General features: G+C 72.5%; 52 protein-coding genes and 1 pseudogene (2 of these 53 running past the window's edge). 30 read left to right on the top strand and 23 right to left on the bottom strand.

The annotated features are described in order from the left end of the window. Window positions 1-898, top strand: partial view of an MFS transporter gene (locus AA0Z99_RS12680; protein ID WP_413317907.1) — the 3' portion only. The gene continues 569 nt to the left of window position 1, outside the view; the window shows 898 of its 1,467 coding nt (coding positions 570-1,467); its start codon lies beyond the left edge, outside the window; it ends in the stop codon at window positions 896-898. An 11-nt stretch (window positions 899-909) separates the two neighbouring features. Here the strand turns inward: AA0Z99_RS12680 and AA0Z99_RS12675 are convergent, their stop codons facing one another. After that, window positions 910-1,530 carry a MarR family winged helix-turn-helix transcriptional regulator gene (locus AA0Z99_RS12675; protein ID WP_413317905.1) on the bottom strand — a complete coding sequence of 207 codons (621 nt, stop codon included), beginning with the start codon at window positions 1,528-1,530 and terminating at the stop codon, window positions 910-912. A 120-nt stretch (window positions 1,531-1,650) separates the two neighbouring features. On the opposite strand from AA0Z99_RS12675, the gene AA0Z99_RS12670 reads away from it, so the two are divergent. Both AA0Z99_RS12670 and AA0Z99_RS12665 read left to right on the top strand, forming a co-directional pair. After that, window positions 1,651-2,058: a hypothetical protein gene (locus AA0Z99_RS12670; RefSeq protein ID WP_413317903.1), complete on the top strand. Its 408-nt coding sequence runs from the start codon at window positions 1,651-1,653 to the stop codon at window positions 2,056-2,058. 129 nt (window positions 2,059-2,187) lie between these two features. Next, window positions 2,188-2,715, top strand: coding sequence for a 2'-5' RNA ligase family protein (locus tag AA0Z99_RS12665; RefSeq protein WP_413317901.1), 528 nt, complete (start codon window positions 2,188-2,190; stop codon window positions 2,713-2,715). A gap of 10 nt (window positions 2,716-2,725) precedes the next feature. Here AA0Z99_RS12665 and AA0Z99_RS12660 read toward each other — a convergent pair whose 3' ends face one another. Both AA0Z99_RS12660 and dcd read right to left on the bottom strand, forming a co-directional pair. Then, window positions 2,726-3,649 carry a hypothetical protein gene (locus AA0Z99_RS12660; RefSeq protein WP_413317899.1) on the bottom strand — a complete coding sequence of 308 codons (924 nt, stop codon included), beginning with the start codon at window positions 3,647-3,649 and terminating at the stop codon, window positions 2,726-2,728. A gap of 32 nt (window positions 3,650-3,681) precedes the next feature. Continuing rightward, entirely contained in the window at window positions 3,682-4,341 is a 660-nt protein-coding gene (gene dcd / locus AA0Z99_RS12655; protein WP_413317897.1) for a dCTP deaminase, read from the bottom strand. A 197-nt stretch (window positions 4,342-4,538) separates the two neighbouring features. Here dcd and AA0Z99_RS12650 point away from each other — a divergent pair, with 197 nt between their 5' ends. Next, window positions 4,539-5,018, top strand: a complete 480-nt coding sequence (locus AA0Z99_RS12650) for a hypothetical protein (RefSeq protein ID WP_413317895.1) — start codon at window positions 4,539-4,541, stop codon at window positions 5,016-5,018. Window positions 5,019-5,067: 49 nt separating this feature from the next. Here AA0Z99_RS12650 and AA0Z99_RS12645 read toward each other — a convergent pair whose 3' ends face one another. Together AA0Z99_RS12645 and AA0Z99_RS12640 are read right to left on the bottom strand one after the other, a co-directional pair. Further along, the gene (locus AA0Z99_RS12645; RefSeq protein ID WP_413320869.1) at window positions 5,068-5,922 is read right to left on the bottom strand and encodes a DUF1206 domain-containing protein; all 855 of its coding nucleotides are present in this window, start codon (window positions 5,920-5,922) and stop codon (window positions 5,068-5,070) included. Between the two features lie 28 nt (window positions 5,923-5,950). Beyond that, entirely contained in the window at window positions 5,951-6,859 is a 909-nt protein-coding gene (locus AA0Z99_RS12640; RefSeq protein ID WP_413317893.1) for a DUF1206 domain-containing protein, read from the bottom strand. 108 nt (window positions 6,860-6,967) lie between these two features. Here AA0Z99_RS12640 and AA0Z99_RS12635 point away from each other — a divergent pair, with 108 nt between their 5' ends. Next, window positions 6,968-7,618: a dienelactone hydrolase family protein gene (locus AA0Z99_RS12635; RefSeq protein WP_413317891.1), complete on the top strand. Its 651-nt coding sequence runs from the start codon at window positions 6,968-6,970 to the stop codon at window positions 7,616-7,618. Window positions 7,619-7,734: 116 nt separating this feature from the next. Then, a pseudogene (locus tag AA0Z99_RS12630) lies at window positions 7,735-9,201 on the top strand (DUF222 domain-containing protein); the annotation flags it as partial. 273 nt (window positions 9,202-9,474) lie between these two features. Here AA0Z99_RS12630 and AA0Z99_RS12625 read toward each other — a convergent pair. Beyond that, on the bottom strand, window positions 9,475-10,584 hold the full coding sequence (locus AA0Z99_RS12625; RefSeq protein ID WP_413317889.1) for a YbdK family carboxylate-amine ligase: 1,110 nt from the start codon (window positions 10,582-10,584) through the stop codon (window positions 9,475-9,477). 124 nt (window positions 10,585-10,708) lie between these two features. Here AA0Z99_RS12625 and AA0Z99_RS12620 point away from each other — a divergent pair, with 124 nt between their 5' ends. Genes AA0Z99_RS12620 through AA0Z99_RS12610 form a run of 3 tightly spaced genes read left to right on the top strand, consistent with a single transcriptional unit; the run spans window position 10,709 to window position 15,333 of the window. Next, complete coding sequence (locus AA0Z99_RS12620) at window positions 10,709-11,701, top strand: Ku protein (protein ID WP_413317887.1); 993 nt, start codon at window positions 10,709-10,711, stop codon at window positions 11,699-11,701. A 1-nt stretch (window position 11,702) separates the two neighbouring features. Further along, the gene (locus tag AA0Z99_RS12615; RefSeq protein WP_413317885.1) at window positions 11,703-14,135 is read left to right on the top strand and encodes an ATP-dependent DNA ligase; all 2,433 of its coding nucleotides are present in this window, start codon (window positions 11,703-11,705) and stop codon (window positions 14,133-14,135) included. Window positions 14,136-14,160: 25 nt separating this feature from the next. Next, a complete protein-coding gene (locus tag AA0Z99_RS12610; protein ID WP_413317883.1) occupies window positions 14,161-15,333 on the top strand; it encodes an acyl-CoA dehydrogenase family protein in 1,173 nt (390 codons plus the stop codon). An 18-nt stretch (window positions 15,334-15,351) separates the two neighbouring features. On the opposite strand, the gene AA0Z99_RS12605 is transcribed toward AA0Z99_RS12610, so the two are convergent. Genes AA0Z99_RS12605 through AA0Z99_RS12595 form a run of 3 tightly spaced genes read right to left on the bottom strand, consistent with a single transcriptional unit; the run spans window position 15,352 to window position 17,460 of the window. Then, a complete protein-coding gene (locus AA0Z99_RS12605; protein WP_413317881.1) occupies window positions 15,352-16,200 on the bottom strand; it encodes an HAD family hydrolase in 849 nt (282 codons plus the stop codon). A 10-nt stretch (window positions 16,201-16,210) separates the two neighbouring features. Continuing rightward, entirely contained in the window at window positions 16,211-16,867 is a 657-nt protein-coding gene (locus AA0Z99_RS12600; RefSeq protein WP_413317879.1) for an SDR family oxidoreductase, read from the bottom strand. Further along, a complete protein-coding gene (locus AA0Z99_RS12595; RefSeq protein WP_413317877.1) occupies window positions 16,864-17,460 on the bottom strand; it encodes a DinB family protein in 597 nt (198 codons plus the stop codon). Before AA0Z99_RS12595 ends, AA0Z99_RS12600 begins: the two co-directional genes overlap by 4 nt. 130 nt (window positions 17,461-17,590) lie before the next feature. Here AA0Z99_RS12595 and AA0Z99_RS12590 point away from each other — a divergent pair, with 130 nt between their 5' ends. The 5 genes from AA0Z99_RS12590 (at window position 17,591) to paaZ (ending at window position 22,998) form a co-directional block, all read left to right on the top strand. After that, the gene (locus AA0Z99_RS12590) at window positions 17,591-17,797 is read left to right on the top strand and encodes a hypothetical protein (RefSeq protein ID WP_413317875.1); all 207 of its coding nucleotides are present in this window, start codon (window positions 17,591-17,593) and stop codon (window positions 17,795-17,797) included. Window positions 17,798-17,925: 128 nt separating this feature from the next. Continuing rightward, complete coding sequence (locus tag AA0Z99_RS12585) at window positions 17,926-19,110, top strand: thiolase family protein (RefSeq protein ID WP_413317873.1); 1,185 nt, start codon at window positions 17,926-17,928, stop codon at window positions 19,108-19,110. Window positions 19,111-19,231: 121 nt separating this feature from the next. Further along, window positions 19,232-20,020 carry an enoyl-CoA hydratase/isomerase family protein gene (locus AA0Z99_RS12580; protein WP_413317871.1) on the top strand — a complete coding sequence of 263 codons (789 nt, stop codon included), beginning with the start codon at window positions 19,232-19,234 and terminating at the stop codon, window positions 20,018-20,020. Further along, window positions 20,017-20,910, top strand: coding sequence for a 3-hydroxyacyl-CoA dehydrogenase family protein (locus AA0Z99_RS12575; protein WP_413317869.1), 894 nt, complete (start codon window positions 20,017-20,019; stop codon window positions 20,908-20,910). Before AA0Z99_RS12580 ends, AA0Z99_RS12575 begins: the two co-directional genes overlap by 4 nt. A gap of 3 nt (window positions 20,911-20,913) precedes the next feature. Beyond that, window positions 20,914-22,998 (top strand): phenylacetic acid degradation bifunctional protein PaaZ, encoded by a 2,085-nt coding sequence (gene paaZ, locus AA0Z99_RS12570; protein ID WP_413317867.1) that lies wholly within the window; start codon window positions 20,914-20,916, stop codon window positions 22,996-22,998. Between the two features lie 149 nt (window positions 22,999-23,147). Here paaZ and AA0Z99_RS12565 read toward each other — a convergent pair whose 3' ends face one another. From AA0Z99_RS12565 to paaI, 4 genes are all read right to left on the bottom strand, one after another. Then, entirely contained in the window at window positions 23,148-23,846 is a 699-nt protein-coding gene (locus tag AA0Z99_RS12565; protein ID WP_413317865.1) for a transglycosylase family protein, read from the bottom strand. Window positions 23,847-24,078: 232 nt separating this feature from the next. Beyond that, window positions 24,079-24,696 (bottom strand): TetR/AcrR family transcriptional regulator, encoded by a 618-nt coding sequence (locus AA0Z99_RS12560; RefSeq protein ID WP_413317863.1) that lies wholly within the window; start codon window positions 24,694-24,696, stop codon window positions 24,079-24,081. 109 nt (window positions 24,697-24,805) lie between these two features. After that, the gene (gene paaK / locus AA0Z99_RS12555; protein ID WP_413317861.1) at window positions 24,806-26,131 is read right to left on the bottom strand and encodes a phenylacetate--CoA ligase PaaK; all 1,326 of its coding nucleotides are present in this window, start codon (window positions 26,129-26,131) and stop codon (window positions 24,806-24,808) included. 90 nt (window positions 26,132-26,221) lie between these two features. After that, window positions 26,222-26,686 carry a hydroxyphenylacetyl-CoA thioesterase PaaI gene (gene paaI / locus AA0Z99_RS12550; protein ID WP_413317859.1) on the bottom strand — a complete coding sequence of 155 codons (465 nt, stop codon included), beginning with the start codon at window positions 26,684-26,686 and terminating at the stop codon, window positions 26,222-26,224. A 133-nt stretch (window positions 26,687-26,819) separates the two neighbouring features. On the opposite strand from paaI, the gene paaA reads away from it, so the two are divergent. The 8 genes from paaA to AA0Z99_RS12510 all read left to right on the top strand — a co-directional run bounded on the left by paaA (window position 26,820) and on the right by AA0Z99_RS12510 (window position 33,144). Continuing rightward, window positions 26,820-27,809, top strand: coding sequence for a 1,2-phenylacetyl-CoA epoxidase subunit PaaA (gene paaA / locus AA0Z99_RS12545; RefSeq protein WP_413317857.1), 990 nt, complete (start codon window positions 26,820-26,822; stop codon window positions 27,807-27,809). Then, window positions 27,809-28,114, top strand: coding sequence for a 1,2-phenylacetyl-CoA epoxidase subunit PaaB (gene paaB / locus AA0Z99_RS12540; RefSeq protein WP_413317855.1), 306 nt, complete (start codon window positions 27,809-27,811; stop codon window positions 28,112-28,114). The genes paaA and paaB overlap by 1 nt, the downstream gene beginning before the upstream one ends. A 50-nt stretch (window positions 28,115-28,164) precedes the next feature. After that, a complete protein-coding gene (paaC, locus tag AA0Z99_RS12535; protein WP_413320867.1) occupies window positions 28,165-29,016 on the top strand; it encodes a 1,2-phenylacetyl-CoA epoxidase subunit PaaC in 852 nt (283 codons plus the stop codon). Continuing rightward, window positions 29,013-29,519, top strand: a complete 507-nt coding sequence (gene paaD / locus AA0Z99_RS12530; RefSeq protein WP_413317853.1) for a 1,2-phenylacetyl-CoA epoxidase subunit PaaD — start codon at window positions 29,013-29,015, stop codon at window positions 29,517-29,519. The genes paaC and paaD overlap by 4 nt, the downstream gene beginning before the upstream one ends. Window position 29,520: 1 nt before the next feature. After that, a complete protein-coding gene (gene paaE, locus AA0Z99_RS12525) occupies window positions 29,521-30,675 on the top strand; it encodes a 1,2-phenylacetyl-CoA epoxidase subunit PaaE (RefSeq protein ID WP_413317851.1) in 1,155 nt (384 codons plus the stop codon). Window positions 30,676-30,699: 24 nt separating this feature from the next. Continuing rightward, on the top strand, window positions 30,700-31,473 hold the full coding sequence (locus AA0Z99_RS12520) for an enoyl-CoA hydratase/isomerase family protein (RefSeq protein ID WP_413317849.1): 774 nt from the start codon (window positions 30,700-30,702) through the stop codon (window positions 31,471-31,473). A 42-nt stretch (window positions 31,474-31,515) separates the two neighbouring features. Beyond that, a complete protein-coding gene (locus AA0Z99_RS12515) occupies window positions 31,516-32,292 on the top strand; it encodes a maleylpyruvate isomerase N-terminal domain-containing protein (protein ID WP_413317847.1) in 777 nt (258 codons plus the stop codon). A gap of 66 nt (window positions 32,293-32,358) precedes the next feature. After that, window positions 32,359-33,144, top strand: a complete 786-nt coding sequence (locus AA0Z99_RS12510) for a DUF805 domain-containing protein (protein ID WP_413317845.1) — start codon at window positions 32,359-32,361, stop codon at window positions 33,142-33,144. 30 nt (window positions 33,145-33,174) lie between these two features. Here AA0Z99_RS12510 and AA0Z99_RS12505 read toward each other — a convergent pair whose 3' ends face one another. The 8 genes from AA0Z99_RS12505 to AA0Z99_RS12470 all read right to left on the bottom strand — a co-directional run bounded on the left by AA0Z99_RS12505 (window position 33,175) and on the right by AA0Z99_RS12470 (window position 46,037). Then, entirely contained in the window at window positions 33,175-34,833 is a 1,659-nt protein-coding gene (locus tag AA0Z99_RS12505) for a DHA2 family efflux MFS transporter permease subunit (RefSeq protein WP_413317843.1), read from the bottom strand. A gap of 240 nt (window positions 34,834-35,073) precedes the next feature. After that, window positions 35,074-35,967 (bottom strand): class C sortase, encoded by an 894-nt coding sequence (locus AA0Z99_RS12500; protein WP_413317842.1) that lies wholly within the window; start codon window positions 35,965-35,967, stop codon window positions 35,074-35,076. Between the two features lie 81 nt (window positions 35,968-36,048). Beyond that, entirely contained in the window at window positions 36,049-37,470 is a 1,422-nt protein-coding gene (locus AA0Z99_RS12495; RefSeq protein WP_413317840.1) for a SpaH/EbpB family LPXTG-anchored major pilin, read from the bottom strand. 55 nt (window positions 37,471-37,525) lie between these two features. Next, window positions 37,526-40,426: a CshA/CshB family fibrillar adhesin-related protein gene (locus AA0Z99_RS12490; RefSeq protein ID WP_413317838.1), complete on the bottom strand. Its 2,901-nt coding sequence runs from the start codon at window positions 40,424-40,426 to the stop codon at window positions 37,526-37,528. 196 nt (window positions 40,427-40,622) lie between these two features. Continuing rightward, complete coding sequence (locus AA0Z99_RS12485) at window positions 40,623-43,151, bottom strand: ATP-dependent Clp protease ATP-binding subunit (RefSeq protein WP_413317836.1); 2,529 nt, start codon at window positions 43,149-43,151, stop codon at window positions 40,623-40,625. Window positions 43,152-43,254: 103 nt separating this feature from the next. Then, window positions 43,255-43,692, bottom strand: coding sequence for an iron chaperone (locus AA0Z99_RS12480; RefSeq protein ID WP_413317834.1), 438 nt, complete (start codon window positions 43,690-43,692; stop codon window positions 43,255-43,257). A gap of 108 nt (window positions 43,693-43,800) precedes the next feature. After that, window positions 43,801-45,258, bottom strand: a complete 1,458-nt coding sequence (locus AA0Z99_RS12475; protein ID WP_413317832.1) for a dicarboxylate/amino acid:cation symporter — start codon at window positions 45,256-45,258, stop codon at window positions 43,801-43,803. Between the two features lie 239 nt (window positions 45,259-45,497). Continuing rightward, on the bottom strand, window positions 45,498-46,037 hold the full coding sequence (locus tag AA0Z99_RS12470) for a type 1 glutamine amidotransferase domain-containing protein (protein ID WP_413317830.1): 540 nt from the start codon (window positions 46,035-46,037) through the stop codon (window positions 45,498-45,500). Window positions 46,038-46,169: 132 nt separating this feature from the next. Here AA0Z99_RS12470 and AA0Z99_RS12465 point away from each other — a divergent pair, with 132 nt between their 5' ends. The 6 genes from AA0Z99_RS12465 (at window position 46,170) to AA0Z99_RS12440 (ending at window position 51,981) form a co-directional block, all read left to right on the top strand. After that, window positions 46,170-46,871 (top strand): DNA alkylation repair protein, encoded by a 702-nt coding sequence (locus tag AA0Z99_RS12465; protein ID WP_413317828.1) that lies wholly within the window; start codon window positions 46,170-46,172, stop codon window positions 46,869-46,871. A gap of 405 nt (window positions 46,872-47,276) precedes the next feature. Further along, window positions 47,277-47,504 (top strand): glutaredoxin-like protein NrdH, encoded by a 228-nt coding sequence (gene nrdH / locus AA0Z99_RS12460; RefSeq protein WP_072314629.1) that lies wholly within the window; start codon window positions 47,277-47,279, stop codon window positions 47,502-47,504. Between the two features lie 4 nt (window positions 47,505-47,508). Next, entirely contained in the window at window positions 47,509-47,934 is a 426-nt protein-coding gene (nrdI, locus tag AA0Z99_RS12455; protein WP_413317826.1) for a class Ib ribonucleoside-diphosphate reductase assembly flavoprotein NrdI, read from the top strand. Further along, window positions 47,922-50,072, top strand: a complete 2,151-nt coding sequence (gene nrdE, locus AA0Z99_RS12450) for a class 1b ribonucleoside-diphosphate reductase subunit alpha (protein WP_413317824.1) — start codon at window positions 47,922-47,924, stop codon at window positions 50,070-50,072. Before nrdI ends, nrdE begins: the two co-directional genes overlap by 13 nt. Before the next feature lie 35 nt (window positions 50,073-50,107). Further along, window positions 50,108-51,226: a class 1b ribonucleoside-diphosphate reductase subunit beta gene (nrdF, locus tag AA0Z99_RS12445; RefSeq protein ID WP_413317822.1), complete on the top strand. Its 1,119-nt coding sequence runs from the start codon at window positions 50,108-50,110 to the stop codon at window positions 51,224-51,226. An 89-nt stretch (window positions 51,227-51,315) separates the two neighbouring features. Then, the gene (locus AA0Z99_RS12440) at window positions 51,316-51,981 is read left to right on the top strand and encodes a DUF998 domain-containing protein (RefSeq protein WP_413317820.1); all 666 of its coding nucleotides are present in this window, start codon (window positions 51,316-51,318) and stop codon (window positions 51,979-51,981) included. A 4-nt stretch (window positions 51,982-51,985) separates the two neighbouring features. Here the strand turns inward: AA0Z99_RS12440 and glsA are convergent, their stop codons facing one another. Continuing rightward, window positions 51,986-53,194 (bottom strand): glutaminase A, encoded by a 1,209-nt coding sequence (gene glsA, locus AA0Z99_RS12435; RefSeq protein ID WP_413317818.1) that lies wholly within the window; start codon window positions 53,192-53,194, stop codon window positions 51,986-51,988. A gap of 53 nt (window positions 53,195-53,247) precedes the next feature. Beyond that, on the bottom strand, window positions 53,248-54,462 hold the full coding sequence (locus AA0Z99_RS12430) for a glutaminase (RefSeq protein WP_413317816.1): 1,215 nt from the start codon (window positions 54,460-54,462) through the stop codon (window positions 53,248-53,250). A 105-nt stretch (window positions 54,463-54,567) separates the two neighbouring features. Between AA0Z99_RS12430 and AA0Z99_RS12425 the strand changes: the two genes are divergently transcribed. Beyond that, window positions 54,568-55,677, top strand: coding sequence for a DUF998 domain-containing protein (locus tag AA0Z99_RS12425; protein WP_413317814.1), 1,110 nt, complete (start codon window positions 54,568-54,570; stop codon window positions 55,675-55,677). Beyond that, window positions 55,674-56,111: the 5' portion of a DUF998 domain-containing protein gene (locus AA0Z99_RS12420; protein ID WP_413317812.1), read on the top strand. The gene runs 732 nt beyond the window's last position; only the first 438 of its 1,170 coding nucleotides appear in the window; the start codon lies at window positions 55,674-55,676; the stop codon falls past the right edge of the window. Before AA0Z99_RS12425 ends, AA0Z99_RS12420 begins: the two co-directional genes overlap by 4 nt.

Below are 56,111 nucleotides of genomic sequence, written 5' to 3'. Positions count from 1 at the left end.
CAAGGAGTCGCTGGGGCGCACATCGGGCTTCGGCTGGGGCATGGGCTACGTCGGGGGCATCGTGCTGCTGGCCCTGCTGCTCGTGCTGTTCATCCTGCCCCTGGGCGGCGACGGACACGGCGTGCTGGACGTGCCCTTCGGCCGCGACGGCGCCGGGCTCGACACCAGGCTCGCGGTGCTCGCGAGCGCCGCCTGGTTCCTCGTGTTCGCGCTGCCGCTCATGCTCCGCATCCCCGAGCTGCCGCCGACCGGCATCACCCCCGCGCGGGTCAGCGTCGTCGAGTCGTACCGCATCCTGTTCCGCACGATCGGCCGGATCGGTCGGCGCGCGCCCAAGACGCTGCTGTTCCTCGTCGCCTCCGCGATCTTCCGCGACGGGCTCTCCGGCGTGTTCACCTTCGGCGCCATCATCGCCGCCCAGGTGTTCGACTTCGCGTTCCTCGAGGTCATGCTCTTCGCGATCGCCGCGAACGTCACGGCCGGCATCGGCACCTTCGTCGGCGGCTGGGCCGACGACCGCTTCGGCCCGAAGGTCGTCATCATCGCGTCGCTGCTCGTGCTCGTGGCCTCGGGCACCGCGGTCATGTTCGTCGAGGGCAAGGACATGTTCTGGGTTTGCGGCCTGGCGCTGGCGACCTTCGTCGGTCCGGTGCAGTCGGCGTCCCGTTCCTTCATGGCGCGCATCACCCCTGAGGGCCGCGAGGGCGAGATGTTCGGGCTCTACGCCACCACGGGCCGCTCGGTGTCGTTCCTGACGGCGACCCTGTTCGGCGCGTTCGTCGGGCTCACGGGCGACACCCGCTTCGGCATCCTCGGCATCGTGATCGTGCTGCTGGCAGGGCTCCTGCTCGTGCTCCCCATCACCCCGAAGCCGACGACGATCGACGACCGGGACTGAGCAGCCGGACGTCAGCCTGGCCAAGCGAGCGCGAGCTTCGCGAGCAGCCGGGACAGCTCGGCCCGCTCGGCGCTCGTGAGCGACGCCGCTGCCGCAGCGACCTCTGCCGCGCGCGCCTCGGCGTGCGCCTCGAAGCGGGCTCGGCCGGCCGTGGTCGCCTCGATGACGGTGCGCCGACCGTCTGCCGGGTCGGGGATGCGCCGCACGAGCCCCGCGTCGGCCAGCGCCTGCACGAGGCGGGATGCCCGGGGCTGATCCACGCCGATCGCGTGCCCCAGGTCGGTGATGGAGCTCGGCTGCTCGGCGTGCACGACCGCGTGCAGCATGCGACGGGCGCCCATCGCTCCCCGCGGACCGCGCGGGCCGCCGGGCGCTGCGTGGCCGCGACGGCCGCCGTGCCCGCCCGGCCCGGGCCCTGCAGATCCGTGCCCTGCAGGTCCGCCGCCCGCAGCTCCCGGGTCAGTGTCCTCGTGCTGGCCGACCCCGTCTGCGGCTCCGCGCGGCCCCGGTTCGCCCGCCGGGGCGGCTCCTGAGCGCTGGCCGCGCCCGGGAGCCCTGCGCATGCCGATGCGGTCGAGCGCTGCGGCGATCTCCGCGATCGACGGATCCGGGGCTTGACGTTCCGCGCTCATGCATGTCATCCTACATGTACATGCTTCTTGACATGGATATGTCCAGTGACATGGATCGCCCGGTGCACCGCGCCGGCGCCGGCGGCGAACCGCCGCCCCAGCAGAGAGAGGACGATCGCCATGCGACACCCCCACCACTTCCACGACCGCACCCGACGCCCCGGGGCCGAGGGCTACCTCCACCCCCAGCACAGCCGTGGCCACGAGCACACCCGTGACCGCGAGCACGGCGGCCGCGAGCACGAGCACCGCGCTCACGAGCACCGCCAGCACGAGCAGCGCCAGCAGGAGCACCGCCAGCGCGGTCGCTGCGACCACCCCCGCAGCGGCGGCCGCCGGCGCCCGACCCTGGAGCGCAGCATCCTGCGGTCTGCCCGACGCATCCGTCGTGCGGGCCTGACGCCGGAGCAGCTGCACCAGCGCATCGCTGCGACCGTCAGCCATGCTGACTACGTCACCACGATGCGCACGCTGCGCCGCATCGGCATGGAGCTGCGCCCCGGCGTCGAGCCGCGCACCGAGCGCTGATCCTCGCGATCACGACCGGCACCGACACCATCGAGCGCGCCCCTGCAGCAGCGGGGGCGCGCTCTCGTGCGCACCCGGTCGCACGCGCCCTTCGAGCCCGTCCCCACCCGCATCCGGCAGGCTGGGCAGATGGAACCGCGCCGATCGAGCCTCGAGCTGCTGCTCGACGAGCATGCCGAGGCGCAGGTGCGCGGGCGCTGGCAGGCGCTCGCCGATGCCGGTCTCTCGAGCCTCGCCCGCCACGACGCGCTCAGCAATCGACCGCACGTCACCCTGCTCGCGCTCCCCGGCCTCCCCGTCGATGCGGCGCCGCGCGACGCGCCGCTGCCCTTGCCGCTCGTGCTCGGCCCGCCGCTGCTGCTCGGCGAGGGCGATCGGCGCGTGCTCGCGCTCGCCGTCGCGCCGAGCGAGGCGCTGCTCGCCCTGCAGGCGCAGGTGCTGCGCGCGGCCCCCGGCGACGGCCCCGCGCACGACCCGCACTTCGCCCCCGGCCGCTGGCAGCCGCACGTGACGCTCGCGCGTCGCCTGCGGCTCGTGGACGCAGCGCAGGCGCTCGCGCTCACGGGCTCGCCGATCGAGGCGCACGCGGTCGCGCTCCGGCACTGGGATCCGGAGACGGCGACCGTGACGACGATCGCGAGCGCCCAGACCCGCTAGCGCGGCGCCGCTACACCAGCGGGTCGTCGGGGCGGGTGCGCTCGGCCTCGATCGTCGGATGCCCGAGGATGCGGCCGATCAGGTGGCCGCTGCCGCCGACGAGCGTGATGTCGAGGTCGAGGTCGGTGGCGATGCACCACGCGGGCGCGCCGTGCGGCTCGACCGGCCAGACGGCGTTCGGCGTGCGGCCGGAGTGCGGCCACTCCGCGCGCCAGCCGAGGCCCGCGCGCTCCACCCAGGACGGGTCGGCGAAGCTCGACAGTCGGCCACGCAGCAGCACGTGGCCGCGTCCCTGTCCCTCCTCGGGCAGGCCGAGCACGTGCTGCGCGCGCATCGCCCGTGTCACCTCGGGATCGATCGCGGCGGCGAAGGCCGCGTCGTGCTCCGCCTGCGCCGCGCGCAGCGCGCGCTTGCGCTCGGCGCGGGAGGGCTTGCCGCCCTCCGGCCAGGCCAGGAACACCTGCGAGCCGCCCACGTCGAGCTCGCGCCCCTCCCACACGGCGGCGAGCACCTCGGCATCGCCGTGCTCGTCGAGCAGCAGCTCGGTGAGCGCGGCGAGCAGCGACGGCGCGATGTCGCCGCCGTCGGGCGCCTCGATGCTGCTGCCATCGGGCAGCACGTGCCCTGTGACGAAATGCCCCTCGCGCACCTCGCCGAAGCGGTCGAGCCACGCCGTCCACGGCTGGCGCTCCCCGACGCGATCACCGATCAGCTCGGCCGCCTCCGCCCACGTGATCTCCCGCGAGGCGTGCTCGGGGTTGCCCCACGCATCCGTCGTGCCCGTCGGCGTCATGAGGGTGGCGGGGTGCAGGATGCGCGCGTATGCGTCGAAGATCGGCGGCACGCTCGTGGCGACCGAGAAGGTGTCGCTGAGCGACGCCTGCAGCCAGCGGGCGACCTCGACGTCGTGCTCGACGCGCAGGGGTCCGGCCATCAGCGGTCCTCCATCAGCGAGTCAGTCCCGGCTCACGGCTCGGACTGCTCGACCTCGCTCGGCACGGCCGGCGCATCGGCCGCCGTGGGGGCGACCGACCGTGCGCCGGCGGCCGACTCGATGCGCGTGCGGTGGAAGCTCTGGAACGACCGCGACGCGGTCGGCCCGCGCTGGCCCTGGTAGCGGTTGAGGTTGCCGCCCTGCCCGTAGGGCACCTCGGCGGGCGAGGAGAGCTGGAAATAGCAGACCTGCCCGATCTTCATGCCGGGCCAGAGCTTGATCGGCAGGGTCGAGACGTTCGAGAGCTCGAGGGTCACGTGCCCCGAGAACCCGGGGTCGATGAAGCCGGCCGTCGAGTGCGTGAGCAGGCCGAGGCGACCGAGCGACGACTTGCCCTCGAGCCGCGCGGCGACGTCGTCCGGCAGCGAGATGCGCTCGTAGGTCGCGCCGAGCACGAACTCGCCGGGGTGCAGGATGAACGCCTCGTCCGGCCCCACCTCGACGAGGCGGGTGAGCTCGGGCTGATCCTCGGCGGGGTCGATGAAGGGGTACTTGTGGTTGTCGAACAGCCGGAACCCGTGGTCGAGCCGCACGTCGACGCTCGACGGCTGGAGCATCGAGCGGTCGAGCGGGTCGAGGCCGAGGGAGCCCGAGTCGAGCCGGGCACGGATGTCGCGATCGCTGAGCAGCACGGTTGCGAGCGTATCGCCCGGCGCCGAGGTGACGCAGGCGGATGCGGGGCGATCGGGCAGCGGCGGCGGCGGCGTGCGCACCGCGCGCGAGCGGCAGCGGAGAGCACCCTCGCACAGCATCCGCGGGTCGGTGCACAGGGTCAGCGCACAGGCGAGGAGAGGACGATGAGCGCACGGATCTCATCGGGAGGTGGCGCATGGACGGCAAGCGAGAGCGCCGGCTCGAGGATTGGGTCGAGCTGGCAGCGGCTGCGGTCGAGCGCGCCCGCAGATCGCACGGCAAGGACGAGGTGGCGCGGCGCGTCGACGCGTCGGTGACGGACGAGGACTACGAGACCGTGGTCCGCGTGCTGCGGACGATGGGACGCGATCTGCAGGTCGCCGGCCCTGACCTCACGACGCTCGACGCTCGACTGCGAGGCAGCGCGCACGTGGAGCAGCATCCGCACGTGCCGCCGACGCCGGAGGACGCGGCCGAGTCGCAGCAGGCGCAGTCGCAGCAGGCGCAGTCGCAGCAGGCCGGCCCGATGCCGGACGACGGCCGGAACCCCGAGGCGACCCTCGCAGACCTGCCGCCCGCCGATCGCGCAGGGCTCTCGCCTGCAGAGCTCGCCCGCGCGCTCGCGCGGATGCGCAACCCCGTGCTGCCGCACCCGCGTCGCGGCCGAGGCCGCTAGTCGGGCCTGCCGGTCGGGCCGGCCTGGCCGGTCGTGCCATTCGGTGCGCTCAGCGCGCCCACACCCCGCGCGCGACGCAGTAGGCGCCGTAGACGATCAGCCCCACCGCGATCACCAGCAGCGCGATCACCCCGCCCGGCACGGTCGTGAGCGACTGCAGCGCACCGTCGAGGCCGCCGGCCTCCTCGGGGTCGAGCCGCACTGCCGCGATCACGAAGAGCACGCCGGCGATGCCGATCGCCACACCCTTCGCCACGAAGCCTGGAGCGCCGAGCGCCTCGACGAGCCGGTGGTACCTCGCCGGCGGGTCGACATCCTCGAAGAACCTCCTGCGCACGCCGCGGAGCACGAACGCGACGCCCACACCCACCACGACGAGGCCGACGAGCCCGACGAGCCACTGCCCGACGGGATGCTCCAGCAGCGCCGACGACACCGACTCCGTCGTCTGCTCGCCGTCGACGTCACCGCCCGTCGCGAAGATGAGCGCGGTGCCGCCGACCACGCCGTGACCGATGCCGCGCCCCGCCGCGCGGAGCGCGTTGCGGCGGCTCGAGCGCGACTGCGCCACCGCGACGACGAACGCGTGCAGCGCGAGGGCGACGAGGGCGATGCCCACGCCCCAGAGCGCGATGCCGCCGACGAGCGTGCTGTCGATGGCGCGCATCGCGCCCGACTGGTCGGCAGAGCCGCCCGCGCCGAGGGCGACGCCGATCGCGATGCCGCCGATCACCATGTGCACGAGGCCGTTGGCCGACTGCCCCACGCCCTCGACCCACGAGGTGGCGCTGTGCTCCTCGGCCTCCACCGCCGCATCCTGCGCCTCGTGCGCGGCCGCCGCTGCCGCATCCCCCGCCGTGCGCGCGCCCTCGGCTCGCGCATCCGGCTGCTCACCCGACGCCATCTGCCTCACCGCCGATGGGAGCTGCGCCTCAGCGCATGCGTGGCCACGCCGCGCGCGCGAAGCAGTAGACGCCGTAGAGCATGAGCCCGAGCGCGATGGCGATGAGCGCGACGACACCGCCGGGCACCGTCGTCAGCGACTGCAGCGCGCCGTCGAGGCCGCCCGCCTGCTCCTCGTCGTGCAGCACCGCCGCGATCACGAACAGCACCCCGACGATGATCACCGCGGCGCCCTTCGCGACGTAGCCGCCGGTGCCGAGCCCTTTCACCGCCGTGCTCCAACGCTGCGGCGGCGCGACATCCTCGCGGAACTTGCGCTGCACGCCCTTGACGACGAAGTACGCGCCGACCGCGGCGATGCCGAGGCCGATCGCGCCGACGAGGATGCGACCGAAGGGCTGCGCCATCAGGTCGCCCGAGAACGACTGGGCGCTCTGCTCGCCGTCGGAGCTGCCGCCGAGGGCAGCCGTGATCGCTGTCGCGCTGACCGCCGCGTAGGCGACCGCGCGGCCGGCCGACTTGAGCGCATCCTTCGTGTCGTGCCGCGAGTCGGAGATCGCGCCAACGATCGAGTAGAGCGCGAGCGCGGCCAGCGCGATGCCCACCGCCCAGAGCGCGAAGGCTCCGAACGGGCTCTCCTGCAGCGCCTGCATGGCGCCCGACTGGTCGGCAGATCCGCCGCCGCCGAACGCGACGCCGAGCGCGATGCCGCCGATGATGAGGTGCACGACGCCGTTCGCCACCTGGCCGGCGCTCAGCGCCCACCGGGCGGCGGGGTGCTGCTCGGCGCCGGCTGCGGCGCTCTGGGCCTTGCCTGCGGCGCTCTGGGCCTTGCCTGCGGCGCCTCGGGCCGATGCGCCCGCGCGCCCCGCCGCGTCCGACGCCTTCGATGCAGCGCTCGAGGCACGGCCGCGGGCAGAGTCGTCTGAGCTCGTCATGCCGGTCACCGTACGCGGCATCGCCCGAAGGATGCTGAGGGGGGTGGCGCTGAGGGAGGTCGCGCTGAGGCGGGTCGGCTACCGTGGCGGCGACGCGAAGGAGCAGAGATGGCGATCGAGACCACCGACGACACCGCGACCCACTGGCACGGCACCGAGGGCGACCCCGTGGTCGTGCTCGCGCACGACTGGAACGGGCGGCTGCCCTGGATCGACGAGCTGGCCGAGCGGCTCGCGGGCGAGGGGTTCCGGGTGGCGGTGCCCGACTTCTTCGAGGGCCGCACCACGACCGACGATGCCGACGCGACGGCGCTGCTCACCGAGCGCTACGCCGATGTCGAGGGCGCCAACCGCATCCTCAGCGAGACGATCGGCGAGGCTCGGGCGCTCGGCAGCGAGCGCGCGGCGATCGTCGGCTTCTCGATGGGCTCGACGCTCGCGCTCGGCTACGCCGCGGAGGGCGCGCTCGACGCGGTCGTCGCCTACTACGGCGCGGCGATGCCGGGGCTCGAGGCCGGTCCGCGCACACCGGTCCTGTTCCAGCTCGCCGAGAGCGACGACTGGAGCGGCCGCGAGGCGCCGGATGACTACCGCGCGCGGCTCGAGGGCGAGGGCTTCGACGACGTCGAGATCCGGCACTACGCCGGGGCGGTGCACGGCTTCCAGAACGCGCAGATCCCGCATCGGTTCTCGGCGGATGCATCGGCTGCGGCCTGGGAGACGACGGTCGCGTTCCTGCGGGCTCGGCTGCAGGAGTAGGGCGGGCCGCGCTCAGCCGAGCGCGATCGAGGCGGCTCGGCGTCCTGGGCCACGCGGAGGTCGCGGCTCCTCCACAGCCGCCGAGCCATGTCAGTGGCCGGTGCGACACTCCGCCCATGACGACGGAAGCGGTGCGGCAGCAGGGGCCGGAGGGCACGGCCGCTGCCGCTGCCACTGCCACTGCCACTGCCACTGCCACTGCCACTGCGCAGCTGCCGCCGCACCGGGTGCCGGTGCCGTTCGCTCCTGACTTCTTCGACGGCCCGACGTGGCTGCGCGGCGGGCCGCAGCCGCTCGATGGCGCTGCTGCTGCGCTCGCCGGCGAGCGTGCGGGCGCGCCTGCGCTCGGGCCGACCCCACCTCCTCCGGTGACCGGTCGCGAGGTGGCGGAGTCGGCGATGCGCGCGGTGGTCGAGATCGATGCCGCGATCGCCAGCCTCGAGGCGATGCGGGTGCGGTTCCTGGCCGGGATCGGGCACGTGGCGGTGCAGGATGCGCTGGGGGAGCGGCTCGATCCGGGCGTGGGCGTGCGAGATGTCGCGTGCGAGCTGGCGCTGCTGGGTCGGCGCAGCGACCGCACGGTGGAGGCCGACATCGGTCACGCGATGGAGCAGGTCACCGCGTGGCCGGCGACGCTGGAGGCGTGGGGTGCGGCGCGCATCCACCGCGGCCACGTCGCCGTGATCACGGAGATCGGCACCACCATCCAAGAGCCGGAAGGTCGAGCAGCGTTCGAGCAGGCGCTGCTGCCGCGCGCGGAGCAGGCCACGCCCGGCCGGCTCCGCGCCGTCGCCCGCCGCGAGCTCGAGCAGCACCTGGAGCGCCCGCTGGCCGCCCGCCACCGGTCGGCCCGGGACCGGCGCGGCGTGTTCCAGAAGGAGCTCGACGACGGCATGTCGCGGCTGGAGCTCATCGCCCCGACCGTGCTCGTCGCCGCCACCCACGACCGGCTGACGCAGATGGCCAAGGCCACCCTCCGCACCGCCGAGGCGAGCGGCGAGGGGAAGGACCCGCGCACCTTCGACCAGCTCCGTGCGGATCTCCTGTGCGACCTGCTGCTCACCGGCGACCCCGCCGGCGTCACGCTCGATGCCATCCGCGCAGAGGTGAGCATCGTCATGCCCGCCGGCGTCCTCGACGGCGACGATGGCAGCGGCGGCGACCTCACCGAGGACCACGAGGACCACGACGAGATGTCGAGCGCCGACCGGCGAGCCGAGACCCGAGTGAGATCGGCACATCCTGACCACGGAGGTCACGGGCACCGACCCACCAGGTCGGTCGCGCGCCTCGCCACTGGTGCACCGGTCGACCCCGAGACCGCCCGGCGTCTCGCCGAGCGCGCGACCGCCTGGACCAGGCTGTTCACGGACCCGCGCACCGGCCACGTCACCGCCGTCGACACCTACGCGCCCTCGAAGCGGCTCAAGCAGCTCCTCCGAGCCAGGGACCAGCACTGCAGATGGCCAGGCTGCGGGCAAGGCGCACACCGAAGCGACCTCGACCACACCATCCCCTGGGCAGCGGGCGGCACCACTGACACCGGCAACCTCGCCCACCTCTGCAGGCGCCACCACACGCTGAAGGGCGCCCGACTCTCCGGCGCCAGACGATGGAAGGTCGAGCAGCGCTCACCAGGCGTCCTCGCCTTCACCTCACCCACCCGGCGAGACCTACGTCGACGAACCACCGGCGATCGGCCCCGTGTTCCACGAGCGCGAGCAGGAGCAGGAGTGGGAGCCCGAGGTGTGGGGTGCTGCAGCCGGCGAACCGGTCGGCTCGCGCCCCTTCTGACGCGGCGCGCTCTCGACGGCCGGGCTCGGTGCGTCTCGCGACGCGCCCCCGACGGCGAGCGCTCAGGCCGTGAACGTCGAGCGCAGGAGCCTTGCGAGCGCGGGGCGGCCTTGCGCGAGCGCGGCTCGCTGGCGAGCGGCACCATTGCCCTCCGTGCGCGTGCGCTCGACGACCGCGCGCACGCGCTCCGCGTCACCGGCGGCAGCCAGCGCCGGCCCGACGCGCGCGAGCATGCGATCGATCACGCTCCAGGCCGGCGCGAGCTCGGCCGTCGTGGGATCGAGCAGCTCCGCGTCGAGCCCGTGCCGCGCCGCGTGCCACACGGCGGCGTCGACGAGCTCGGCATGCGCGCTCGCCTCGTGGTGCGGCAGCGCATCGGCCGCGGCGGTCTCGACGAGCGCTCGGCTCAGCAGGGCCGCCGCGACCGTCTCGTCGGCCGAGAGCTGCGCGTCGAAGGCGCGCAGCTCCACCGTCGGGTAGTGCTCGGCCAGCCGCATCATCCAGTAGATGGAGGAGGTGTCGAGCGTCGTGCCGATGCCGACGAGTGCGCGCACGCGCCGCTCGTAGTCGGCGGCGTCGGCGAAGATCGGCGGCACCGAGGCGGTCGTGAACCGCCGGCCGACGATGGTGCGCCAGCTCGCGAACCCGGTGTCGGCGCCCGCGAAGCTGGGCGAGTTCGCGGTGAGGGCGACGAGCGGCGCGAGCCAGGGCCGCACCGCGCGCATCACCCGCACCCCCTCCTCCCGGCTGCCGATCGCGACGTGCACGTGGAGACCCTGGATGCGATGATCCGGCCGGATCGCACCCAGCTCGTCGATGAACCGCCCATAGCGGTCGCCCCCGGCGACGCTCGAGGTGCCCTGCCCGACGGGAGTGCCGATGCTCGCCGCGACCAGCCCCCTGCGGTGCGCCGCGCCGCCGATCGCGCGCCGGAACTCCCGCACCACGCGCTGGGCAGCGTCGCCGTCGCGCAGCACGGGCGACGCGAACTCGAGCTGCGCCTGCAGGAACTCGCGCTCGACCCAGCCGACGGTCGCCTCCGCATCCGCGATCTCCGCGATCACGTCCGCAGCGACGTCGACCGGCGCGAGCGTCTCCGGCTCGAGCAGGATCACCTCCTCCTCGACGCCGAAGGTGCGCGGTGAGCGGCTGGTCGCGTGCGTGACCGTCATGCACGCGATTGTCCCCCTTCGCCGCACGGGCGCGCACGGGGACTTCGCGCTTCCACGCGCTCGGCGACCGTTCCTGAGAGTTCCGGGGGTGGCGCCTCCCAGGCGTCTGGGGGACAGTGAACCCATGCGGGCGATCTGGAAGGGCTCGATCACGTTCGGGCTGGTCAACGTGCCGGTGAAGCTGTACGCGGCCACCGAGGAGCACGATCTCGAGCTGCACCAGGTGCACGACGCCGACGGCGGGCGCATCCGCTACCAGCGGCGGTGCGAGGTGTGCGGCAAGAAGATCGACTACGCCCACATCGACAAGGCCTATGAGGACGGCGAGCAGACGGTGGTGCTGACCGACGAGGACATGGAGGTGCTGCCTGCCGAGCAGAGCCGCGAGATCGAGGTGATCGAGTTCGTGCCCAGCGAGCAGATCGATCCGATCCTCTTCGAGCGCAGCTACTACCTCGAGCCCGACTCGAAGAGCCCGAAGGCGTACGTGCTGCTGCGCCGCGTGCTCGAGGAGACCGAGCGCACCGCCGTCGTGAAGCTGTCGCTGCGGCAGCGCACCCGCCTCGCATCGATGCGGGTGCGTGAGGGCGTGCTGACCGTGCAGACGATGCGATGGGCCGACGAGGTGCGCCCCGCCGAGTTCGAGTCGCTCGACGCCGACGTGCGCATCGGCAAGCGCGAGATGGAGCTCGCGCGATCCATCGTCAGCGACCTCGAGGCCGACTTCGAGCCCGAGCAGTACGTGGACGAGTATCAGGAGCAGCTGCGCACGCTCGTCGATGCGAAGCTCGACCAGGGCGAGGCGCTCGACACGGCAGCCACCTTCGGCGAGAGCGAAGAGGGCGAGGGCGCAGAGGTCATCGACCTGCTCGAGGCGCTGCAGCGCTCGGTCGAGAAGAAGCGGGGCGCGGATGCCTCGAGCACCTCTCGGTCGAGCACCTCTCGGTCGAGCACGTCGACGTCGAGCACCTCGAGCTCGAAGGAGCCGGCGGCCACGAAGGCACCGGCCAAGAAGGCACCGGCCAAGAAGGCGCCCGCGAAGAAGGCCGCCGCGAAGCAGGCTCCGGCGAAGAAGACCACCACGAAGAAGCCGGCGGCGAAGCGGAAGTCGGCCTGACGTGCCGGCTGCCGAGCGGATCACGGTCGGCGGGCGGAGCCTGCGGTTCACGAACGGCGACAAGGTGCTCTACCCCTCGACCGGCACGACGAAGCGCGACGTGCTCGAGTACGTGCTGCGCGCATCCGACGCCCTCATCGCGCACGCGGCGGGCCGCCCCGTCACGCGCAAGCGGTGGCCGGACGGCGTGGGCACGGCGCGCAAGCCCGGTCAGGTGTTCTTCCAGAAGACGCTCGAGCGGGGCGCGCCCGACTGGATCGAGACGGTCGAGCAGCGGCACTCGACCGGTCCGAAGCACTACCCGCTGCTGACCGAGCCTGCGACGCTCGCATGGATGGCCCAGATGGGCGCGCTGGAGCTGCACGTGCCGCAGTGGCGCGCGGTCGACGGCGAGCGCTCGAACCCCGACCGCCTCGTGCTCGACCTCGACCCGGGCGAGGGCGCCGACCTCGACGACTGCGCCCGGGTGGCGCTGTGGGTGCGCGAGCTGCTCGTCGACATCGGGCTCGACCCGGTGCCGCTCACGAGCGGCTCGAAGGGCATCCACCTGTACGCGCGCCTCGACGGCACCGTGACCGCCGAGCAGGCGAGCGAGGTGGCGCACCAGCTGGCGCGCTCGCTCGAGCAGCTGCACCCCGACCTGATCGTCAGCGACATGAAGAAGGCGCTGCGGCGCGGCAAGGTGCTGCTCGACTGGAGCCAGAACTCGGCGTCGAAGACCACGGTCGCTCCCTACTCGCTGCGCGGGCGGCTGCGGCCGACGGTCGCGGCGCCGCGCACCTGGGACGAGGTGGAGGCGGGTGGCCTCGAGCAGCTCGAGATGGATGCGGTGCTCGAGCGGCTCGAGCGCGACGGCGACCTCATCGCCGCGCTCGACCCGCCGCCCGACCGCCTCGCGAAGTATCGCGGCATGCGCGCAGCCGACCGCACGCCGGAGCCCGTCCCGGCCGAGCCCGCGACACCCGGCCACGGGCAGTCGTGGGTGGTGCAGCAGCACCAGGCGCGGCGCCTGCACTACGACTTCCGGCTCGAGCAGGAGGGCGTGCTCGTGTCGTGGGCGGTGCCGAAGGGGCTGCCCACCTCGACGAGGCAGAACCGGCTGGCCGTGCAGACCGAGGATCACCCGCTGGAGTACGGCTCGTTCGAGGGCGTGATCCCGAAGGGCGAGTACGGGGCCGGGACGGTCGAGATCTGGGATGCCGGCGACTTCGAGCTCGAGAAGTGGCGCGACGACGAGGTGATCGCCGTGCTGCGCGGGCGGCCGGATGGTGGGCTCGGCGGCCGGCCGTACCGCTTCGCGCTGATCCGCACCGATGCCGACACGCGGCAGTGGCTGGTGAAGAAGACGAAGGAGCAGCCGGGCGAGGAGCCGGCGGAGGCCGCGGGCGCGCGCCGGGCGACGGCAGCGAGGGCGGCGAGCGCGAAGGCCGGCAGGACGCCGCGAGCGACGGCCGGGGCGAAGGGCCGCGGCGCGAAGCCGCGCGCCACCGACCTGCGGCCGATGCTCGCGACGCAGGGCACCGCATCCGACATCGACGACGAGCGGGAGTGGTCGTTCGAGGTGAAGTGGGATGGCTGGCGCGCGATCGTGCAGCGCGACGACGACACCGTGCGGCTCGTGAGCCGCAACGGGCGAGACCTCTCAGCCGCGTTCCCCGAGCTGGTGGAGGCGCTGCCCGCCGCGGTCGGGCCGACGGATGCGGTGCTCGACGGCGAGATCGTCATGCTGCAGCGGGGCGTGGCGAGCTTCGAGGCGCTGCAGGATCGCGCGGGTCAGACGGGTCGGGCTGCGGCACGGGCCGCGAAGCAGGCGCCGGCGACGATCATGCTGTTCGACGCGCTCGAGGTCGACGGCGAGCGCCTCACCGGTGCGCGGCTCGACGAGCGGCAGTCGCGCCTCGACGAGCTCGTGCACGAGAGCCCGCGGGTGAAGGTCTCGAAGCCGCTGCGCGGGTCGCTCGCGCGGATCCTCGAGGTCACGGCGGAGCGAGGCCTCGAAGGGCTCATCGCCAAGCGCCACGACGGCACGTATCGGCCAGGCGTGCGCACGCGCGACTGGCTGAAGCTCAAGCACCAGCTGGTGCGCGAGGTGGTCGTCGTGGGCTGGCTCGAGGGCAACGGCGCGCTCGCCGGCACCGTCGGCTCGCTGGTGCTCGCGCTGCCGGGCGAAGGTGGCCGGATGCGCTACGCCGGTCGCGTGGGCACCGGCTTCTCGGGCGCGGATCGCGATCGGCTGCGCGACGAGCTGCGGCCGCGGCGGACGGCGCCGAGGATCGACGACCTGCCCGCGGATGTCGCGCGCAAGGCCCACTGGGTGCGCGCGTCCGTGGGCGAGGTGGAGCACACGGAGCAGACCTCCTCCGGCTCGCTGCGGCACCCCGTCTGGCGGGGGCTCCGCGCCGACAAGTCGGTCGCCGACCTCAACCCGGAATAGGCCGCATCGCGGGCAGGATGGGTGCATGACCACCGACCTGCTGGACCTCGAGTCGCTGCTCACCGACGAGGAGCGCGCCGTGCGGGCGCGGGTGCGGGCGCTCGTCGACCGCGAGATCAGGCCGCACATCGCCGACTGGTTCGAGCGAGCGCACTTCCCGCGCGAGCTCGTGCCGATGCTCGCCGCCGAGGGGCTGCTCGGCATGCACCTCAGCGGCCACGGATGCGCGGGGCGCTCAGCCGTGGAGTACGGGATCGCGATGCAGGAGCTCGAGGCGGGCGACAGCGGCATCCGCACCTTCGTGTCGGTGCAGGGCTCGCTCGCGATGACGGCGATCGCGAAGCACGGCTCCGAGGAGCAGCGGGAGGCCTGGCTGCCGCGCATGGCCGCCGGTGAGGCGATCGGCTGCTTCGGCCTCACCGAGCCGGGCGCGGGCAGCGACCCGGGCGCCATGCAGACCGTCGCGCGCCGCGACGGCGACGACTGGATCATCGACGGCGCCAAGCGCTGGATCGGTCTCGCCTCGATCGCCGACGTGGCCGTCATCTGGGCGCAGACCGAGGAGGGGGTGCGCGGCTTCCTGGTCGAGACGGCACCGCAGGGCACGCCGACGCCGGGCTTCACCGCGACGCCGATCGCGCCGAAGCTCTCCATGCGCGCCTCCATCCAGTGCGACGTCGTGCTCGACGGCGTGCGCGTGCCGGAGTCGATGCGGCTGCCCGAGGCGCGCGGGCTGCGCGCAGCCTTCGAGTGCCTGAACGAGGCGCGGTTCGGCATCGCCTGGGGCGCGCTCGGCGCCGGGCGCGACGCGCTCGAGACCGCGCTCGCCTACGCCGGCGAGCGCCAGGTGTTCGGCCGGCCGCTCGCCGCGATGCAGCTGACGCAGGCGAGACTGGCCGAGATGGCGCTATCGCTGCAGCAGGCGCAGCTGCTCGCGCTGCACCTCGGGCGTCGCAAGGATGCGGGGCTGCTGCGGCCGCACGAGATCTCGATGGGCAAGCTCGCCTCGTGCCGCACGGCGATCGACGTCTGCCGGGAGGCGCGCGCGATCCTCGGCGGCAACGGCGTCTCGCTCGAGCACTCCCCCATGCGGCACGCGGCGAACCTGGAGAGCGTGCGCACCTACGAGGGCACCGACGAGGTGCACGCGCTGGTGATCGGGCAGGCGCTGACAGGCATCGCGGCGTTCCGCGGCTAGGCGACGCCGCCGGCGGCGCTAGGCGCGCAGCAGCCGCTCCAGCACGCGCACGACACCGTGCTCGGCGTTGCTCGGCGCACGGAACCGCGCCGCCCCCAGCACCTCGGGGTGCGCGTTCGCCATCGCGAAGGTCCACTCGGCGTCCGCGAGCATGCCGAGGTCGTTCAGGTAGTCGCCGAAGACCATCGTCTGCGCCGGCGTCACGCCCAGCTCGCGCTGCAGCGCCTCGACGCCCAGCCGCTTGTCGACGCTGTCGCGGATCACGTCGGCCCAGCGGGGCGAACCGATCACCATGCGGTGGCCGTCGGGCGCTGACCCGACCCAGCGCTCCACCGCCGCCGCGGAGTCGGTCGCGGAGAACAGCGCCAGCTTCAGCACGTCGTCGGTGCGCTCGAGCAGATCCTCGACCGTCTCGAGCGCGGCGTGGTAGCGATGCGCCTGCTCGACGAAGACCGGCTCCTGCGACTCGATCGACGCCACCGCGCGGCGGCTCGCGACGACACCCAGCTCGCCGTCCGACGCCCGCACGCGCTGCACGATCTCGCGCGCCGCATCCGCCCCCACCGTCGTCGACTCGAGCACCTCGCCGCCGTGCGTGACGATCGCGCCGTTCTCGGCGATGCAGGAGGTGCCGCCGGCGCGCGCGAACAGCTGCTCGAGCGTCGCCAGCTGCCGGCCGCTCGCGGGCACGAACGCGATGCCCGCATCGCGCATGCTCGCGAGCACCGGCCAGAACGCATCCGGGACGCGCCCGTCGGCGTCGAGCAGCGTGCCATCCATGTCGGCGACCACGAGCCGGATGTCGAGGTCGGCCGGCAGCTCCGGCACGTGCTCGACGGGCGGCGCCGGCAGGGACGTGCCGGTCACGCCGCGCAGCTCACGCCGTGACCGCGACCGCGATGGGCGTGCGGCCGTCGCCGAACTCGATCGTGCGGCCGATCGTGGAGGGGTCGGCGAGGGCCGCCGCCACCACGCGGGCGACGTTCGCGCGCGAGACCGGGTGGTCGCCGTCGGAGGCGTCGTCGCCGACGACCTCGATCTGCTCGGTGGCCTCCTCGAGGGTGAGGCGGCCCGGGCCGAGGACGGTCCAGTCGAGGCTCGATGCCCGCAGGTGGTCGTCGGCGTCGGCCTTCGCCTGCGCGTAGGCGAAGAAGTCGTCGTCCTCGGGCACGCCGTGATCCTGCCCCGCGCCCAGGTAGGAGACCATCACGAAGCGCTGCACCCCGGCATCCGCGGCCGCGTCGATCACGCGGATCGCCGCGTCGCGGTCGACGGCGAAGGTGCGCTCGCGGCTGCCGCCGCCCGCGCCCGCGCTCCACACCACGGCATCCTGCCCGCGCAGCAGCTCGGCGAGCTGCTCGCGGTCGAGCTGCTCGACGTCGGCGACGACGGGCGTCGCGCCCGCGGCCTCGATGTCGTCCGACTGCTCGGCCTTGCGGATCACGCTGGAGACCCGGTCGCCGCGCTCTGCCAGCAGTGGCGCCAGCAGCAGCGCGACCTTGCCGTGCCCGCCGATGATGGTGATGCTCGTCATGCTCGCTCCTCAGTTCCGTGGTTCGTCGTCTCGTCCGTCGTGCCCGTCGAGCCCGTCGTGTGCGTCGCGCCCGAGGCATCCGTCACGTCCCGGGCGTGGTGCTCGAGGTCGTGCAGCGCGTAGACGAGCAGCGTCTGCACGGTGAACACCGAGCCGTTGGATCGTCTTCCCGGCCGCTCCCACGCGTCGGCGGGCACCGCATCCGCTGCGCTCGCCAACCCCGCAGCGGCCAGGTCGAGCTCGGCAGCCACGTGCTCTGGCTCCTGGCTGCCGTAGTCGCCGTCGAGCGCCGCCTGATCCTGATCCCAGTTCGCGAACTCGGGGTCGTGCTCGCCGAGCAGCTGCTCGAGCCGCGCCTGCATGACGCCGCAGACGTCGCGCACGTGCGCGGCGTACTCGAGCGGCGACCACGTCGCGTCGTCGGGCCGCTCGGCGGCGGCCTCGCCGTGCAGCCGCTGGTGCAGCGCGGCGGCAGCGAGGCGGATGCGCCGGCCGAGGTCGTCGCGATCGACCGCGAGCGGGTCGAACCCGCACTCGGGGCAGCGCTCGCGCAGCACCCAGGTCCAGTCCTTCGTGTCGGGCTCGATGGGCATGGCCCCAGCCTCCCACGCGGCGCTCGCGCAGACGCTGATCATCCCCGAGGATGACGCCCGCGCGACTCGGGAGGGACGACCGGCGGCGGCTCGGATTCGTAGCGTCGAAGCAGACGAAGGGAAGCCCATCATGGAGATGTTCGCACTGCTGTTCACCATCGCCGAGGTCGCGCTCGTCGCGCTCGGCATCGCCACCATGACGGTGGTCGCGATCGGCGGCGTCGTCGTCGGCAGCGCCTCGCTCGTGCAGCAGCGCGGCTCGCGCCGCGTCGGCTCCGGAGCGCGGTCCGCGCCCGCCGCCCGTCGGCACCACACCTCCGCCGCAGCCGCGGCGTGAGCCGGCCGGGCCACGGGTCGCGCCCCGCTTGCGGGCGCACCCGCGGGGGCATACTGTATTCCTGAACGATCGGTCACTAATTCGCGGCCGCATCGCATCGTGCCACCGACAGCGCAGTCAGGAGTCCCATGCCCGAGGCCCTTCTCGTCGGCGGCGTGCGCACGCCGGTCGGCCGCTACGGCGGCGCTCTCGCCGGGGTGCGCCCCGATGACCTCGCAGCCCTCGTCATCGGCGAGGCCGTGCAGCGCGCGGGCATCGATCCCGCCTCCATCGACGAGGTGATCTTCGGCGGCGCCAACCAGGCCGGTGAGGACAACCGCAACGTCGCGCGCATGGCGACGCTGCTCGCGGGCCTGCCCGACGAGATCCCGGGCATCACCGTCAACCGCCTCTGCTCCTCCGGCATGTCGGCGATCATCATGGCCTCGCAGATGATCCGGGCCGGCGATGCCGACATCGTGATCGCGGGCGGCGTCGAGTCGATGACCCGCGCGCCGTGGGTGCAGGCGAAGCCCGAGCGGCCATGGGCCAAGCCCGGCGAGGCCTTCGACACCTCGATCGGCTGGCGCTTCACGAACCCCCGCCTCGCCGCCCGCGAGAAGGCGACGTTCTCGATGCCGGAGACGGCCGAGGAGGTCGCGCGCGTCGACGGCATCACGCGCGAGGAGGCCGACGCCTTCGCCCTGCGCTCCCACGAGCGCGCGATCGCCGCGATCGACGCCGGCCGCTTCGCGGACGAGATCGTCGCCGTCCCCACCAAGGGCGGCGCGGTCGCCGTCGACGAGGGCCCGCGCCGAGAGACGACGATGGATGCGCTGGCGCGCCTCCGCCCCGTCGTCACCGGCGGTTCCGTGGTCACCGCGGGCAACGCGTCCAGCCTCAACGACGGCGCATCCGCGATCGTCATCGCGAGCGATGCGACCGTCGAGCGCCTGGGCCTCGCGGCCCGCGCCCGGGTCGTGGGCGGCACGAGCGCGGGCATCGCGCCGGAGATCATGGGCCTCGGGCCCGTGCCGGCGACCGAGAAGCTGCTCGCGCGCACCGGGCTCGACATCGACGACATCGGTGCCGTCGAGCTCAACGAGGCCTTCGCCACCCAGTCGATCGGGACGATCCGGCGCCTCGGCCTCGACGACGGGATCGTGAACGCCGACGGCGGTGCGATCGCGCTCGGCCATCCGCTCGGCTCGTCGGGCTCGCGCCTGGTCGTGACGCTGCTGGGCCGCATGGAGCGCGAGGGCGCCGACCGCGGCCTCGCGACCATGTGCGTCGGCGTCGGGCAGGGCACCGCGATCATCCTGGAGCGCGTGTGAGCGCCGGCCGGCTGCCCGCCCCGACCGTCAACCGGCTGGGCGGCGCTTCGACCGGATCATCCGGTCGAAGCGCCGCCACACCGGTTGAGCGTCGCGCGCGGCCGTCGGCGAGGAGCGCGGCATGAGCGGGTCGCTGCGCATCGAGGATCGCGGCAGCCACGTGCTGGCCACGCTCGATCGCCCCGAGAAGCGCAACGCGATCGACCAGGAGCTCGTCGACGCGCTGCACGCGCTGTGCGCCCGCCTCGAGGTCGAGCGCCGCACGCTCGTGCTCACGGGCAGCGGCGGCACCTTCGCCGCCGGCGCCGACATCGCCCAGCTGCGCGAGCGCCGCGCCGCCGACGCGCGCGCGGGCATCAACACCCGCTGCTTCCAGCGCATCCGCGCCCTGCCGATGCCGGTCATCGCCGTGCTCGACGGCTACGCGCTCGGCGGGGGCGCCGAGCTCGCCTACGCCGCCGACATCCGCATCGGCACGCCGACCCTCACGATCGGCAACCCCGAGACCGGGCTCGGCATCATCGCCGGCGCCGGCGCGACCTGGCGGCTGCCGGAGCTCGTCGGCAGCGCCCTCGCGAGCGAGATGCTGCTGACCGGCCGCATCCTGACCGCCGACGAGGCGCTCGCCGCGGGCCTCGTCACCGCGGTGCTGGAGCCCGCCGCGGCCCTCGAGCGCGCCGCCGAGCTCGCCGAGCGCATCGCCGCGCTCGATCCGGCCGCCACCCAGGCGACGAAGCGCACGCTGCTCGCACCCGCCGACGCGCACCCGGCGATCGAGCTCGAGGAGCAGGCCGTGCTCTTCGAATCCGAGGAGAAGGTGCGCCGCATGACCGAGTTCCTCGAGCGGCGCGGCCGCCGGGCCGCGCGCGGCACCGAGGCGAAGAGCACCGAGGGGAAGGCCGAGCGATGACCGACCAGCAGCAGCACGACGACACCGATGCCGTGGTCGGCGCGGGCGCGCCCGAGCGCGTCGGAGTGCTCGGCGGCGGCCGCATGGGCGCCGGCATCGCGCATGCCTTCGTGCTCGCCGGCAGCCAGGTCGTGGTCGTGGAGCGCGATGACGCAGCGGCAGAGGCCGCCCGCGAGCGCGTGGCCGCGAGCCTCGAGAGGAGCGTCGCGCGCGGCTGGGCCGAGCCGCTCGACGAGCTCGAGGGCCGTCTGCGCGTCGCCGTCGACATCGAGGCCTTCGCCGGCAGCGGCCTCGTGATCGAGGCCGTGCCGGAGGACGAGGCGATGAAGGCGGATGCGCTGGCCCGCGTCGAGCGCGTGCTCGACGACCGCGCGGCGCTGGCGAGCAACACCTCCTCCATCTCGATCGACCGGCTGTCGGCGGCGCTCGCGCGCCCCGAGCGGTTCCTCGGGCTGCACTTCTTCAACCCCGTCCCGGCATCCGCCCTGGTCGAGATCGTGCTGGGCACGGCGACGCAGCCGGCCCTCGCGAACGACGCGCGCGCCTGGGTCGAGGCGATCGGCAAGACGCCCGTGACGGTGCACGATGCGCCGGGCTTCGCGAGCTCACGCCTGGGCGTCGCGCTCGGGCTCGAGGCCATCCGCATGGTCGAGGAGGGCGTCGCGAGCTCCGGCGACATCGATGCGGCGATGGAGCTCGGCTACAAGCACCCGGTCGGGCCGCTGCGCACCACCGACATCGTCGGCCTCGACGTGCGCCTCGGCATCGCCGAGCAGCTGCACCAGGATCTCGGGCCGCGCTTCGCCCCGCCGCAGCTGCTGCGCGACATGGTCGCCGAGGGGCGGCTGGGCAAGAAGAGCGGCCGCGGCTTCTACGACTGGAACGACTGACCGATGACCGAGAGCGAGCGCCCGATGACCCAGACCCGACTGCTCCCCAGCTACATCCGCGATGCCTGGTGGGAGCCCGCCGACGCGAGCGACGCCGCCGTCGTGCGCGACGCATCCACCGGTGACGAGGTCGTGCGCGTCAGCGCCACCGGCCTCGACATCGCCGCAGCGCTCGACCACGCGCGCACGATCGGCCAGCACAGCCTCGCACCGCTCACGTTCCACCAGCGGGCGATCCTGCTGAAGCAGATGGCCCTCGCGCTCACCGAGCGCAAGCACGAGCTCTACGAGCTGAGCACCCGCACGGGCGCGACGCAGGCCGACTCCTGGGTCGACATCGACGGCGGCATCGGCGTGCTCTTCACCTACTCGTCGAAGGGCCGCCGCGAGCTGCCGCAGTCGACCGTCTACCTCGACGGCGCGGTCGAGCCGCTCTCGAAGGACGGCTCGTTCCTCGCCCGCCACATCTGCACGACGCTGCCGGGCGTGGCGGTGCAGATCAACGCCTTCAACTTCCCCGTCTGGGGCTCCCTCGAGAAGCTCGCGCCGGCGTTCCTCGCCGGCATGCCCACGCTCATCAAGCCCGCGACGCCGACCGGCTTCGTCGCCGAGCACATGGTGCGCATCCTCGCCGAGTCGGGGCTGCTGCCTGCCGGCGCCGTCCAGCTCGTCAACGGCTCGGCCCGCGACGTGATGGAGCACCTGCGGCTCGGCGACACCGTCGGCTTCACCGGATCCGCCTCCACCGCCGACGCGCTGCGCCGCCACGAGGCCGTGCAGGCCCGGGGCGTGCGCTTCACGGCCGAGACCGACTCGATCAACGCATCCGTGCTCGGCCCCGATGCGACCGAGGGCACCCCCGAGTTCGACGCGTTCGTGCGCGGGCTCGTCGCCGAGATGACCTCGAAGGCGGGCCAGAAGTGCACGGCGATCCGCCGGGCGATCGTGCCGACGGGCATGACGGATGCGGTGGCGGGCGCTGTGCGCGACCGCATCGCCGCCAAGGTGGTCGTCGGCGACCCGCGCGGCGAGGGCGTCACCATGGGGCCGCTCGCCTCGACCGGCCAGCGCGACGAGGTGCTGCAGCAGGTGATGAAGCTGCGGGAGGGCGGCGGCCGCGTCGTCGTCGGAGGCGACGCCGGCGAGGTCAGGCTCGCCGACGGGTCTATGGGGCTCGCCGAGGGCGGCGCGTTCGTCGCGCCGACGCTGCTCGCGTTCGCGGATGCCGAGGCGGAGGCGCTGCACACGGTCGAGGCGTTCGGCCCGGTCTCGTCGCTCGTGGAGTACGGCTCGCCCGAGCAGGCCGCAGAGCTCGTCGCGCGCGGCGGCGGCTCGCTCGTCACCTCGGTCGCCTCGCACGACGGCGCCTTCGTGGCGGAGCTCACGCGCCGCATCGCGCCGCACAACGGCCGCATCCTGCTGCTCGACCGCGACGACGCGCGCGCCTCGACGGGCCACGGCTCGCCGCTGCCGATGCTCGTGCACGGCGGGCCGGGTCGCGCCGGCGGCGGCGAGGAGCTCGGCGGCATGCGCTCGGTGCTGCACCACATGCAGCGCACGGCGATCCAGGGCTCGCCCGCCATGCTGACCGCCGTGACGGGGGTCTGGCACCCGGGGGCTCCGGCGACGACCGAGCCGCCGCATCCGTTCAGGAAGTCGCTCGCAGAGCTGCGCATCGGCGACCAGGTGGTCTCGGAGCGCCGCGAGATCACGCTCGACGACATCGAGCACTTCGCCGAGTTCACGGGCGACACCTTCTACGCCCACATGGATCAGGAGGCGGCGGAGGCGAACCCGTTCTTCCCCGGCCGCGTCGCGCACGGCTACCTGCTGCTGTCGTTCGCGGCCGGCCTGTTCGTCGAGCCGGCGCCCGGCCCCGTGCTCGCGAACACGGGGCTCGACAACCTGCGCTTCATGACGCCGGTCTCGCCCGGCGACACCCTGCAGGTGACGCTCACCGCGAAGCAGATCACGCCGCGCGAGACCGACCCCTACGGCGAGGTGCGGTGGGATGCGCAGCTCACGAACCAGGACGACGAGACGGTCGCGCAGTACGACCTGCTGACCTACGTCGCGAAGGAGCAGTAGTCGCCCCGTAGGTCGAGGAGCGCGCGGGCGCAGCCCGCACACCGACCCCGTAGGTCGAGGAGCGCGCGGGCGCAGCCCGCACGCGTCACGAGACCGGAGACGACAGCGGCGGAGCCCCGAAGGACCTCCGCCGCTGCCCGATCCGCTGGCTACTCGGCCGGGAGGATGAGCTCCTGCCCCGCCATGATGAGGTCGGGGTTCGAGAGCGTCTCCTGGTTCACGGCGAAGATGCCGAGCCAGCCGCTCTCGACGCCTTCGGCGCCTGCGATCTCGAAGAGCGTGTCACCCGGCTCGACCGTGACGGTCTCGTCCGACGCCTCGACGTCGGGCAGGGCGTACGTCGGGGCTGCTGCGGCGGGCGCTGCCTGCGCTGCTCCAGCGGTCGCTGCCTGCTCCGCGGGCGCCGCCTGCTGGGCGGGCGCTGCCTGCTGCGCGGGCGCCGCCTGCTGGGCGCTGTCGACCGGCGTGTTGCTGGGCTCGGCGGATCCGCTCGCGCCGATCTGCGCCGAGCACGAGGGCCATGCGCCCCAGCCCTGGCCGGCCAGCGTGTTCTCGGCCACGCGGATCTGCTCGGCGCGCGACGCGTCGGCCGGGTTGCCCGAGCCGCCGTAGGCCTGCCACGTCGACAGCGAGAACTGCAGGCCGCCGTAGTAGCCGTTGCCCGTGTCGATCGACCAGTTGCCGCCCGACTCGCACTGCGCGAGGGCATCCCAGGTCGACTCCGGCGCCGCGTTGGCGGCGGTCGGCACGAGCACGGCGCCCGCGACGGTCGCGACGCCCGTGGCGACGAGACCGGCGACGGCGCGCTTCGATCGGCGGGCGCGGGTGGTGGTGTGCTGCTTGCTCACAGATGAACTCCAGGCCCCGTCTCGCACGCGCTGAGCGCGCACGACCGCCCAGCCGGTGCATATCGATTCGATGGCACGAAGGACTCATGGGGCGGATGCGACGGCCGTCCTTCGCGGTTCAAGCCGCCAACACTACCCCAAGGTCACGATTGGGTAACAATCATGCCGAGACGGCACGTCGTGATGCCTCCCGGGTGGCATCGCTGATACCGCGTCCCTCGACGCCACAGGGCTACAGCGACGCGGGATCGCGCAGCCCGGTGCGCACGAGCTCGAGCACCGACTCGGCCAGCTGCTCCGGCGTGAAGGGGCCGTCGGGCCGGTACCACTCGACGATGGAGTTCACCATGCCGAACGTCAGCCGCTCGGCGATCCGCGGCTCCATGTCTGCCCGCAGCGTGCCCTCGTCGCGCGAGGCCTCGAACAGCGCACGCAGCTTCGCGTCGATCTCGCGCCGCCGCCGCATCGCCTCGAGCTCGATCGGGGTGTTGCCGCGCAGCCGCAGCAGCAGGGTCACGTAGGGCGTGCGCTCGCACAGCACGAGCACCGCGCCGCGGATCACGTGGCGGATGCGGTCGACGATCGGCCCGGTCGTCGCCCCGGGCTGCTCGAACACCGCCTCGAGCGCGTCCAGCGCCATGCCGAGCGCCACCTCGAGCATCTGCTCCTTCGAGGCGAAGTGGTGGTAGATCGCCGACTTCGACAGCCCGAGCCGCTCGGCGAGCACGCCGAGCGAGGTGGCGTCGTAGCCGCGCTCGTTGAACGCCTCGACGACCACGTCGAGCATCGAGTCGCGGTCATAGCCGGGGCGGCCGCGGCGCGCGGCGACGGTCGCAGGCTCGGTGGTCATCCCCCGATCCTCCCAGCCCGTTCCGTTCTGCAGGTGATCTGCCGGGCCCGAGGGGAATGCTCCCTCGCGGCCCCCGGATCACCTGCGAAACGGAACGCGTGCGGGGGGATCACCTGTCGCGCAGGTCGTAGACGCGCTTGTACTTGCCCTCGCTGCGCGGCAGCGAGCCGGTCGGCACGATCTCCACGTCGACCGTCGTGCCGATGCGCTCCTTCACCCGCAGCTTCAGGATCTCGGCGGCAGCGGTCGACACCACCGGCTTCACGCCCGGCGTGCACTCGATCTTCACGACCAGCCCGTCCATCCGGCCGCGCTTGACGAGCTCGAGCACGAAGTGCGGGGTCAGGTGCTCGATCTCGAGCGCGATCTCCTCGATCTGCGTCGGGAAGAGGTTCACGCCGCGCAGGATGATCATGTCGTCATTGCGGCCGGTGATCTTCTCGATGCGTCGCATCGTGGGCGTCGACGTGCCAGGCAGCAGGCGCGAGAGGTCGCGCGTGCGGTAGCGCAGCACCGGGAACGCGGTCTTCGTCAGCGAGGTGAAGACCAGCTCGCCCAGCTCGCCGTCGGGCAGCACCTCGCCGCTGTCGCCGTCGATGATCTCGGGCAGGAAGTGGTCCTCCCAGATCGTCGGGCCGTCCTTCGTGATGACCGACTCGCTGCCGACGCCCGGCCCCATCACCTCCGAGAGGCCGTAGATGTCGACCGCGTCCAGGCCCATCCGACGCTCGAGCTCTGCGCGCATCTCGTTCGTCCACGGCTCGGCGCCGCAGATCGCGACCCGGAGCGAGGTCTCGCGCGGGTCGAGCCCGGCCTCCTCGAAGGCGTCGGCGATCGTGAGCAGATACGACGGCGTGCACATGATCGCGTCGGGCTCGAAGTCCCGGATCAGCTGCACCTGCCGCGCGGTCTGCCCGCCGGAGACGGGGATCACGGTCGCGCCCAGGCGCTCGATGCCCGCGTGCGCGCCCTGGCCGCCCGTGAAGAGGCCGTAGCCGTAGGCGTTGTGCACCTTCATGCCCGGCCGCACGCCGGCCGCGCGCAGCGAGCGCGCCACGACCTCTGCCCAGTGGTCGAGGTCGCCGTGCGTGTAGCCGACGACCGTCGGGCGCCCGGTCGTGCCGGAGGAGGCGTGGATGCGCGCCACCTGCGCCATCGGCACCGCGAACATGCCGAAGGGGTAGGACTGCCGCAGATCCTCCTTCGTCGTGAAGGGCAGGCGCTGCAGGTCGTCGAGCGAGCGGATGTCGTCGGGGTGCACCCCGGCCTCGTCGAGCTTGCGCGTGTAGGTCGGCACGTTCGCGAAGGCGTGCCGCACCGTCTCCTGCAGCCGCTGCAGCTGCAGCGCTCGCAGCTCCTCGAGCGAGAGCCGCTCGCCGGGGTCTCGGAGGTCGTCGTCGCGACGGTCGTCGGATGCGGTGGGCTGGTCGAGCATCGTTGCTCCTGTCGAGAGGGATCGGGCAGGTCGAGCGGGTTCTGGGGCTGGGGCGAGCGGGGTCGGGCGGATCGAGCGCGAGCGGGCAGCTCAGGCCGGCCCGCCGGCGCCGACCGGCGGCGTCGCCGCGGGCGCGGGGGCGCCGCGGTTGGTGGTGAACGAGCGGCCGCGGAACTCGGCGACCGTGTCGCCCGTCTCGTCGACGATCGTCACGTCGTAGATGCCGTTGCGGCCGCTGCGCCATCGGCGCTCGGCGGTGGCGGTGAGCGCCTGGCCGGCGCGCGTGGCCTTCGCGAAGGTGATGTCCGCGCCGGATGCGACGGTGGCCTGCGCATCCTCGTTGCACGCGTAGGCGAAGGCCGTGTCGGCGAGCGTGAACACGAGCCCGCCGTGGGTGATGCCGAAGCCGTTGACCATCGCCTCGGTGACCGCCATCGTCAGCACGGCCCTCCCGCGCTCGAGCTCGGCGATCTCGATGCCGAAGGCCTCCTTCGCGCGATCGGTCTCGGCCATGATCGTGGCCGACCAGGTCTCGTCTCTCGTGGGGATCGACATGCACGCTCCATCGCGTCGAGGGTTCCGACCGAGGGCCGTTGCGGGCCCGCGTACGCTCAGTCTATACTTACTGAACGTTCGGTCACTAATTCCGAACCTACCGCAGTCCGACCGTCTGCAGGAGGAGTCGACGATGACGCTCACCGCACCCGATGCATCCGCCACCGGCCACGACGAGGCAGCGCTGGCCGAGGCGCAGGCGCACTTCGACGCCATCATCGAGGCCGACCAGCGCATCGAGCCGCGCGACTGGATGCCGGACGCCTACCGCAAGACGCTCATCCGCCAGATCTCGCAGCACGCGCACTCCGAGATCATCGGCATGCAGCCCGAGGGCAACTGGATCTCCCGCGCCCCAAGCCTCAAGCGCAAGGCCATCCTCATGGCCAAGGTGCAGGACGAGGCGGGCCACGGGCTCTACCTCTACTCCGCCGCGCAGACGCTCGGCATCAGCCGCGACGAGATGACGGAGCAGCTGATCGAGTCGCGCGCCCGCTACTCCTCGATCTTCAACTACCCGACGCCCAGCTGGGCCGACATGGGCGCGATCGGCTGGCTCGTCGACGGCGCCGCGATCTGCAACCAGGTGCCGCTGTGCCGCGCCTCCTACGGCCCCTACGGCCGCGCGATGGTGCGCATCTGCAAGGAGGAGTCGTTCCACCAGCGGCAGGGCTTCGAGATCCTGCTCGAGCTCTCGAACGGCACCGAGGCGCAGCACCGCATGGCGCAGGAGGCCGTGGACCGCTGGTACTGGCCCTCGCTCATGATGTTCGGCCCGCCCGACGACGAGTCGCCGAACTCGGCCCAGTCGATGGCGTGGAAGATCAAGCGCTTCTCGAACGACGAGCTGCGCCAGCGCTTCGTCGGCATGCTCGTGCCGCAGGCCGAGGTGCTGGGGCTCACGCTCCCCGACCCGAACCTGCGCTGGAACGACGAGACGCAGCAGTGGGACATGTCGGAGATCGACTGGACGGAGTTCAACGAGGTGCTCGCCGGCCGCGGTCCCGCGAACGCGCAGCGCATCCAGCATCGCCGCGACGCCCACGAGGAGGGCGCGTGGGTGCGCGAGGCCGCCGCCGCGTACGCGGAGCAGCAGGCTGCGCGCGAGCGGCAGGCCGCCTGATGTCGACGCCCGGAGACGTCGCCGGCGAGGGCTGGCCGCTGTACGAGGTGTTCGTGCGCGCCAACCGAGGCCTCAGCCACGTGCACGTCGGCTCGCTGCACGCGCCCGACGACGAGATGGCGCTGCGCAACGCGCGCGACCTCTACACCCGCCGCAACGAGGGCGTCTCGGTGTGGGTGGCGCGCTCGACCGCGATCACGACGAGCGACCCCGACCAGAAGGGCGCCTTCTTCGAGAGCCCGGCCGGCAAGAACTACCGCCACGCGAAGTACTACGAGAAGAGCGCGGAGGTGCCGCACCTGTGAACGCGCCCCAGCCCCCGGCCACCGGCCGGGATGCCGCCTCGATCGCCGCGATGCACCAGGCCGACGCCGATGCGGTGCACGGCGACGTCTCCGTCGACGAGCTCGACCTCGCAGCAGAGCTGTCGGGGGCGGATGCGTCGGCCGTCGCGAGCGACGACGTCGCGGCGTACGCGATGCGGCTCGGCGACGACGCGCTGATCCTCTCGCAGCGGCTCGGCTGGTGGATCTCGCGCGCCCCGGAGCTCGAGGAGGACATGGCGCTCGGCAACATCGCGCTCGACCTGCTCGGGCACGCGCGCAGCCTCCTGCACTACGCGGGCACCGCATCCGGCCGCACCGAGGACGACCTGGCCTACTGGCGCGACGAGCACGAGTTCCGCTGCGCGTGGCTCTTCCAGCAGCCGAACGGCGACTTCGCGCACACGATCGTGCGCGGCCTGATCGCCTCGATCTGGATGCAGGAGCTCTACACCGCCCTGTCGCGGTCGTCGGATGCGTCGCTCGCGGCCATCGGCGCGAAGTCGGTCAAGGAGGTCGCCTACCACCGCGACCACGCCGTGCAGTGGACGCTGCGCCTGGCCGGCGGCACCGAGCAGTCGCGACGCCGCCTGCTCGTCGCGCTGACCGACGTGTGGCCCTACACCGACGAGCTGTTCCGCGACGACGAGCTGCACGACCGACTGGAGGGCATCGCCCCGCGACCGACGAGCCTGCGCGCCGGCTTCGACGAGGTCTGGGACGCGGTGCTCGCCGAGGCCGAGATCGCCGAGGCCGACTTCACGAACCCCAAGATCGGCCAGTCCTCGGGCGGCGGCCGCCACGGCAACCACTCGACCCACCTCGGGCCGCTGCTGGCCGAGATGCAGGTGCTGGCCCGCTCGCACCCGGGGGCGTCGTGGTGAGCGCTGCCACCGCATCCGCTCGCACGCGCGACGAGGCATGGCGCATCGCCGCCGCCGTGCCCGACCCGGAGGTGCCGGTGCTGACGATCGAGGATCTCGGCGTGCTGCGCGCCGTCGAGGTCGACGACTCGGGCGTGCGCGTGACCCTCACCCCGACCTACTCGGGCTGCCCCGCCATCGACCAGATGCGCGACGACGTGCTGCTCTCGCTCACCGCCGCGGGCTTCCGCGACGTGACGGTCGACTTCACGCTGAGCCCGGCCTGGACCACCGACTGGATGAGCGAGGCCGGCAGGCAGAAGCTCGAGGCCTACGGCATCGCGCCCCCGACGCACCGCGCGGGCGAGCGCCAGGGTCCCATCCCCGTGATGATCGGCGTGAAGTGCCCGCGCTGCGGCAGCCTGCGCACCCGCGAGGTCTCGCGCTTCGGCTCCACCGCGTGCAAGAGCCACTTCGAGTGCCTCGCGTGCCTCGAGCCCTTCGACCACTTCAAGGTGCACTGACGTGGCCGCCACGAACCTCGGCTCGACCGGCCTGCCGACGCGCCCCGGCGCAGCCGCCCCCCGGTCGCGCGGCCGCTTCCACACGCTCGAGGTCGCCGAGGTGCGCCCGCTGACCGCAGAGTCGGTCGAGGTGACCTTCGCCGTGCCGGAGGAGCTGCAGGGCGACTTCGGCTACGTCGCCGGCCAGCACCTGGCGCTGCGCGCCACGGTCGACGGCCACGAGATGCGCCGCTCCTACTCGATCTGCCGGCCGCCGACGCCGGGCTCCATCTCCGTCGCCATCAAGCGCGATCTCGGCGGCCGCTTCTCGACCTGGGCCAACAGCGAGCTCGCCCCCGGCGACCGCATCGACGTGATGAGCCCGCAGGGCACCTTCACCTCGGCGCTCGAGTCGATCGACGGCGCGCACGTGGTCGGCATCGCCGCCGGCAGCGGCATCACGCCGATGATGGCGCTCGCCCACGAGGTGCTGTCGCGCTCGGCCACCTCGACCTTCTCGCTGCTGTTCTCGAACCGCTCGACACTCGACGTGATGTTCATCGAGGAGCTCGCCGACCTCAAGGATCGCTATCCGGCGCGGCTCGCGCTGCACCACGTGCTCTCGCGAGAGCAGCGCGCGGCGCCGCTCATGTCGGGCCGCATCGACCAGGAGCGGCTCGAGCGCATCCTGTCGGAGCTCATCCGCCCCGAGTCGGTCGACGAGTGGTTCCTGTGCGGGCCGTTCGAGCTCGTGCAGCTGTGCCGCGACGTGCTCGAGGAGCAGGGCGTGGATGCCGCGCACGTGCGCTATGAGCTGTTCACGACCGGCAAGCCCGTCGACGCGGGCGGCGATCGCGGCCGCCCGGTGCAGGTCGAGGCCGGCGAGGACTCCTGGACGCTCGACTTCACCCTGGACGGGCAGTCGACGCAGGTCGAGAGCCCCATCTCGGCGCGCGAGTCGATCCTCAACGCCGCGCTGCGCGTGCGACCCGACGTGCCCTTCGCGTGCGCGGGCGGAGTCTGCGGCACATGCCGCGCGAAGGTCGTCTCCGGCAGCGTGCACATGACCGAGAACTACGCGCTCGAGCCCGACGAGCTCTCCCGCGGCTACGTGCTCACCTGCCAGTCGCATCCGAAGCCCGACACCGCGCGGGTGGTCGTCGACTACGACGTCTGACCGGGCCGGCACGAAGGAGCCACCATGATCGAGCTGCAGATCACCGACGACGTCGCCGAGGTCGTGCTGCGCGCACCCGAGCGGCGGAACGCGGTCGACGCATCCGCGCTGCATGCGCTGTCGGATGCGTACTCCGAGGCCGAGCGCGCCGGCGTGCGGGCGCTCGTGCTGCGCGGGGAGGGCAAGGCGTTCTGCGCCGGCCGCGACATCTCGCAGGTGGATCCGCGCACCGACGACGCCTCCGGCTTCATGCGCGGCGCGCTGCAGCCGGTGCTCGAGCAGATGGCGGCGTTCCCCGCACCGACCTTCGCGGTCGCGCACGGCGCGTGCCTCGGCGTGGGGCTCGGCCTGCTGATCGCCACCGACGTCGTCTACGTCGCCGAGTCGGCGAAGCTCGGCAGCCCCTTCGCGGCGCTCGGCGCGACCCTCGACTCGGGTGGGCACGCGCTGCTCTTCGAGCGGCTCGGCGCACACCGCGCCTTCGACCTGATCTACTCGGGTCGGCTGCTCTCGGGCGCCGAGGCCGTCGCCGCCGGCCTCTTCTCGCAGTCGTTCCCCGACGACGAGGTGCTCGAGGCGACGCGCGCTGCCGCAGCGCACGCCGCACAGGGGCCGACGTTGGCGTTCCTCGCGACGAAGGAGATCATCCGCGGCCTGCGCGACGACCGGCAGGGGCTGTGGCGCTCGGTCGAGGCCGAGAACGCGGCGCAGGTCGAGCTGGCGCAGACGAGCGACTTCCGCGAGGGCTTCGAAGCGTTCCAGCAGAAGCGGACGCCGCGCTTCACCGGGCGCGGCTGAGGCTCCTGCCGGTCGTCGGCGGTGGGGCGTAGCCTGCCTCCGATGGATCACCTGCAGCCCCTCGCCCGCTGCCAGGCGCTGTTCCTCGCGACGGCGCAGCGGGCCGACCTCGAGACGCGCGTGCCCTGGCTCGGGCGCTGGCGGGTCGAGCAGCTGGTGGTGCACCTCGCCCGCATCCACCACTGGGCAGCCGGCCAGGCGCAGCGTCGAGCGGAGGCGCCGCTCGGGCGCGGACCCTTCGACGTGCCGCGGCTCTACGCCGACTGCGCGGCCGAGCTGCGGGAGGTGCTGGCCTCGCTCGATCCCGATGCGCCCGCCTGGGCGCTCATCGACGACGGCGTGCCGAGGGCGGCGCAGCGCGGCACGGTGCGCTTCTGGCACCGGCGGCAGCTGCACGAGACGCTCATCCACCTCTGGGATCTGCGCACGGCGCTGGGCGAGCCGCTCCACGACGCCGAGCTCGGCGGCGCGGCGTCGGAGGCCGGCGCGGCGTCGGCAGGCATCTGGCTCGACTGCCTCGAAGAGGTCGTGACCGTCATGCACCCGCGCCAGCTGCGGCTCGAGCGGGTCGCGCCGCCGCCGGCCGCGCTCGTCTTCGCCCCGACGGGGCCGGGGGTGGGGGCGGATGCGTCGTGGACGCTGACGGGCGCGCCCGTCGGCGCGCCGACGGTCACGATCGCTGGCCCGCCTCGAGCGCTCGCCCTGCTGGCGTGGGGCCGCGGCGTGCCCGAGCACGACCGGCTGGCCGCCGACGGCGTCGAGGTGCACGGCGATCGCGCGCTCGCGGAGGAGATCCTGCGCGCGGGCATCACGCCCTAGCGGAGCACCGACGGCGATCGTGCGCCCGTGGTGATCTGCGCGCAGGAAATGGGGGACAATAGTGCGGTGACCTCCCCGAACGATGTTCCCGTCGGCCAGCCGCTGCCCGGCGCGCCGTTCGGCCTGGCGGTCAAGCGCTTCTTCCAGGGCTACGTGCGCTTCTCGGGTCGCGCGAGCCGCAGCGAGTACTGGTGGGCGCAGCTGTTCGTGGTCATCGTGCTGCTGGTCCCGACCGTGCTGCTGGTGATCGCGAGCGTCGGGCTGCTCGCGAGCGTGCTCGCCGCGGCGTCGAGCCCGGATCCGGAGGTGGTGCTCAGCATCGCGGTCGCCGGCTCCGGCGGCCTCACGCTGCTGAGCTTCGTCGTGGTGCTCGTCTCGCTGCCGCTCATCCTGCCCACCTACTCCTCGATGTGGCGGCGGCTGCAGGACGCAGGCTTCCACGGCGCCTTCTCGCTGCTCTCGCTCGTGGGGCTCTCGATCGTGCCGCTCGCGCTCTGCATCTTCCCGGGGAGCCCGGAGGGCATCCGCTTCGACCCTGCCTACCGCGCGCAGCTGGCGGCGCAGCAGGGCTACGGCGCGACCCCGTACGGAGCACCCGGGTACGGGCCCGCCGGGTACGGCGCAGCTGGATACGGTGCCGCTGGATACGGCACAGGCGCGCACGGCTCGCCCGCGTACGGTCCGCCCGCGTACGGTCCGCCCGCAGAGGGCTCGCCGGCATATGGCACATCCGCTCCCCTGCCCGCCGAGGCAGTGTGGGGGCCGCCCGGGCAGGCGCAGCCCGTCGAGGGCCAGATGCCGCACCCCTACGACCACCCGGCCTCCTACTCGCAGCCCGAGCCGCAGCAGTAGCCACCGGCGTCAGCCGTCGGTCGTCGGTCGTCAGCCCGCGGCCTCCGCGGGTGCTCGATCATCGCTCGCGGCGCGGATGCGCAGGCTCGAGAGCAGCCCGAGGACGAGGGCTGCCGCCGCGATCCACCCGGCGAGCGCCGTGCCCTCCGTCATGGCGGCGCGCGCCGCCTCCGCGATGAAGGCGGTCTGCGGGTCGGCGGCGAGGGCGGCGATGCTGCCGCCTGAGCTCGCCGTCACCGAGTCGACGAGCGGCTGCAGCGAAGGATCGGCCGCGACGGCATCGGCGAGCCGACCCTCGGTGCCGACCGCGAGGGAGGTGAAGAAGGCGCTGCCCAGCACGGCGATGCCGAGCGCGGAGCCCGTCTGCCGTGCGGTGCTCTGGGTCGCCGAGCCCTGCCCGCTGCGCTCCACCGGCACATCCGCCAGCACCACGCTCGTGAGCTGCGCCGTGGCGAGACCGACGCCGATGCCGTAGACGAAGAGCACGGGCGCGGTCAGCCACGCGGTGCTGTCGGGGCGGATCAGCAGCGCGAGCGCCGCGATCGCGCTGATCTCGAGCACCAGGCCGATGCGCACCACCACGACCGGGCTGAGCCTGCGCGCGAGGCCGGCGACCGCGCCGCTCGCGAGGAACGACCCCGCGGCGAGCGGCACGAGGGCGAGCCCGGCCTGGAACGCCGTGAAGCCGAGGACGTTCTGGAACCACAGCGGCAGCGACAGGATGAGGCCGAACTCGCCGAAGCTGACGATCAGCGCCGTCACGTTGCCGTTCGCGAAGGAGGGGATGCGGAAGAGCGAGAGGTCGAGGATGACCCCCTTCCCGGCTCGACCGCGAGCGCGCTGCAGCAGCACGAAGGCCGTGAGCGCCAGCACCGCCACGAGGAATGCCAGCGGCACGGGCGAGAGGCCGGCGACGTCGAACGGAGCGGCGTCCTCGGCCGTCCACCAGCCGTAGCTGCGGCCCTCGATGAGCCCGAAGACGAGCGCGCCGAAGCCGAGGATCGACAGCAGCGCGCCGCCGATGTCGAGGCGCTGCGCGGCGCCGGCGAGCGCCTCGCGCGACTCCGCGACGAACAGGAGCAGGCCGGCGACGACGAGCACGCCGACGGGCACGTTGATGCCGAACGCCCAGCGCCAGCTCGCGTGCTCGGTGAGCCAGCCGCCGACGAGCGGGCCGATCGCGGCCATGCCGCCGATGGTCGACCCCCACACCGCGAACGCGATCCCGCGCTCGCGGCCGTGGAAGCTCGCGTTGAGCAGCGCCAGCGTCGTCGGCAGGATCATCGAGCCGCCGAGGCCCTGCAGCGCGCGGCCGCCGATCAGCAGCGCGCCGCTGTCGGCCAGCGCGCACAGCACGCTGGCGGCGACGAATACGACGATGCCGGTCAGCATGATGCGGCGCCGGCCGACGCGATCGGCGAGCCGACCCCAGGTGAGCAGCAGCGCCGCGAAGAGCAGCGTGTAGATCTCCTGCACCCACTGGATCTCGGTGCTCGAGATCTGCAGGTCGTCGACGATCGACGGGATGGCGACCGAGACGATCGTCGAATCCATGATGATGATCGCCACGCCGAGGCTGATGGCGAGCAGTCCCCACCAGCGGTGGCGCACGTGCCGGTCTGCGCCCCCGGCGCGCTCCCGGGATCCGGCGCGATCGGCGGGCAGGGCGGGGTCTGGTTCGCGGCTCACGGTGCTCCTTCGCGCATCGATGCACGGGCAGCGCGGGCGGTCCGGAGGCACCTCGAAGCAAACATGATAGCCAGGCTCTCTGTGCGCTTGGCTATGCATCTTGCGTGCTCGCGGCCGGCCGCGGCATCGCCATCCGGACTCTCGACCGGTCAGCTGGTAGGCGGACGCCCCTACGGCGGTCGGCCTGCCCGTCAGCCGGTTGAGCGTCGTGGTGGAGGGGCGCAGCGAGCGGGCGCGTCCTCAGCGAGCGAGCGCCGTGGCGCTCGGCACTGCGCCCGAGACCGGCGTGCGCGGGCGCGCCGTTCCCGTGAGGACGGCGGTCGACAGCCCGAGCGCCCCGGCGAGCCCGACGGCCCACCACGGCGGGCCGGGGATCGGGGGCATCGCCAGCGCGGGCTCGCTCGCGGCCGGGGTCGGGATGCGCTCCGCGGTCACGAGGATCCGGTGCGTGTTGATCCCGAGCGGCGTGCAGGTGATGAGCGTCACGAGGTCATCCCCCGCCACCGGGTAGAGCGAGTGCGTCTCCTCTGGCTGGACGACGCGGGTGTCGCGCACGCGGTAGGTCAGCACCTCGCCGTACACCTCGATCTGCACCAGGTCGCCCACGGCGACCTGGTCGAGGTCGCTGAAGAGGGTCGACTCCGGCAGCCCGCGATGAGCGGTGAGGACGGCGTGGCTGCCCTGCCCGCCGACGGGCAGGGCAGTGCCGAACAGGTGGCCGACGCCCCGCCGGAGCACGGCCTCGCTGGTGCCGTGGTAGATCGGCAGGTCCACACCGATCGCGGGCACGCGCACGCGCGCCATCACGCCGGCCTCGTCGAGCGAGAGCAGCGAGCGGTAGTCGGCCGCCACCTCGCCGGATCCGTCGGACACTCGCTCGAGCTGCGGATCCACGACCGCTCCGCCCGTGAGCGCGTCGTTGTAGGCGCGCGCGGAGGCGAGCGAGGCCTCTCGATCCGCGGGGCCGAGCTCGGCCGCCTCCTGCGAGTACGACTGGCCGACCTGCGACTGCGCCGACTCGGCGAACCACGCCGCGGTCGACGGGTAGACCATGATGCTCGAGCCGCCGGCGATGAGCGCGGCCGCGACCGACCCGAGCGCGGTCGCCCGGCGGGTCCTGCGGATGCGTCGCATGGCGCTCCTCGACGTGTGACGGATGCGGCGGGGCGGCGACGAGCATCGCTCGCCACCGCCCCGCTCAGCGGATCGGGCCGATCAGCCCTGGTTCGCGCCGCGGCGGCGCGCGACGACGAGCACGACGCCGATGCCGATCAGCAGCAGCGCGCCGCCGCCGATCAGGAAGGCGACCTGACCGTCGCCACCCGTGATGGGCAGCTGGAAGGCTGGAGCCTGCGCGTTCTCGATCGTCGTGGTGTTGGGCGCTGCCAGGCTGCTCGGGAGCACCGTGACCTCGTAGTCGCCGGTGCCGCCGATGATGTAGCCGAGCGGCGCCTCGACCTCGCGCAGCGTGTAGGTCACGCCCTCGAGCGCCGTGCGCAGGCCGGGGATGACGACCACGCCGTCGACGGTCGAGAACCGCGTCTCGCCATCGACCTCGACGATCGCGCCGGCAGCGTCGTAGACCTCGAAGACCGCGCCGTCGAGCAGCTCGGTGGACCCGGCGGCCGTCTTGGTGATCTGGAGCGCGCCCCAGTAGCTCACCGCCTCGTTCGACACGAAGCCGTTCGCCCGCTCGGGGTCGTTGACGAAGACGGCCGCGGTGTTCTCGATCGAGCCGTCACCGACCGCGAGGATCTCGCTGGTGATGGTCACCGTCAGGGTCTGGCCGCCGGCCGCGTTCAGCGCGACGAGCCCGGGGCCCGCCATCTCGACGATGACGAGGCCGCCGGTCGAGGTGAGCGCGTAGTCGGTGCCTGCCGTCAGCGAGGTCTCGCCGAGCGTGACCGTCGCCGAGACGAAGGCGAGCTGCTCGACCGAGAGCTGGTCGACGACCGCGAAGGCCGACAGCGTGTTGCCCTCGCTCTGGTAGGGCACGAAGGTGTCGATCGTCCAGGTGACCTGGTCGCCGATGCCGCGAGCGTCGGTGTCCACGACCTCCTTCGCGACGTCGATCAGCGAGTTCTTCGGGTAGACGTTGACGTCGTAGAGCCAGTCGTCGCCCTCGATCGCCTGCGGGATCGACACCAGGAAGGGCTGTGCCGGCAGCGCCACCGGGTTGGCGCCGGTGCTGGTCTCCGTCACGAGGTAGACGCCGATCGGCAGGCCGCCGAAGACCGCCTCGCCGGCGCTCGGGGTGCCGATCGCGCCGGTGGTGGCGGTGTCGGCGGCGCCCAGCGGGTAGGCCTCGGGGTCGCCGAGCACGTCAGCGGCGACCAGCCCGTTCGCTGCAGCCCAACCCGCGTTGGTGCTGAGGTCGATGCTCTCGACCTGCTGCGCGGTGAAGGTGACGCCGCCCAGCGGGTTCAGGCCGGTGGTGTCGATCTCGGTGCCGTCGCCGATCGCGCCCGCGGTCGGCGGCTGCTCGAGCTTGTGGACGGTGATCGAGCCCTCCGCGGCGGGGTCGATGTTGGGTGCAGCGGAGGCAGGTGCAGCGCCGAGCGCCAGCAGTCCGGCGACCGACACGGCGGCGATGGCAGCTGCGAGGCGGCTGCTCATGCCCATCTGTCGTTGCTTCATGAGTGGGTTCTCCTGGTGATGAGTGGTTCGGAAGGGATGGGGGAAGTCGAAGGGGTCAGTGCGCGCGGCGCTGCCGCACGGCCAGCGCGAGCACGAGGAGCATGCCGAGCGCGAGCACCCCGCCGCCGGCGAGGGCGACCTGGTCGGCGCCGATGCCGCCGGTGCGCGGCAGCGCGAAGGCCGGGACCGCCTGGTTGACGAAGCGGAAGACCTCGTGCTCGGCGGGACCGACGGAGACGGCTCCCGGATCGGCCGCCTGCCACAGCGCCGCATCGGCATGATCGATCGGGGCGTCGGGGTCTCCGAGGTAGCGCTCCAGACTGAGCGCGAGGTGCGGCGCGGCGCCGCCCTCGGTGAGGGCGTAGGCGTGGCCCGGTCGCACCTCGAAGGTGTTGGCGGGCAGTGCCTGCTCTGCGCCCTGGACGACCGTCGGGGTGAGGCCGGCGAGCTGTGCTGGTGAGGCGATCAGCTCGAACGCGGCGGGCACCAGCTGGCCCCGCTCGTCGATGACCTGCTTGAGCAGCGTCAGCTCCGCGGTGGTCTGGCCGATCTCGCAGGTGACGTCCGCGCCGGTGGGGACGCGCACGACCGCGCCGGTGAGCGCGACCGGGACCCCGGCATCCGTCGTGCACGACCACGGGCCCGAGGGCACGTAGGTCGCCGGTCCCGCGTGCGCCAGGGTGTAGTCGGCGGTAGGGCTGACGCGGCCGGTGACGCCCGTCGGACCGGAGACGGAGGCGCTCGGGCCGGTGGCGGTCAGCGTCCACTGGCCTGCGCTCGCGCTGCCGTGGTCGACGCTGGTGACGAGCGTGAGGGTGCTCTCGCACGTGACCGTGTTCGTCACGGTGACGATGGTCGTCGCGCCCGACAGGGTGACGGTCGCGGGGACGGGACGCGTGACCCCGCCGGCGGTCGCCGTGGAGGAGACCAGCGAGCACGAGACGGAGGGAGCGATCGAGGTGGTCTCGGCGACCGTCACCGTCGCGCCCGGCAGGTAGCCGTCGCGGGGCACGCCCCACGGCTGCGCCGATGCGCCCGCGGCGCCCGGGCCGGTGAGGGTCGCGGATGCGGTGAGGCCGGCGGGCTGCGTCCCCTCGGGGTAGCTGACGCCGTCGACCACCCATGCCTTGCGCACGTCGAGCCGCACCGCGACGTCGTTCGCGACGGCCGCGGTCTGGCTGAGGACCGCGGTGCTGCCGACGGGGGTCGCCGTCGCGGTCGCGGTGTTGCGCACGGTCAGGCCGCGCGATGCCTCGCTCAGCTGCACGCGGTAGGTGAGGGTGACGGTCGCGCCGACGGGGAGCCCGGCGGTGCGCTGCCACGTGATGGTGGTGCCGGTGCGCGCGACCGCGCCCTGGTCGCCCGCCGAGACCACTGCGCGCAGCGAGCCCTCGACGAAGGTCGCGCGGTCGAGGACGCCGCTGAGGTCATCGGTGAGCCGGGGCGAGCTCAGCAGCGTCTGGCCGCTGTTGCGGAGCGTCACCGTGTACTCGACCGGCTGCCCGGGCACGCCGCCGGTGCCGGCGGGCACGCTCGAGCCCTTCGTCACGGCCAGCTGCGGCAGCGCGACGACGACCGGGTGATCCTCGACCTCGCCCACCGCGGCGACGCCGGTCGGGGCGAGCGTCGTGCCCGTCGCGCCGATGCGGAGGCGCAGGTAGGTCGGGGTCGCGGCGGGCGCCGCGACGACCGTGGCAGGGACGGTCCACGCCAGGGTCGCGGAGCCCGACGCGCAGACCGTCTGCTGCGAGGCATCCGCCGCATCGGCCGCGCCGGTGAAGGAGCCGTTGCGGTTCCAGTCGAGCCAGCCCCGCACGGCTCCCGTGCCGGTGCACGAGACGCGCACCTGGTACTGCTGCCCGGCGGCGGTCGCGACCTGCAGCGCGCCGCTCGTCACCTGCAGGCCTGTCGTGGGGCTCGTGAACGTGAAGAGCGCATCCTCGTCGTCGATGCCGCTGCTGTCGTCGGCCGTGCCCGGACCGGGGTTCGGGGCACCCTCACCGTCGACCGTGGCTCCGATCGTGCCGACGGGGGTGGTCGTGGAGGTGGAGGGCGTCGCGAACGGGATCGAGCCGAAGACGGCCGCGCCCCGGTTCGTGGTGCTCCAAGCGCCGGTCGTCAGCGGCACCTCTCCGCGGTCGTAGCGAGGCTGCAGGATGGCGCCGGCGTCGCCGTAGCTGGCGGGGGCGTCGCCGAAGTCGAGCGCGAGCATGACGCCGAGCGCGATGGCGCTCTTGCCGCCGCCTCGCACGGTCACGCTCGTGAGCGAGGTGGCGCCGTCGACGAACGCCACGGTGGCGGGGCCGGAGGCGCACGGGGCGGTCGGACCGTAGAGCTCCAGCCGCTGCGGGCTGGTCGACGGACGGTAGGCGTAGGAGTCCGCGGTGCAGCCAGCGGTGCGGTGGCCGTCGATCATGCGCCAGGTGGCGCCTGCGGGAGCCGTCGCACCCACGTGCTCTTGGTTGCCCGACTGCTCGGCATCGGCGAAGACGAGGCCCGCCAGGGGCACGTTCGCACCCTGGTACGCCGCGCTGCACGCCAGGTTGAAGGTCACCAGCGAGTTGTCGGGACCGCTCAGGCCGCTGATGAGCCGGTTGCTGCCACCGGTGCCGCCGATGTTGTAGAGCTCGTCGAGCGCGTCGCCGCTCCAGGAGCCCGGGCGATACGCGGCGAGCGAGCCGTTGAGGCTCGAGATCGTGCACGACACCGTGAGCGGCTGCCCCGCCACCGTGACGGTGGTGGTGCGCGTGCCGTTGCCGACGGCCTGGTTGTGCGTGCCCCACTCGATCCACTCGATCGATTGCAGGTAGCGGCCGGAGCCGCCCGTCGCCTGCGCCGCCTCTGCCTCGGACGCGGGGGTCAACGGCGAGAGCGGCGCGAGCACGGCACCGAGCAGGATCGCCGCGGTCGCAGCAGCGATGACGCCGATGGAGCGACGGGTTCTGGACGCGCGCATGCCGAGGAGACCTCCGGGAGGGGATGAGGCTCCCGGCGCGCCTGCGCGCCGCATCCCACCGAGGTCGACAGGGGAGCATCAGCAGACTAAGCGCAAAAACGCGAAGGCAGCAATGTTCTGGTGAGCAAGGCTCACTAAAGATTCGCTCAAGGAAGCAGGCGGTGCGCTGCCCCTTCGGCACGCACCCCGCGTGCGGTCAGCCCGCTGGGGTCGTCTCCTCGACCACCGCCGTCGCGACCGTCAGCTGCTCCCCCTCGGCGTCGATGCGCACCGTGCCGGCGCTCAGCCCGCCGATCACCAGGTCGGCGATCCGATCCTCGACCTCGCGCTGGATGAGCCGGCGCAGCGGCCTCGCACCGAACTCGGGCTCGTACCCGTGCTCGGCGAGCCACGCGAGCGCGGCATCCGTCACCTCGAGCTCGATGCCCTGGGCGCGCAGCCGCTCGCCCACGCGCTCGAGCAGCAGCGACACGATCTGGCGCAGCTGCGCAGGCTCGAGCTTCTGGAAGAGCACAATCTCGTCGATGCGGTTGATGAGCTCCGGCCGCATCTGCTCGCGCAGCTTGCCCATCACCTTCGCCCGCAGCTCGTCGGCGGAGCCCGCGCCGTCGCCCGCCTGGAACCCGATCGGCCCCGACTTCGACGCCAGGAACTCGCCGCCGAGGTTCGAGGTCATGATCACCACGGTGTTGCGGAAGTCGACGGTGCGGCCCTGGCCGTCCGTGAGCCGGCCGTCCTCGAGCACCTGCAGCAGCAGGTTGAACACATCGGGATGCGCCTTCTCGATCTCGTCGAGCAGCACCACGGAGTAGGGCTGGCGGCGGATGCGCTCCGTCAGCTGCCCGGCCTCGTCGTAGCCGACGTAGCCGGGAGGGGCACCGATGAGCCGCGCGACCGTGTGCCGCTCGCCGAACTCCGACATGTCGAAGCGCACGAGCGCGCCCTCCGAGCCGAAGAGGCTGCCCGCGAGCGCCTTCGCCAGCTCGGTCTTGCCGACGCCCGTGGGCCCCAGGAACAGGAACGAGCCGATGGGCCGCCCTGCGTCCCCGAGACCGGATCGCGAGCGCCGCACCGCCTTCGCGACAGCGGCGACCGCGTCGTCCTGGCCGACGACGCGCTCGTGCAGCTCCTGCTCGAGCACGGCGAGCCGCTCGCGGTCGCCCTCGGTGAGCCGCGCGGCGGGGATGCCGGTGGCGCGCGAGACGACCTCGGCGATCTGCTCCTCGTCGATCTCGCCGTCCTCGCCGGAGCCCGACTGCACGGCGGCCTCGATCGCGGCGATCCGGTCGCGCAGCCTCGTCGCCTCCTCGAACTCCTCGGCGGCGACCGCCTGCCGCTTCTCCTCCTCGAGGTGCGCGCGCTCGGCGCTCAGCGCCTCCACGTCGACCTTCGCACCGAGGCGCAGGCGCATCCTGGCGCCTGCCTGGTCGATGAGGTCGATCGCCTTGTCGGGCAGGAAGCGGTCGCTGATGTAGCGGTGCGAGAGCTCCACCGCGGCGCGGATCGCCGCGTCGGTGTAGGTGACGCGGTGGTGCTCCTCGTAGGCGTCCTTCAGGCCGGCGAGGATGCGCACGGCGTCCTCGACGGAGGGCTCGGCGACGAGCACGGGCTGGAAGCGGCGCGTGAGCGCGGCGTCCTTCTCGATGCGGCGGAACTCGGCCAGCGTCGTCGCGCCGATCATGTGCAGGTCGCCGCGAGCGAGGCGAGGCTTCAGGATGTTCGCGGCATCCATCCCGCCCTCGCCGCCGCCACCGGCGCCGAGGATGGTGTGCAGCTCGTCGATGAAGACGATCAGCTGCTCCTTGTGCGCCGTGATCTCCTCCATCGCCTTCGTGATGCGCTCCTCGAAGTCGCCGCGGTAGCGCGTCCCCGCGACCATCGCGGTGAGGTCGAGCGCGACGACGCGCTTGCCGGTGAGCGACTTCGGCACGCCGCCCTCGACGATGGCGCGCGCGAGCCCCTCGACGATCGCGGTCTTGCCGACGCCGGCCTCGCCGATCAGCACGGGGTTGTTCTTCGAGCGGCGCGAGAGGATCTCGATCGTCTGCTCGATCTCGTCGGCACGGCCGATGACCGGGTCGAGCCTGCCGTCGCGGGCGCGCTGCGTGAGATCGATCCCGAACTCGTCGAGCGTCGGCGTCGTCGAGCTGGGGTCGACGGCCTTCGAGGGCTGGCGCCCCTGCTGCGCCTCGATCGCCTGGCGCTGCGCCTCCGCGGCGCCGCGCTGCAGCGACTCCTGCGTGATGCCCGCCTCCTGCAGCAGTGCGCCGACCGCGCTGTCGCCGGCGACCAGGAAGGCGAAGAACAGGTGCTCCGGGTCGATGTAGCTCGAGCCGTTGGCACGAGCGATCTGGTAGGCGTCGCGCAGGGCCCGCTGGGCGGATGCGGTGAGCGCGGGCGGCCCCTGCGCCTCGCGCTCGCCGTCGGCCGGCATCCGCTCCTCGATCGTGGATCGCAGCCCCTCGAGATCGGCGCCGGCGCCCGTGACGGCCGCCGAGACCTGCGGCAGCTCGAGCAGGGCGTGCAGCAGGTGCAGCGCGTCGACCTCGGCGTGCCGGTGCTCGCGGGCGTACTCCACGGCCGTGGCGATGACCGAACTCATGCGGCGCGACACCAGGCGCGTGAGGTCGATCGAGCGCTGCGCGGGCAGGCGCTGCCCCTGCAGGATCCGAGCGATGAAGTCGTCGAACGATCCCTCGCCGACGGGCCCGTAGATGGCTGCCATGTGCGTCCTCCGAGAACTTGAGCGTATGAGACTCAAGTTAGAACATCGGAGGGCGCCGTGCATTCCCGTTCGCCGAGGGCGAGCGCGGCGCGCGCCGATGGCCTCAGCCGACCGCCTTCCCGATGAGCTCCTTGACGCGCGTGCGCACCGCATCCGTCACCTCGACGATCGCGAACGACGCCGGCCACATCGCGCCGTCGTCGAGCTTCGCGTCGTCCTGGAACCCGAGGGTGCCGTAGCGAGCGTCGAACTTCGAGGCCTGCTGGTAGAACACGACCACCTTGCCGTCCCTGGCATAGGCGGGGAAGCCGTACCAGGTCTTCGGGTCGAGCTCGGGGGCGACCTCGGTGACCGCCTCGTGGATCATCTGCGCGATCGCCCTGTCGGGCTCCGGCAGGCCCTCGATCGTGTCGAGCACGTCCTTCAGGTCCTTCTCCTTCTTGGTGCCGCCCTTGCGGCCCGACTGCTTGCGCAGCTCGGCGGTGCGCTCCTTGAGCGCCTTCCGCTCGAGGTCGGAGAGCGTGCCGTCGTCCTCAGCCATGGTGGTATGCCTTCGGTCGGATGCGGTGGCGCGGTCGCGCGCACCGGTCGCGTGCACCGATCATGCCCCGCCCGGGGCCGATCGCGCTGCCCCATCCACAGGCGCGCGTCAGGCGGTGGGGACCGCGTGCCTCCGCGGCCCGGGCTCCTCGCCCGGCGTCGACGACCCATCCGCCGCCGCGTCGCCGCGCGGCGCGGATGCCTCCGCCGGCTCCTCGGCGTCGTCGACGAACGGACCGTCGCCGCGGTCGCCGTTGTAGAGCTCGAGGTCGAGGATGCCTTCGCGCTTCGCCACGATGGTCGGCACGAGCGCCTGCCCCGCGACGTTGAGCGCCGTGCGGCCCATGTCGACGATCGGGTCGACCGCGAGCAGCAGGCCGACGCCCTCGAGCGGCAGGCCGAGGGTCGACAGCGTGAGCGTCAGCATCACGGTGGCGCCGGTGGTGCCCGCGGTCGCGGCCGATCCGACGATCGAGACGAAGGCGATCAGCACGTACTGGATGATCGAGAGCTCGATGCCGAAGAACTGCGCGACGAAGATCGCGGCGATCGCCGGGTAGATCGCGGCGCACCCATCCATCTTGGTCGTCGAGCCGAAGGGCACCGCGAACGACGCGTACTCGCGCGGCACGCCCAGGTTGCGCTCGGCGACGCGCTGCGTGAGCGGCAGCGTGCCCATCGACGACCGGCTCACGAAGCCGAGCTGCACCGCCGGCCACACGCCCGAGAAGAACTTGCGCGCCGACAGGCCGTGCGCCTTCGCCAGCGCCGGGTAGACGACGAGCAGCACGATCGCGAGGCCCAGGTAGACGGCGCCCACGAACCAGGCGAGGGTGCCGAGCTTCTCCCAGCCGTACTGCACGACCGCGTTGCCGAGGAGGCCGACGGTGCCGATGGGCGCGATGCGGATGATCCACCACAGCACCTTCTGGATCACCGCGAGCGCCGACTCCGTGAAGTCGAGGAACGGCTGCGCCTTCGCGCCCAGCTTGAGCGCGGCGATGCCGACGACGGCCGCCACGACGATGACCTGCAGCACGTTGAAGCCGACGCTCGAGGTCAGGTCACCGGTGTCGGATCCGCGGGTCGAGACGGTGAGGCCCAGGAAGTTCTGCGGCACGAGGCCGATGAGGAAGTCCCACCAGCTGCCGACGCGGCCGGGCGCCTCGGTCTGCAGCTCGCCGGTGTCGACGCGCGAACCCGGCTGCAGCACGGTGCCCAGCGCGATGCCGATCGTGACGGCGATCGCCGCGGTGATCGCGAACCAGAGCAGCGTCTGGCCGGCGAGCCGGGCCGCGTTCTGCACCTTCCGCAGCTGGGCGATCGAGGCGATGATCGCGGTCAGGATCAGGGGCACGACGGCGGTCTTCAGCAGCGCGACGTAGCTGGAGCCGATCGCGGCGAGCGTCGCGGCGAGGCCGTTGTCGCCGCCCTCGGCGTCGGGCCCGAGCTGCCGGGCGACGAGGCCGAGCAGCACGCCCAGCACGAGCGCCAGCGTGATCTGGAACCCGAACGAGCCGAGGATCCTCCGGGCGCGAGAGGGCGGCGGGGTGGTGGTCGCGGACACGGTGCTCCTTCATGGATGCGGTGGGAGGGACGCGCGGGCTGGTCGCCCGCAGTGCGCTTCCAGTTATACCCCCCATCACGTGCCCTTGCATCTCGGGGCAGCACGGCCGCGTCACGCTGCGTCATCTGCCCGGCTCGCGCTCAGCCCCGCCTGACCCGCTCACTCACGAGCGCACCACTCCCCCTCGCACGGCGACGGCCGCCCCCGGGGTGCGAGGCGGCCGTCAGCGCGACGTGCGATCAGCGGGCGTGCGTGCCCTCCGCGATCTCCTCGAGCACCTTCGCGTTGAAGGCGGGCAGGTCGTCGGGCGTGCGGCTCGAGACCAGCCCCTTGTCGGTCGCGACCTCCTGGTCGACCCAGGTGGCGCCGGCGTTCTGCAGGTCGGTCCGCAGGCTCGGGTAGCTCGTGATCGTGCGACCGTCGACGCCGCCGGCCTCGATGAGGATCCAGGCGCCGTGGCAGATGACGCCGATCGGCTTGCCCGCGTCGACGAAGCCCTTGACGAGGGCCACCGCGCCCTCGTCCATGCGCAGGTGGTCGGCGTTGACGACGCCGCCGGGCAGCACGAGCGCGTCGAACCCGGAGGCGTCGACGTCCGCGACCGTCGCATCGACGGTCTGCGAGTGGCCGTTCTTGCCCTCGACCGAACCCGCCTTCGGTGCCACGAGCGTCGGCTGCGCGCCCGCGCCCTGCACAGCCTCCCAGGGGCTCGTCAGCTCGGAATCCTCGAAGCCGTCCGTGAGCACGAACGCGACCTTCTTGCCGGTGATGTCAGCCATTGCTTCCTCCTCGGTTGGGGTACATCTGCACCGTACGCTCCTCCGCTGAGCGTCGGCTCACCATTCCCCTCAGCGCAGCGCACCGAAGCGCCATGCCTGTCGCGCCAGCGCATCGGGTGGCATCCTGGCCCCATGCACGACCCCGCGCCGCTCGTCGATCGCCTCCGCGCGCTCGCCACCGAGGAGCAGCGCGCCGCCCTCGAGCGCGCCCTCGTCGACCGCACCGAGACGGTGATCCTCGGGGTCAGGATGGGCAGCGTGTTCGCGCTCGCCGACGAGCACCTCGACCTGCAGCTCAACGCGCTGCGCTCGCTCCTGCACCGGCGCGAGCACGAGGCCCGCGTGCTCGCCCTCAGCGTGCTCGGCCGACGCGCCAAGCGCGAGGCCGCCGACTCCGCGTGGCTCCGCGAGGCGGCAGCGCTCTACGTCGCCGAGCACGACCGCGTCGTCTCCTGGGATCTCGTCGACCTCGCGGCGCCCTTCGTGCTCGGCCGGCTCGCCCTCGCGGACGGCACGAGCACGCTCGACGCCCTCGCGGGATCCGCCGACCCCCTGCGGCAGCGCAGCGCCCTGCTGGGCGCGCTGACACTCGTGCGCCGAGGGCGGACGACGGATGCCGTGCGGCTCGCCCTCGGCATGCTCGCCTCCCCCGCCGAGCAGCTGCAGCGCACGATCGGCGCCCTGCTGCGCGAGGTCGGCAAGGCCGACCGCGGGCTGCTCGTGTCGACGCTCGAGCAGCACGGCGCGCGCATGACGGCGATCGCGCTGCGCGCCGCGACGGAGCGCCTCGAACCCGGCGAGCGCGAGCGCCTCCGGGGCCTGCGCGACCGCTGACCCCCCGGCACCACCCTCGTGCCGTGACCGGACCGAGTGGCATGCGGTGACCGAACCGGGTGCCCGAGGGGCGCTCCTCGCCCCTCGATCGCGCGTGGGTGGCCGGGCGTAGCGTCGAGCACGACCGAGGGGGCCGGATGCACGCGAACCACACCGCTGTAACTCGTGTCCGGCGTGTCGCAGAAACTGTTGCCGCCGAGTGCACAGGTGTCAGCGGCGGCTCTCCACAGCAACTTCCGCGTCGTTCCGCGGCGGGAATCACCAGCTGGGGAGAACTGTTGAAACAGGTGTGGAGAAACACACCATGTTGTGTCGTCGCTCCGCGTCAGACCCCACATATAGTGGGAGCCCGGCCAGCGCCGCACCAGCTCCCCTCACGATCCACCTCCACGAAGGAAGGCCGACATGACTGTCACCGTCTACTCCAAGCCCGCGTGCGTGCAGTGCACGATGACCACCCGAGCGCTCGACGCGCAGGGCATCGAGTACGAGATCTTCGACGTCACCGCCGACGACAAGGCGCTCCAGACCGTCAAGGATCTGGGCTACATGCAGGCCCCCGTCGTGATCGCCGACGAGGCGCACTGGTCGGGCTTCCAGCCCGACCGCATCAAGGCCATCGTCGCGGCCTGACCCCGTGACCTCGGCCGTGCTGGATGCCGCCGTGGTCGACCTGGTCTTCTTCTCCAGCGTCTCGGGCAACACCGCCCGCTTCGTCGAGAAGCTCGGCCGGCCGGCCGCGCGCATCCCCCTCTACGCCTCGGAGCCGCCCCTCGAGCAGCGCGAGCCCTTCGTGCTCATCGTGCCGACCTACGGCGGCGGCGACGGCAAGGGCGCGGTGCCCAAGCAGGTCATCCGGTTCCTCAACGACGAGGAGAACCGCAAGCACCTGCGCGGCGTGATCTCCGCCGGCAACACCAACTTCGGTGCGGGCTACGGGCTCGCGGGCGACATCATCGCCCGCAAGTGCGACGTGCCGCACCTCTACCGCTTCGAACTGTTCGGAACTCCTGACGACGTGCGCGTCGTCAACGAAGGATTGGATGCACTATGGCGACCGTGACGCCCGAGATGACGACGGGGAAGACGTCGGCGATGGACTACCACTCGCTCAACGCGATGCTCAACCTCTATGGATCGGACGGCAAGATCCAGTTCGAGAAGGATCGTGAGGCGGCGAACCAGTACTTCCTGCAGCACGTCAACCAGAACACGGTCTTCTTCCACTCCCTCAAGGAGAAGCTCGACTACCTGGTGGAGAACGAGTACTACGAGCAGGAGGTGCTCGACCAGTACTCCTTCGACTTCATCAAGGCGCTCATGAAGCGCGCCTACGGCTACAAGTTCCGCTTCCCGACGTTCCTCGGCGCGTTCAAGTACTACACCTCGTACACGCTGAAGACCTTCGACGGGAAGCGCTACCTCGAGCGCTACGAGGATCGCGTCGTCAACGTCGCGCTCGCGCTCGCCGCCGGCGACGAGACCCTCGCCGAGCAGATCGTCGACGAGGTCGTCAACGGCCGCTTCCAGCCGGCCACCCCCACGTTCCTCAACGCGGGCAAGAAGCAGCGCGGCGAGCTCGTCTCCTGCTTCCTCCTCCGCATCGAGGACAACATGGAGTCGATCGGCCGCTCGATCAACTCGGCCCTGCAGCTCTCGAAGCGCGGCGGCGGCGTCGCCTTCAACCTCACGAACATCCGTGAGTACGGCGCACCCATCAAGCAGATCCAGAACCAGTCCTCCGGCGTCATCCCCGTGATGAAGCTGTTCGAAGACAGCTTCTCCTACGCGAACCAGCTGGGCGCCCGACAGGGTGCGGGCGCGGTGTACCTGCAGGCGCACCACCCCGACATCATGCGGTTCCTCGACACGAAGCGCGAGAACGCCGACGAGAAGATCCGCATCAAGACGCTCTCCCTCGGCGTCGTCGTGCCCGACATCACCTTCGAGCTGGCGAAGAAGGGCGAGGACATGTACCTCTTCTCGCCCTACGACGTCGAGCGCGTCTACGGCGTGCCCTTCAGCGACATCTCGGTGACCGAGAAGTACCACGAGATGGTGGACGACTCGCGCATCACGAAGACGAAGATCAACGCTCGCGAGTTCTTCCAGACGCTGGCGGAGATCCAGTTCGAGTCGGGCTACCCCTACGTCATGTTCGAGGACACCGTGAACCGGGCGAACCCGATCGACGGCCGCATCAACATGTCGAACCTCTGCAGCGAGATCCTGCAGGTGAACACGCCCTCGACCTACGACGACGACCTCGACTACGAGTCGATCGGCAAGGACATCTCCTGCAACCTCGGCTCGATGAACATCGCGCTGTCGATGGACTCGCCCGACTTCGGCCGCACGGTCGAGACGGCGATCCGCGCCCTCACCGCGGTCTCCGACCAGTCGAACATCGGCTCGGTGCCCTCGATCGCCCGCGGCAACGACATGAGCCACGCCATCGGCCTCGGCCAGATGAACCTGCACGGCTACCTCGGTCGCGAGCGCATCCACTACGGCTCCGACGAGGGCATCGACTTCACGAACATCTACTTCTACACGGTGCTGTTCCACGCGCTCCGCGCATCGAACCTCATCGCGCAGGAGACGGGTCGCACCTTCGACGGCTTCGAGCGCTCGACCTACGCCTCCGGCGAGTTCTTCGAGAAGTACACGCAGCAGGCGTGGAAGCCGGCGACGGCGCGCGTGCAGGAGCTGTTCGACACGGCTGAGGTCGCGATCCCCACGCAGGACGACTGGCGCGAGCTGCAGGCGCTCGTGCAGCAGCACGGCATCTACAACCAGAACCTGCAGGCGGTGCCCCCCACCGGCTCGATCTCGTACATCAACAACTCGACGTCGTCGATCCACCCGATCGCGTCGAAGATCGAGATCCGCAAGGAGGGCAAGCTCGGCCGCGTCTACTACCCGGCGCCGTTCATGACGAACGACAACCTGGAGTACTTCCAGGACGCGTACGAGATCGGCCCCGAGAAGATCATCGACACCTACGCCGCGGCGACGCAGCACGTCGACCAGGGCCTCTCGCTCACGCTGTTCTTCAAGGACACCGCGACGACGCGCGACATCAACAAGGCCCAGATCTACGCATGGCGCAAGGGCATCAAGACCATCTACTACGTGCGACTGCGCCAGCTGGCGCTCGAGGGCACCGAGGTCGATGGCTGCGTCAGCTGCATGCTCTAGCGGCAGCCGACGACGAGACGATGAAGGATAGGGACATGGACACCCAGGACACCGCCGCGAGCGCGTTCGACGAGATCGCCGAGGCGCCCGTCGACGCCGAGCAGGCGCGCGAGACCATCGAGGCCGAGCGCGCCGAGACCGCTGAGGCGCACGCAGAGGGCGCCGAGCAGACGGCGGCCCAGAAGCAGCAGCACCGCCACAACCACCTGGTGCAGGCGATCAACTGGAACCGCATCGAGGACGACAAGGACCTCGAGGTGTGGAACCGGCTGGTGAACAACTTCTGGCTCCCCGAGAAGGTGCCGCTGTCGAACGACGTGCAGTCGTGGGGCACGCTGACGGAGGACGAGAAGCTCCTCACGATGCGCGTCTTCACGGGCCTGACGCTGCTCGACACCATCCAGGGCACCGTCGGCGCCGTGTCGCTCATCCCCGACGCGATCACGCCGCACGAGGAGGCCGTCTACACGAACATCGCGTTCATGGAGTCGGTGCACGCCAAGTCGTACTCCTCGATCTTCTCGACGCTCGCGTCGACGAAGGAGATCGACGAGGCCTTCCGCTGGTCGCAGGAGAACCCCTACCTGCAGCGCAAGGCCGAGATCATCATCGACTACTACGAGGGCGACGACCCGCTGAAGCGCAAGATCGCCTCGACGCTGCTCGAGTCGTTCCTGTTCTACTCGGGCTTCTACCTGCCGATGCACTGGTCGAGCCGCGCGAAGCTGACGAACACGGCAGACCTCATCCGCCTCATCATCCGCGACGAGGCCGTGCACGGCTACTACATCGGCTACAAGTTCCAGAAGGCGTTCGAGCAGCTGCCCGCCGACCGCCAGGCCGAGATCAAGGACTACACGTACTCGCTGCTCTACGAGCTCTACGAGAACGAGTCGAAGTACACGGCCGACCTCTACGACAGCGTCGGGCTCACGGAGGACGTCAAGAAGTTCCTCCACTACAACGCCAACAAGGCGCTCATGAACCTCGGCTTCGAGCCGCTGTTCCCCCAGACCGTGACCGACGTGTCGCCGGCGATCCTCTCGGCCCTGTCGCCGAACGCCGACGAGAACCACGACTTCTTCTCGGGCTCGGGCTCCTCCTACGTCATCGGCAAGGCCGAGGCGACCGAGGACGACGACTGGGACTTCTAGTCCGGATGCTCGCAGCGGCCCCGCACCATCACGGTGCGGGGCCGCTGCGCTGCGATCGGTGAGGCGTGCGGCTGCGAGACGATGGGTGCATGCGCACCAGAGCCCGACGCCTCGCCGGCGGCATCATGCTGCTCCTGACGGCGCAGTACTTCGTCGCCGAGCTCGTCGCCGCCGCCGCCTGGTCCCGCGTGCCCTACAGCTTCGTCGCCAACTACATCTCCGACCTCGGCGTCCCCGAGTGCGAGGTGCTCCCGGAGCGCGTCGTCTGCTCGCCGGCGCACGCGGTCATGAACACCGGCTTCGTGCTCCAGGGCGTCCTGCTCCTCGGCGCGACCTGGCTGCTGGCGCGCGAGCTGGCTCGCGGATGGCGGTGGGTCGTCGGGATCCTCGGTCACGTGTTCGCGCTGGGCATCGTCATCGTCGGCCTCTTCCCCGGCTCGATCGCCGAGGAGCTCGGCGGCGACCCCGTGCGCAGCGCCATGCACGGCCTCGGGGCGCTGCTGGCGATCGGCGGCGGGGCGCTGCTCGTCACGGCGACCTCCATCGCGCTCCTGCTCGCCGGACGGCGGCTCGTCGGCGCCGTGATCGGCGCCCTGGCCGCGGCCGACTGGCTCGGGATCGTGCTGTTCCTCCAGCACGACGTCGCGACGATCGGCGCGACCGAGCGGCTGGCGGTCTGGCCCACCACGATCGCCTTCGTCGTGCTCGGGGTCGCGACGCTCGTGCTCCGCGCGCGCGACCGATCTCCCGGCTGAGCGGTCAGTCGTCGAGGATGCCGTGCGGATCGCGGATGCGCACCTCGCGGCCGCCCTCGCGCATCCGCTCGACCGCCTCGCGCAAGAGCCTGCGCCCCACGGCCGTCGCGGAGGCGACGCGCGAGAGGTCGAGCACGAACGACTCGCCGTCCGGCACCTCCCCGAGCTCGCGCAGCGCCACCTCGACGGCGGCGAAGTGCATCGTGCCCTGCAGCTGCACCTCGCGCAGGCCGTCGCCGTCGGCATCCGGCTCGATCACGCCGTAGAGCACGTGGGAGGCGACCTCCGGCGCGTGCATGAGGTGCAGCCCGAGGTCTGCCGACAGCGCCTCGAAGGCGCGCACGCCGCGCACGCTGTTGCCGATCTCGTCGAGCCGGGGCGAGAACGCGCCGATGCCCGCCTGACCGGGCAGCGCGCCGAGCACCCCGCCCGAGACGCCGCTCTTCGCCGGGATCCCGACCGTGCTCATCCACTGGCCGGAGGCGTCGTACATGCCGCACGTCGCCATGACGCTCAGCACCTGCGTGCTCACCCAGGCCGGCACGACCTGCTCACCGGTGACCGGGTTGCGCCCACCGGCCGCGAGCGTCATCGCCATGACCGCGAGGTCGCGCACGTCGACCAGCAGCGCGCACTGGCGGATGTAGCCCTCGACCGCGTCGTGCGGCTCGCCGTCGAGCTTGTCGCGCGCGTGCACGAGGTAGGCGAGGGCGAGGTTCCTGCTCGCCTCCGACTGCTCGGAGGCGAATACCGACTCGTCGACCTCGAGGTCGCGCCCCGCGAAGGCCGAGAGCCCCTGCTGCACCCGCTGGTCGCGCCGCTCGCGACCGATGCCCTCGTCCCCGACGAGGGCATGCGTCGTGATGGCGCCGATGTTGATCATCGGGTTGCGCGGCCGGCCGCTCCGCTCGAGGGAGATCTCGTTGAAGGAGTCGCCGGAGGGCTCGACGCCGACATGCTCCAGCACGGTCTCGAGGCCGCGATCCGCGAGCGCCAGCGCATAGGCGAAGGGCTTCGAGATCGACTGGATCGAGAAGCGGTGCTCGGCGTCGCCCGTGGCGTAGACGGTCCCGTCGATGGTGCACAGCCCGATGCCGAAGCGATCCGTGTCGGCCTCAGCGAGCTCGGGGATGGTGCGCAGCACCTCGCCGCCGTCGTCGTCGGCGCATCGCTCGCGCAGCTCGTCCAGCAGGTCGGGGATCGGGTTGCGCATGCTGCGAGGCTAGCGAGGCGCGCTGGTGGTCGGCACCGCGGCCCACCGCCGGCTCAGTCGTCGAGCACGCCGTCAGGGTCGTCGACGCGCACCGCGTGCCCGTCTCGCTCCAACCGCCGCACGCCCTCGCGCAGCATCAGCCTGCCCACGGCGTTCGCACCGCTGACGCGCGAGAGGTCCAGCACGATCGGCTCGTCACCCTCGGGGATCCGCTCCAGCTCGCGGAGCGCCACCTCCGCCGCCGCGAAGTGCATGACGCCCTGCAGCCTGACCTCGCGCACCCGATCCCCGTCGTCGTCGGGGTCGACCACGCCGTGGAGCACGTGCGAGGCGACCTCCGGCGTCTGCATCAGGTGCAGCCCCATGTCGCTCGAGAGGCGCTCGCAGGCGCGCACTCCCCGCACGCTGTTGCCGAAGCGGTCGAGCCGCGGCGAGAACGTGCCGATGCCGACCTGCCCGGGCAGCGAGGCGAGCACGCCGCCGGAGACGCCGCTCTTCGCGGGCATGCCGACGTGGCTCATCCAGTCGCCGGCCGCGTCGTACATGCCGCAGGTCGCCATCACGCTCAGCACCTGCCGGCACACCCACGCCGGCACGACCTGCGCACCGGTGACGGGGTTGCGGCCGCCGGCGGCCAGGGTCATCGCCATCACCGCCAGGTCGCGCACGTCCACCACGAGCGAGCACTGCCGCGTGTAGCCGTCGACGGCATCGCCCGGCGCATCCTCCAGCTTTCCGCGCGCCCGCACGAGGTACGCGAGCGCCATGTTGCGGTCCGAGGTGGCGCGCTCCGAGGCGAAGACCTCCTCGTCCACCTCCAGCGATCGGCCGGCGAAGGCCGAGAGCCCCTCGATCACCCGCGCCGTGCTCTCCGCGGCCGTCGCATCCGGAGGCCCGGTCAGCGCGTGGGTGGTGATCGCGCCGATGTTGATCATCGGGTTCCGCGGCCGGCCGTTGTCCTCGAGGGAGATCTCGTTGAACGCATCGCCGGAGGGCTCGACGCCCACGTGCGCGAGCACGGCCTCGAGGCCGCGATCCGCGAGCGCCAGCGCGTAGGCGAAGGGCTTCGACATCGACTGGATGGTGAAGCGGTGCTCGGCGTCGCCCGCGGCGTAGAGCGTGCCGTCGACCGTGCAGAGGGCGACGGCGAAGCGATCGGGGTCGACGGCCGCGAGCTCCGGGATGTAGGTCGCGACCTCGCCCTCGTCGCCGTCATCCATGCAGGAGCGCAGCACGGCCCCCAGGTAGTCCGTCACCGGTGAGCGCATGCTGCGAGGCTACCGACCGCCGCGCGCGCCGCGCGCCCTCGGCGGTCGCGCGCACCTGTGCACGGCGCGGGCGCTGCGTCAGCCCGACGTGGTTGCATCGGATGCGTGCAGTCACCCGAGCCGGGCGCGTCGCGCCCCGAGGCAGCCCGCCGCGAGTCGCGGGCGATCGCCGCCGCCTGGGGCGCGTTCGGCGTCGGCCTCGCCTTCGGCCTGCTCGCCCTCGCCGGGGAGCCTCGCCCCATCGCCGGCGACCTCGGCGACCCGACCGTCGCGCATCCGGCCGCCGGCATCGCCGCGATCGTCGCCGCCGCCTCGTTCGTGCTCAGCACGCTGCTGCACCGCCGGCACGAGACCGCGCCGATGCCCTCCTGGCAGCGCGCGGTCTCGCACGCCTCGACGGCCGCGCTCACGCTCGCCCTCGCCGCGGTGAGCGCCATCGGCGTGCTCACGGGCGGCGAGATCCTGGCGCTGGGCCTGCAGGGACTGGAGGCGCCGGCGCTCGGCGGTGCGCTGCTCATCGGCATCGCGAGCGCCGCGGCGGGCTGGCTGGCGTTCCAGGCGGGCATCGAGCTGCGCACGCGCGACCTCGCAGCGCTGCTGTTCGGCTACCTCACCATCGGGACGGTGCTCGCGATGATCACGGCCGCCGATCCGCGCTGGTGGGAGCGCCACTTCTCCGCGCTCGGCACCGGCGATGGCGCCTGGGCCTTCAACGGCACCGTCATCGTCGCCGGCCTGCTGGTCGCCACGATCGGCTCCTTCATCGGCCGCGACCTGCACCGCTGGCTCGGCGACGCCGCGCTGGGCCGCATCGGCGCCGTCGTGCTGCTCTTCGCGCTCACGGGCGCCTGCCTCGCCGCGGTGGGGCTGCTGCCCGTCACCGACGCGCGGCTCGCGCACACCATCGCCGCGTTCGGCACGCTCGCGCTGTTCGGCGTCACCGCCGCGGTCGTGACGCTCGTGATGCCGGGGCCGCCGCGCGCGATGCTCCTCACCACCGTCGCCGCCGCAGTGGCGATCGTGGTGGCGCTGCTGCTGTGGCGACCGCTGGCGGTGTACAGCGCCGCCGGGCTCGAGGCGGTCGCGGTCGGCATCCTGTTCGTGTGGATGACCGCGCTCGTGCGCACCGTGGCCGCCGGCGCACCGGAGGCATCCCGCCCCTCGGCGCAGCGATCGCTGCTGCCAGGCGCGGACGTGGTTCGATCAGGGGCATGACCGACCTCGTCTCCCGGCTCCGCGATGCGGTGCGCGGCATCGCGCATCCCGCGGGCGGCGACCGCAGCAGGGCCCGCGCACGGCTCGAGCTGCGCGCCGTGCTGACCGCCGGCGCAGCCGGTGGCATCGCCCTCGTGATCGCGCTCCTGGTCCTCCGGGGCGACACGCACCCCCTCGCCGGCGACGACTCGGTCTCCCGGGTCGCCGCCTTCACCACGGGCGGTGCCGCAGCCGCGTCGTTCGGGCTCGCCCAGCTGCGCTCCGCGCACCGCTTGCCGACGCTGACCGAGCACCTGCAGCGCACGGCGCGCGCGTGCGCGATGCTCGCGATCGCGCTCGTCACCTTCGGGCTCGGCTACCTCGCCGCGTACTCCGCGGGCGAGGTCTTCCAGGCGGGCTTCGTGGGGCTGGAGCTCGACGCGTTCGGCGGCGCG

Source organism: Agrococcus phoenicis, assembly GCF_047302415.1.
Classification (GTDB): Bacteria; Actinomycetota; Actinomycetes; order Actinomycetales; family Microbacteriaceae; genus Agrococcus.
Note: the sequence above shows the minus strand (reverse complement) of the source record. Positions and strands in the feature narration are given on the sequence as shown.

Coding starts and splice junctions, on each gene's coding strand:
- AA0Z99_RS12675 (WP_413317905.1), bottom strand. CDS start 1,530: ATGAGCGCGGAACGTCAAGCCCCGGATCCGTCGATCGCGGAGATCGCC.
- AA0Z99_RS12670 (WP_413317903.1), top strand. CDS start 1,651: ATGCGACACCCCCACCACTTCCACGACCGCACCCGACGCCCCGGGGCC.
- AA0Z99_RS12665 (WP_413317901.1), top strand. CDS start 2,188: ATGGAACCGCGCCGATCGAGCCTCGAGCTGCTGCTCGACGAGCATGCC.
- AA0Z99_RS12660 (WP_413317899.1), bottom strand. CDS start 3,649: ATGGCCGGACCCCTGCGCGTCGAGCACGACGTCGAGGTCGCCCGCTGG.
- AA0Z99_RS12650 (WP_413317895.1), top strand. CDS start 4,539: ATGGACGGCAAGCGAGAGCGCCGGCTCGAGGATTGGGTCGAGCTGGCA.
- AA0Z99_RS12645 (WP_413320869.1), bottom strand. CDS start 5,922: ATGGCGTCGGGTGAGCAGCCGGATGCGCGAGCCGAGGGCGCGCGCACG.
- AA0Z99_RS12640 (WP_413317893.1), bottom strand. CDS start 6,859: ATGACGAGCTCAGACGACTCTGCCCGCGGCCGTGCCTCGAGCGCTGCA.
- AA0Z99_RS12635 (WP_413317891.1), top strand. CDS start 6,968: ATGGCGATCGAGACCACCGACGACACCGCGACCCACTGGCACGGCACC.
- AA0Z99_RS12625 (WP_413317889.1), bottom strand. CDS start 10,584: ATGACGGTCACGCACGCGACCAGCCGCTCACCGCGCACCTTCGGCGTC.
- AA0Z99_RS12620 (WP_413317887.1), top strand. CDS start 10,709: ATGCGGGCGATCTGGAAGGGCTCGATCACGTTCGGGCTGGTCAACGTG.
- AA0Z99_RS12610 (WP_413317883.1), top strand. CDS start 14,161: ATGACCACCGACCTGCTGGACCTCGAGTCGCTGCTCACCGACGAGGAG.
- AA0Z99_RS12600 (WP_413317879.1), bottom strand. CDS start 16,867: ATGACGAGCATCACCATCATCGGCGGGCACGGCAAGGTCGCGCTGCTG.
- AA0Z99_RS12595 (WP_413317877.1), bottom strand. CDS start 17,460: ATGCCCATCGAGCCCGACACGAAGGACTGGACCTGGGTGCTGCGCGAG.
- AA0Z99_RS12590 (WP_413317875.1), top strand. CDS start 17,591: ATGGAGATGTTCGCACTGCTGTTCACCATCGCCGAGGTCGCGCTCGTC.
- AA0Z99_RS12585 (WP_413317873.1), top strand. CDS start 17,926: ATGCCCGAGGCCCTTCTCGTCGGCGGCGTGCGCACGCCGGTCGGCCGC.
- AA0Z99_RS12580 (WP_413317871.1), top strand. CDS start 19,232: ATGAGCGGGTCGCTGCGCATCGAGGATCGCGGCAGCCACGTGCTGGCC.
- AA0Z99_RS12575 (WP_413317869.1), top strand. CDS start 20,017: ATGACCGACCAGCAGCAGCACGACGACACCGATGCCGTGGTCGGCGCG.
- paaZ (WP_413317867.1), top strand. CDS start 20,914: ATGACCGAGAGCGAGCGCCCGATGACCCAGACCCGACTGCTCCCCAGC.
- AA0Z99_RS12560 (WP_413317863.1), bottom strand. CDS start 24,696: ATGACCACCGAGCCTGCGACCGTCGCCGCGCGCCGCGGCCGCCCCGGC.
- paaK (WP_413317861.1), bottom strand. CDS start 26,131: ATGCTCGACCAGCCCACCGCATCCGACGACCGTCGCGACGACGACCTC.
- paaI (WP_413317859.1), bottom strand. CDS start 26,686: ATGTCGATCCCCACGAGAGACGAGACCTGGTCGGCCACGATCATGGCC.
- paaA (WP_413317857.1), top strand. CDS start 26,820: ATGACGCTCACCGCACCCGATGCATCCGCCACCGGCCACGACGAGGCA.
- paaB (WP_413317855.1), top strand. CDS start 27,809: ATGTCGACGCCCGGAGACGTCGCCGGCGAGGGCTGGCCGCTGTACGAG.
- paaC (WP_413320867.1), top strand. CDS start 28,165: ATGCACCAGGCCGACGCCGATGCGGTGCACGGCGACGTCTCCGTCGAC.
- AA0Z99_RS12520 (WP_413317849.1), top strand. CDS start 30,700: ATGATCGAGCTGCAGATCACCGACGACGTCGCCGAGGTCGTGCTGCGC.
- AA0Z99_RS12515 (WP_413317847.1), top strand. CDS start 31,516: ATGGATCACCTGCAGCCCCTCGCCCGCTGCCAGGCGCTGTTCCTCGCG.
- AA0Z99_RS12500 (WP_413317842.1), bottom strand. CDS start 35,967: ATGCGACGCATCCGCAGGACCCGCCGGGCGACCGCGCTCGGGTCGGTC.
- AA0Z99_RS12495 (WP_413317840.1), bottom strand. CDS start 37,470: ATGAAGCAACGACAGATGGGCATGAGCAGCCGCCTCGCAGCTGCCATC.
- AA0Z99_RS12490 (WP_413317838.1), bottom strand. CDS start 40,426: ATGCGCGCGTCCAGAACCCGTCGCTCCATCGGCGTCATCGCTGCTGCG.
- AA0Z99_RS12485 (WP_413317836.1), bottom strand. CDS start 43,151: ATGGCAGCCATCTACGGGCCCGTCGGCGAGGGATCGTTCGACGACTTC.
- AA0Z99_RS12480 (WP_413317834.1), bottom strand. CDS start 43,692: ATGGCTGAGGACGACGGCACGCTCTCCGACCTCGAGCGGAAGGCGCTC.
- AA0Z99_RS12470 (WP_413317830.1), bottom strand. CDS start 46,037: ATGGCTGACATCACCGGCAAGAAGGTCGCGTTCGTGCTCACGGACGGC.
- AA0Z99_RS12465 (WP_413317828.1), top strand. CDS start 46,170: ATGCACGACCCCGCGCCGCTCGTCGATCGCCTCCGCGCGCTCGCCACC.
- nrdH (WP_072314629.1), top strand. CDS start 47,277: ATGACTGTCACCGTCTACTCCAAGCCCGCGTGCGTGCAGTGCACGATG.
- nrdE (WP_413317824.1), top strand. CDS start 47,922: ATGGCGACCGTGACGCCCGAGATGACGACGGGGAAGACGTCGGCGATG.
- nrdF (WP_413317822.1), top strand. CDS start 50,108: ATGGACACCCAGGACACCGCCGCGAGCGCGTTCGACGAGATCGCCGAG.
- AA0Z99_RS12440 (WP_413317820.1), top strand. CDS start 51,316: ATGCGCACCAGAGCCCGACGCCTCGCCGGCGGCATCATGCTGCTCCTG.
- glsA (WP_413317818.1), bottom strand. CDS start 53,194: ATGCGCAACCCGATCCCCGACCTGCTGGACGAGCTGCGCGAGCGATGC.
- AA0Z99_RS12430 (WP_413317816.1), bottom strand. CDS start 54,462: ATGCGCTCACCGGTGACGGACTACCTGGGGGCCGTGCTGCGCTCCTGC.